The 56,255-nt window shown below is 74.1% G+C and carries 53 protein-coding genes and 1 pseudogene (1 of these 54 running past the window's edge); 28 read left to right on the top strand and 26 right to left on the bottom strand.

The genetic code is table 11. The features are described from left to right. Nucleotides 1-1,279, bottom strand: the 5' portion of a protein-coding gene (locus tag ACI8AF_RS11645; protein ID WP_456539866.1) for an ABC transporter substrate-binding protein. Its footprint begins 275 nt before the window's first position; 1,279 of the gene's 1,554 nt are visible here — the first part of the coding sequence; its start codon is at nt 1,277-1,279; the stop codon falls past the left edge of the window. A gap of 173 nt (nt 1,280-1,452) precedes the next feature. On the opposite strand from ACI8AF_RS11645, the gene ACI8AF_RS11640 reads away from it, so the two are divergent. Continuing rightward, on the top strand, nt 1,453-2,244 hold the full coding sequence (locus ACI8AF_RS11640; protein WP_456539865.1) for an SDR family NAD(P)-dependent oxidoreductase: 792 nt from the start codon (nt 1,453-1,455) through the stop codon (nt 2,242-2,244). Nucleotide 2,245: 1 nt separating this feature from the next. Here ACI8AF_RS11640 and ACI8AF_RS11635 read toward each other — a convergent pair whose 3' ends face one another. Next, on the bottom strand, nt 2,246-3,043 hold the full coding sequence (locus ACI8AF_RS11635) for an SGNH/GDSL hydrolase family protein (protein WP_456539864.1): 798 nt from the start codon (nt 3,041-3,043) through the stop codon (nt 2,246-2,248). 60 nt (nt 3,044-3,103) lie between these two features. Here ACI8AF_RS11635 and ACI8AF_RS11630 point away from each other — a divergent pair, with 60 nt between their 5' ends. From ACI8AF_RS11630 to ACI8AF_RS11600, 7 genes are all read left to right on the top strand, one after another. Then, complete coding sequence (locus tag ACI8AF_RS11630) at nt 3,104-3,823, top strand: transglutaminase-like domain-containing protein (protein ID WP_456539863.1); 720 nt, start codon at nt 3,104-3,106, stop codon at nt 3,821-3,823. 104 nt (nt 3,824-3,927) lie between these two features. Beyond that, the gene (locus ACI8AF_RS11625) at nt 3,928-5,373 is read left to right on the top strand and encodes a DUF222 domain-containing protein (protein WP_456539862.1); all 1,446 of its coding nucleotides are present in this window, start codon (nt 3,928-3,930) and stop codon (nt 5,371-5,373) included. 288 nt (nt 5,374-5,661) lie between these two features. Next, nucleotides 5,662-6,465: a DUF4839 domain-containing protein gene (locus ACI8AF_RS11620; RefSeq protein WP_456539861.1), complete on the top strand. Its 804-nt coding sequence runs from the start codon at nt 5,662-5,664 to the stop codon at nt 6,463-6,465. A gap of 309 nt (nt 6,466-6,774) precedes the next feature. Then, the gene (locus tag ACI8AF_RS11615) at nt 6,775-7,527 is read left to right on the top strand and encodes an endonuclease/exonuclease/phosphatase family protein (protein WP_456539860.1); all 753 of its coding nucleotides are present in this window, start codon (nt 6,775-6,777) and stop codon (nt 7,525-7,527) included. Between the two features lie 350 nt (nt 7,528-7,877). Further along, nucleotides 7,878-8,750, top strand: a complete 873-nt coding sequence (locus ACI8AF_RS11610; protein ID WP_456539859.1) for an alpha/beta fold hydrolase — start codon at nt 7,878-7,880, stop codon at nt 8,748-8,750. 87 nt (nt 8,751-8,837) lie between these two features. Then, nucleotides 8,838-9,242, top strand: coding sequence for a VOC family protein (locus ACI8AF_RS11605; RefSeq protein ID WP_456539858.1), 405 nt, complete (start codon nt 8,838-8,840; stop codon nt 9,240-9,242). Then, entirely contained in the window at nt 9,239-9,520 is a 282-nt protein-coding gene (locus ACI8AF_RS11600) for a winged helix-turn-helix transcriptional regulator (RefSeq protein WP_456539857.1), read from the top strand. Before ACI8AF_RS11605 ends, ACI8AF_RS11600 begins: the two co-directional genes overlap by 4 nt. Before the next feature lie 79 nt (nt 9,521-9,599). On the opposite strand, the pseudogene ACI8AF_RS11595 reads toward ACI8AF_RS11600, so the two are convergent. Continuing rightward, nucleotides 9,600-9,887: pseudogene (locus ACI8AF_RS11595) on the bottom strand (HNH endonuclease); the annotation flags it as partial. 1,254 nt (nt 9,888-11,141) lie between these two features. Here ACI8AF_RS11595 and ACI8AF_RS11590 point away from each other — a divergent pair. Next, nucleotides 11,142-11,807: an N-acyl homoserine lactonase family protein gene (locus ACI8AF_RS11590; RefSeq protein ID WP_456539856.1), complete on the top strand. Its 666-nt coding sequence runs from the start codon at nt 11,142-11,144 to the stop codon at nt 11,805-11,807. Between the two features lie 30 nt (nt 11,808-11,837). On the opposite strand, the gene ACI8AF_RS11585 is transcribed toward ACI8AF_RS11590, so the two are convergent. After that, the gene (locus tag ACI8AF_RS11585; protein WP_456539855.1) at nt 11,838-12,056 is read right to left on the bottom strand and encodes a hypothetical protein; all 219 of its coding nucleotides are present in this window, start codon (nt 12,054-12,056) and stop codon (nt 11,838-11,840) included. Nucleotides 12,057-12,228: 172 nt separating this feature from the next. On the opposite strand from ACI8AF_RS11585, the gene ACI8AF_RS11580 reads away from it, so the two are divergent. Further along, entirely contained in the window at nt 12,229-12,378 is a 150-nt protein-coding gene (locus tag ACI8AF_RS11580) for a hypothetical protein (RefSeq protein WP_456539854.1), read from the top strand. Between the two features lie 220 nt (nt 12,379-12,598). Here ACI8AF_RS11580 and ACI8AF_RS11575 read toward each other — a convergent pair whose 3' ends face one another. Both ACI8AF_RS11575 and ACI8AF_RS11570 read right to left on the bottom strand, forming a co-directional pair. Further along, nucleotides 12,599-13,486 carry an Ltp family lipoprotein gene (locus tag ACI8AF_RS11575; protein ID WP_456539853.1) on the bottom strand — a complete coding sequence of 296 codons (888 nt, stop codon included), beginning with the start codon at nt 13,484-13,486 and terminating at the stop codon, nt 12,599-12,601. A gap of 187 nt (nt 13,487-13,673) precedes the next feature. Next, nucleotides 13,674-14,573, bottom strand: coding sequence for a phosphotransferase family protein (locus tag ACI8AF_RS11570; RefSeq protein WP_456539852.1), 900 nt, complete (start codon nt 14,571-14,573; stop codon nt 13,674-13,676). A gap of 32 nt (nt 14,574-14,605) precedes the next feature. Here ACI8AF_RS11570 and ACI8AF_RS11565 point away from each other — a divergent pair, with 32 nt between their 5' ends. Then, on the top strand, nt 14,606-15,130 hold the full coding sequence (locus ACI8AF_RS11565) for an NUDIX domain-containing protein (protein ID WP_456539851.1): 525 nt from the start codon (nt 14,606-14,608) through the stop codon (nt 15,128-15,130). Here the strand turns inward: ACI8AF_RS11565 and ACI8AF_RS11560 are convergent. Both ACI8AF_RS11560 and ACI8AF_RS11555 read right to left on the bottom strand, forming a co-directional pair. Further along, a complete protein-coding gene (locus tag ACI8AF_RS11560) occupies nt 15,127-16,062 on the bottom strand; it encodes an NAD(+)/NADH kinase (protein ID WP_456539850.1) in 936 nt (311 codons plus the stop codon). The genes ACI8AF_RS11565 and ACI8AF_RS11560 overlap by 4 nt on opposite strands. Before the next feature lie 3 nt (nt 16,063-16,065). Next, nucleotides 16,066-17,499, bottom strand: coding sequence for a dihydrolipoyl dehydrogenase family protein (locus ACI8AF_RS11555; RefSeq protein ID WP_456539849.1), 1,434 nt, complete (start codon nt 17,497-17,499; stop codon nt 16,066-16,068). 26 nt (nt 17,500-17,525) lie between these two features. Here ACI8AF_RS11555 and ACI8AF_RS11550 point away from each other — a divergent pair, with 26 nt between their 5' ends. The 10 genes from ACI8AF_RS11550 (at nt 17,526) to ACI8AF_RS11505 (ending at nt 26,745) form a co-directional block, all read left to right on the top strand. Beyond that, entirely contained in the window at nt 17,526-18,050 is a 525-nt protein-coding gene (locus ACI8AF_RS11550) for a flavin reductase family protein (RefSeq protein WP_456539848.1), read from the top strand. A gap of 91 nt (nt 18,051-18,141) precedes the next feature. Next, nucleotides 18,142-18,654, top strand: a complete 513-nt coding sequence (locus ACI8AF_RS11545) for a sigma-70 family RNA polymerase sigma factor (protein WP_456539847.1) — start codon at nt 18,142-18,144, stop codon at nt 18,652-18,654. Next, complete coding sequence (locus tag ACI8AF_RS11540) at nt 18,638-19,726, top strand: hypothetical protein (RefSeq protein ID WP_456539846.1); 1,089 nt, start codon at nt 18,638-18,640, stop codon at nt 19,724-19,726. The genes ACI8AF_RS11545 and ACI8AF_RS11540 overlap by 17 nt, the downstream gene beginning before the upstream one ends. 2 nt (nt 19,727-19,728) lie before the next feature. Continuing rightward, a complete protein-coding gene (locus ACI8AF_RS11535) occupies nt 19,729-20,694 on the top strand; it encodes an ABC transporter ATP-binding protein (protein ID WP_456539845.1) in 966 nt (321 codons plus the stop codon). A gap of 76 nt (nt 20,695-20,770) precedes the next feature. Continuing rightward, on the top strand, nt 20,771-21,613 hold the full coding sequence (locus ACI8AF_RS11530; protein WP_456539844.1) for an ABC transporter permease subunit: 843 nt from the start codon (nt 20,771-20,773) through the stop codon (nt 21,611-21,613). Nucleotides 21,614-21,664: 51 nt separating this feature from the next. Continuing rightward, complete coding sequence (locus ACI8AF_RS11525) at nt 21,665-24,280, top strand: bifunctional FO biosynthesis protein CofGH (RefSeq protein WP_456539843.1); 2,616 nt, start codon at nt 21,665-21,667, stop codon at nt 24,278-24,280. 31 nt (nt 24,281-24,311) lie between these two features. Then, nucleotides 24,312-24,710, top strand: coding sequence for a nuclear transport factor 2 family protein (locus tag ACI8AF_RS11520; protein ID WP_456539842.1), 399 nt, complete (start codon nt 24,312-24,314; stop codon nt 24,708-24,710). Nucleotides 24,711-24,719: 9 nt separating this feature from the next. Further along, nucleotides 24,720-25,457, top strand: coding sequence for a metallophosphoesterase family protein (locus ACI8AF_RS11515; RefSeq protein ID WP_456539841.1), 738 nt, complete (start codon nt 24,720-24,722; stop codon nt 25,455-25,457). Nucleotides 25,458-25,510: 53 nt separating this feature from the next. Beyond that, a complete protein-coding gene (locus ACI8AF_RS11510) occupies nt 25,511-26,131 on the top strand; it encodes a hypothetical protein (protein ID WP_456539840.1) in 621 nt (206 codons plus the stop codon). Next, nucleotides 26,128-26,745, top strand: a complete 618-nt coding sequence (locus ACI8AF_RS11505; protein ID WP_456539839.1) for a hypothetical protein — start codon at nt 26,128-26,130, stop codon at nt 26,743-26,745. Before ACI8AF_RS11510 ends, ACI8AF_RS11505 begins: the two co-directional genes overlap by 4 nt. 4 nt (nt 26,746-26,749) lie before the next feature. Here ACI8AF_RS11505 and ACI8AF_RS11500 read toward each other — a convergent pair whose 3' ends face one another. Further along, complete coding sequence (locus ACI8AF_RS11500) at nt 26,750-27,598, bottom strand: formate/nitrite transporter family protein (protein WP_456539838.1); 849 nt, start codon at nt 27,596-27,598, stop codon at nt 26,750-26,752. 59 nt (nt 27,599-27,657) lie between these two features. Continuing rightward, a complete protein-coding gene (locus ACI8AF_RS11495; RefSeq protein ID WP_456539837.1) occupies nt 27,658-28,785 on the bottom strand; it encodes a serine hydrolase domain-containing protein in 1,128 nt (375 codons plus the stop codon). Nucleotides 28,786-29,055: 270 nt separating this feature from the next. On the opposite strand from ACI8AF_RS11495, the gene ACI8AF_RS11490 reads away from it, so the two are divergent. Beyond that, nucleotides 29,056-29,445 carry a SulP family inorganic anion transporter gene (locus tag ACI8AF_RS11490; protein ID WP_456539836.1) on the top strand — a complete coding sequence of 130 codons (390 nt, stop codon included), beginning with the start codon at nt 29,056-29,058 and terminating at the stop codon, nt 29,443-29,445. Between the two features lie 83 nt (nt 29,446-29,528). Here the strand turns inward: ACI8AF_RS11490 and ACI8AF_RS11485 are convergent, their stop codons facing one another. Genes ACI8AF_RS11485 through ACI8AF_RS11455 form a run of 7 tightly spaced genes read right to left on the bottom strand, consistent with a single transcriptional unit; the run spans nt 29,529 to nt 38,508 of the window. Beyond that, nucleotides 29,529-30,356 carry an HAD-IIA family hydrolase gene (locus tag ACI8AF_RS11485; protein ID WP_456539835.1) on the bottom strand — a complete coding sequence of 276 codons (828 nt, stop codon included), beginning with the start codon at nt 30,354-30,356 and terminating at the stop codon, nt 29,529-29,531. Continuing rightward, on the bottom strand, nt 30,349-31,809 hold the full coding sequence (locus tag ACI8AF_RS11480; protein WP_456539834.1) for a biotin carboxyl carrier protein: 1,461 nt from the start codon (nt 31,807-31,809) through the stop codon (nt 30,349-30,351). Before ACI8AF_RS11480 ends, ACI8AF_RS11485 begins: the two co-directional genes overlap by 8 nt. Further along, nucleotides 31,806-33,158, bottom strand: a complete 1,353-nt coding sequence (locus ACI8AF_RS11475) for an acetyl-CoA carboxylase biotin carboxylase subunit (protein WP_456539833.1) — start codon at nt 33,156-33,158, stop codon at nt 31,806-31,808. Before ACI8AF_RS11475 ends, ACI8AF_RS11480 begins: the two co-directional genes overlap by 4 nt. After that, nucleotides 33,155-33,622 carry an acetyl-CoA carboxylase biotin carboxyl carrier protein gene (locus tag ACI8AF_RS11470; protein WP_456539832.1) on the bottom strand — a complete coding sequence of 156 codons (468 nt, stop codon included), beginning with the start codon at nt 33,620-33,622 and terminating at the stop codon, nt 33,155-33,157. The genes ACI8AF_RS11475 and ACI8AF_RS11470 overlap by 4 nt, the downstream gene beginning before the upstream one ends. A 1-nt stretch (nt 33,623) precedes the next feature. Next, nucleotides 33,624-34,691, bottom strand: coding sequence for a PEP/pyruvate-binding domain-containing protein (locus ACI8AF_RS11465; RefSeq protein ID WP_456539831.1), 1,068 nt, complete (start codon nt 34,689-34,691; stop codon nt 33,624-33,626). Beyond that, nucleotides 34,688-36,496 (bottom strand): PEP-utilizing enzyme, encoded by a 1,809-nt coding sequence (locus tag ACI8AF_RS11460; RefSeq protein WP_456539830.1) that lies wholly within the window; start codon nt 36,494-36,496, stop codon nt 34,688-34,690. The genes ACI8AF_RS11465 and ACI8AF_RS11460 overlap by 4 nt, the downstream gene beginning before the upstream one ends. A gap of 11 nt (nt 36,497-36,507) precedes the next feature. Further along, nucleotides 36,508-38,508, bottom strand: a complete 2,001-nt coding sequence (locus tag ACI8AF_RS11455) for an acetoacetate--CoA ligase (RefSeq protein WP_456539829.1) — start codon at nt 38,506-38,508, stop codon at nt 36,508-36,510. A gap of 77 nt (nt 38,509-38,585) precedes the next feature. On the opposite strand from ACI8AF_RS11455, the gene ACI8AF_RS11450 reads away from it, so the two are divergent. Together ACI8AF_RS11450 and ACI8AF_RS11445 are read left to right on the top strand one after the other, a co-directional pair. Beyond that, nucleotides 38,586-39,413, top strand: a complete 828-nt coding sequence (locus tag ACI8AF_RS11450) for a helix-turn-helix domain-containing protein (RefSeq protein WP_456539828.1) — start codon at nt 38,586-38,588, stop codon at nt 39,411-39,413. A gap of 28 nt (nt 39,414-39,441) precedes the next feature. Further along, nucleotides 39,442-40,089: a haloacid dehalogenase-like hydrolase gene (locus ACI8AF_RS11445; RefSeq protein ID WP_456539827.1), complete on the top strand. Its 648-nt coding sequence runs from the start codon at nt 39,442-39,444 to the stop codon at nt 40,087-40,089. Here the strand turns inward: ACI8AF_RS11445 and ACI8AF_RS11440 are convergent. Then, a complete protein-coding gene (locus ACI8AF_RS11440) occupies nt 40,076-40,576 on the bottom strand; it encodes an SRPBCC family protein (RefSeq protein WP_456539826.1) in 501 nt (166 codons plus the stop codon). The genes ACI8AF_RS11445 and ACI8AF_RS11440 overlap by 14 nt on opposite strands. Further along, nucleotides 40,573-40,929, bottom strand: a complete 357-nt coding sequence (locus ACI8AF_RS11435; RefSeq protein ID WP_456539825.1) for an ArsR/SmtB family transcription factor — start codon at nt 40,927-40,929, stop codon at nt 40,573-40,575. The genes ACI8AF_RS11440 and ACI8AF_RS11435 overlap by 4 nt, the downstream gene beginning before the upstream one ends. 126 nt (nt 40,930-41,055) lie before the next feature. On the opposite strand from ACI8AF_RS11435, the gene ACI8AF_RS11430 reads away from it, so the two are divergent. Further along, entirely contained in the window at nt 41,056-42,753 is a 1,698-nt protein-coding gene (locus tag ACI8AF_RS11430; RefSeq protein WP_456539824.1) for a DUF885 domain-containing protein, read from the top strand. Nucleotides 42,754-42,789: 36 nt separating this feature from the next. Further along, the gene (locus ACI8AF_RS11425; RefSeq protein WP_456539823.1) at nt 42,790-43,803 is read left to right on the top strand and encodes an NADPH:quinone reductase; all 1,014 of its coding nucleotides are present in this window, start codon (nt 42,790-42,792) and stop codon (nt 43,801-43,803) included. Here ACI8AF_RS11425 and ACI8AF_RS11420 read toward each other — a convergent pair. Continuing rightward, nucleotides 43,793-44,689 (bottom strand): LysR family transcriptional regulator, encoded by an 897-nt coding sequence (locus tag ACI8AF_RS11420; protein WP_456539822.1) that lies wholly within the window; start codon nt 44,687-44,689, stop codon nt 43,793-43,795. The two genes, ACI8AF_RS11425 and ACI8AF_RS11420, sit on opposite strands and share 11 nt — an antisense overlap. A 73-nt stretch (nt 44,690-44,762) precedes the next feature. On the opposite strand from ACI8AF_RS11420, the gene ACI8AF_RS11415 reads away from it, so the two are divergent. Then, complete coding sequence (locus tag ACI8AF_RS11415) at nt 44,763-45,713, top strand: DMT family transporter (protein ID WP_456539821.1); 951 nt, start codon at nt 44,763-44,765, stop codon at nt 45,711-45,713. A 111-nt stretch (nt 45,714-45,824) separates the two neighbouring features. Here ACI8AF_RS11415 and ACI8AF_RS11410 read toward each other — a convergent pair whose 3' ends face one another. The 4 genes from ACI8AF_RS11410 to ACI8AF_RS11395 form a co-directional block, all read right to left on the bottom strand. Further along, nucleotides 45,825-47,312, bottom strand: a complete 1,488-nt coding sequence (locus tag ACI8AF_RS11410) for a hypothetical protein (protein WP_456539820.1) — start codon at nt 47,310-47,312, stop codon at nt 45,825-45,827. A 228-nt stretch (nt 47,313-47,540) separates the two neighbouring features. After that, the gene (locus ACI8AF_RS11405) at nt 47,541-48,695 is read right to left on the bottom strand and encodes an acyl-CoA dehydrogenase family protein (protein WP_456539819.1); all 1,155 of its coding nucleotides are present in this window, start codon (nt 48,693-48,695) and stop codon (nt 47,541-47,543) included. Nucleotides 48,696-48,699: 4 nt separating this feature from the next. Continuing rightward, nucleotides 48,700-50,709 carry an ATP-binding protein gene (locus ACI8AF_RS11400; RefSeq protein WP_456539818.1) on the bottom strand — a complete coding sequence of 670 codons (2,010 nt, stop codon included), beginning with the start codon at nt 50,707-50,709 and terminating at the stop codon, nt 48,700-48,702. Between the two features lie 5 nt (nt 50,710-50,714). Next, nucleotides 50,715-52,328: a carboxyl transferase domain-containing protein gene (locus ACI8AF_RS11395; RefSeq protein ID WP_456539817.1), complete on the bottom strand. Its 1,614-nt coding sequence runs from the start codon at nt 52,326-52,328 to the stop codon at nt 50,715-50,717. Between the two features lie 88 nt (nt 52,329-52,416). On the opposite strand from ACI8AF_RS11395, the gene ACI8AF_RS11390 reads away from it, so the two are divergent. Beyond that, complete coding sequence (locus tag ACI8AF_RS11390; protein WP_456539816.1) at nt 52,417-53,016, top strand: SACE_7040 family transcriptional regulator; 600 nt, start codon at nt 52,417-52,419, stop codon at nt 53,014-53,016. 3 nt (nt 53,017-53,019) lie between these two features. Here the strand turns inward: ACI8AF_RS11390 and ACI8AF_RS11385 are convergent, their stop codons facing one another. Both ACI8AF_RS11385 and ACI8AF_RS11380 read right to left on the bottom strand, forming a co-directional pair. After that, nucleotides 53,020-54,807: a hypothetical protein gene (locus ACI8AF_RS11385; protein ID WP_456539815.1), complete on the bottom strand. Its 1,788-nt coding sequence runs from the start codon at nt 54,805-54,807 to the stop codon at nt 53,020-53,022. A gap of 142 nt (nt 54,808-54,949) precedes the next feature. Continuing rightward, nucleotides 54,950-56,170, bottom strand: a complete 1,221-nt coding sequence (locus ACI8AF_RS11380; RefSeq protein WP_456539814.1) for a hypothetical protein — start codon at nt 56,168-56,170, stop codon at nt 54,950-54,952. Nucleotides 56,171-56,255 lie beyond the last annotated feature (85 nt).

The following is a 56,255-nucleotide window of genomic DNA, read 5'->3' as shown; positions in this document are numbered from 1 at the left end:
GCGACCAGGTGTCGGGGTGCGCGGCGTCGGGGTTGAAGACCGTCACGAACAGGTCCGGTCGCTGCGCCGGGTCGGCCGGCAGGTTGAACACCTGGGCGGACGGCATGTCCTGCACGGTTGCGTCGATGGCGGCCTGCTGGAGGGTGACCTGGAGGCGGTTGGCCAGGTCGCGCAGCGTGCTGTCGCCGCCCTGGAAGCCGATGACCACGGGGGCCGGGCCGCCGCCGAGCTCCTGCAGCGCGGCGGCGCCGTCGTCGTCCCGGACGTCGGGGACGGCGCCGTCCGGCAGCATGCCGACCGGGTAGAAGTCCGTCGACGGTGCGCCCTGCGCGCCGAAGACCTGCTCGGTCAGCTCGGCCGGGTCGAGGGCGTCGCGCAGGGCGGCGCGGGCCTCCACCGGCCCGAAGACCGCCGAGTCGGGGTTGACCCACACCTGGGCCTTGAGCAGCGCCTGCTCCTGGCGCACCTCGAGCCCGTCGGTCTCGGCCAGGGCCGCGTAGTCCTCGCGGGACAGGCCGTGCAGCACCATGTCGAGGTCGCCCTGCTCGAGCTGCAGCCGCTGGATGGTGAAGTCGCTGACGACCGGCATCACGATCTCCTCGACGGCCGGCGCCTCGCCCCAGTAGCCGGGGTTGACCTCCATCCGGTACTGCGTCGACGGCGTCACCTCGGTCAGCACGTACGGCCCGGTGCCCGCGGTGTGGTCGGCCAGCCAGCCGGCCGCGCGGTCGCCGTCCACCTCGTTCTCCTGCACCGCGGTCGGGCTGGTCATCAGCGGCCCGTACGGGGAGGCGAGGTAGTGCAGGAACGGGGCGACCGGCCGGGCCAGGGTGACGACGAAGGTGAGCGGGTCGGCCGCCTGCATGTCGACGACCTCGGCGAGCATGTACGAGGGCCCGCCCTGCATGTCGATGCGCCGCTGGAAGCTGGCCTTAGCCGCCTCGGCGTCGAACGGCGTCCCGTCGGAGAAGGTCACGCCGTCCCGCAGGGTGAAGGTGTACGTCAGCCCGTCGGGCGAGACCTCCCAGTCGGTGGCGAGCAGCCCCTCGAGCTCGGTGGAGCCGGATCCGTACCGCAGCAGACCCTCGTAGGTCGAGGTCATGATCAGCAGACCGTCGGGCTGGTAGTAGGTGTCCGGGTCGAGCGCGGGCGGGTCGGCGGCCAGGGGCGTGGTCAGCGTCGTGCCGGGCGCGGACCGGTCCTCGCCGGCTCCGCCGCAGGCCGTGAGCAGCAGGGCGGCGACCAGCCCCAGCGTTCCGACGGTGCCCCTGTGCCGCATGACGGCTCCTTGTCCGAGGGCGCTCCCGCCGAGCGCCGGCGGACCGAGGATCTGGGTGCGACGTTTCCCCGCCGTGACGTTCTCGTTGACTTCCTGTACGAGCGTCCAACTCTGGGACGATCGTCCTAATCTGCGTCTCGACCACCCCCTGTGACGCCCTCGAGGAGACGCCCGTGACCGTGCCCGCAGCCTTCGACCTGACCGGACAGGTGGCCCTCGTGACGGGCTCGGGGAGCGAGATCGGGATCGGCTTCGCGTCGGCCCGGCTGCTCGGCCGCCTGGGGGCGAGCGTCGTGGTGACCGGGACGACGGAGCGCGCGGAGAAGCGGGCCGCCGAGCTGCAGGAGGAGGGCGTGGCGGCCGAGTCCTTCGTCGCCGACCTCACCGACCGAGCCCAGGCGGAGGCGCTGGTCGCCCACACCGTCGACGCCTTCGGCCGGCTCGACGTGCTGGTGAACAACGCCGGGCTGGCCTCGGTGCACACCCCGGAGTCACCGGCGTCGCTGGCGGAGATCAGCGACGAGCAGTGGGACCTCGCCCTGGACCGGAACCTGCGCAGCACCATGTACGTGACCCGCGCCGCGCTGCCGGGGATGATCGAGCGCCGCTACGGGCGCGTGGTCAACGTCGCCTCCATGGCGGGGATCGCGGTCGCCTACGGCAACGACGTCGGCTACCACACGGCCAAGGCCGCGATGCTGGGCCTGACCCGGTCGCTGGCCTTCGACGGGGCGCCGCACGGCATCACCGCGAACGCGCTCTGCCCCGGGTGGATCGCCACCGCCGCGTCCTACCCGCAGGAGATCGCCGCGGGCCGGGCGACCCCGGTGGGCCGCCCGGGCACCGGCGACGAGGTGGCCGCGGCCGTGGCGTTCCTCGCCTCGCCGGGGGCCTCGTACACGACCGGCACGTCGCTCGTCGTGGACGGCGGCAACACCATCGTCTCCGCCAAGGACGCCGGCTGACCTACGGACGCGGCAGCACCAGCGGCACCGGGCGCTTCGCCGTCCGCCCGTCACCGGACGACGTCCCGCGCAGCCGCCGGCCGACCCACGGCGCGACGAAGCCGCGCACCCACGCCGCCTCCTCGCTCACGGCCGTGCGCAGCGGGCGGGGCGGCAGCGGCGGCAGCGGGGTGCGCCACCCGTCGTCCCCGGCGACCGGCACGCCCAGCGCCTCGGCCGCCGCGAGGGCGATCCGCCGGTGCCCCTCGGCGGTGAGGTGGATGCGGTCGGTGTCCCACATCCGGAAGTCCTGCAGCCAGGTCGCGCCCCACTGGTCGAGGACGGCGGCGCCGTGCCGGGCCGCCATCGACCAGAGGGAGGCGTTGAAGACGGCGACGCGGCCCCGGATCCGCCGGATGATCGGCGTCTGCCGCGGATCGACGCCGGTGGCGAGCAGCACGTCGGCGCCGGCGGCGCGCAGCCGGACGACCGCGTCCTCGATGCGGGCCGCGAGCGCGTCGGGGTCGCCGCCGGGCCGCAGCAGGTCGTTGCCGCCGGCGACGAGGCTGACCAGGTCCGGCTGCGCCGCCAGCGCGACGGGCAGCTGCTCGTCGAGCACCTGCCCCACCAGCCGGCCGCGGATGGCCAGGTTGGCGTACTCGACCTCGGTGTCGGCGGCCGCCGCCAGGTGCTCGGCCAGCCGGTCGGCCCACCCGCGGTACTCCCCGGGACGGGTGGGGTCGGGGTCGGAGAGCCCCTCGGTGAAGGAATCGCCCAGAGCGATGTAGCGCCGCCACGAACCGTTTCGCACGGCGACCATGGCACCACGGTGACCGAGCACACAGCGCGTCCGGTGCACCATGAGGGCAACGATGCGCGCATGCGCATCGACGTCGCCGCCTCGCTCACGATCGAGTCCCCCGCCCCGGCGACGGGACTGCTGCAGGTCGCCGTGGCGTCACCGGTCGAGGAGACGCTCACGGTCGTCTCCGGCGGGTCGCCGGTCGAGCCGGAGGAGTTCGAGGTGGACGGCGCACGCGTGCACCGCCTCGCCCTGGCCGAGGGGACGACGACGATCACGTACACCGCCGCGGCGTCGTCCGGTGGCCTGGGCCGCACGGTGACGCCCGCGGCGTGGGCCGAGGCGCTGCGGCCGAGCCGGTACTGCCCGTCGGACCAGCTCGAGGGCTTCGCGTCGGCGGAGTTCGACCGCGCGCTGCCGCGGGCCGAGCTGGTCCGGTCCGTCGCGGACTGGGTGCACGGCCGGCTGACCTACACCTCAGGCTCGTCGCGGCCGGTGGACACCGCCGTCGACACGCTGCTGACCGGGCAGGGCGTGTGCCGCGACTACGCGCACCTGACCGTCACGCTGCTGCGCGCGCTGGAGGGCCGGCCCGGCTGGTCGCCGTCTACGCGCCGGGGCTGGACCCGATGGACTTCCACGCCGTCGTCGAGGCCGACGTCGACGGCACCTGGTGCGTGGTCGACGCGACCCGGTTGGCTCCGACGTCGTCCCTGGTGCGGATCTGCTCCGGCCGCGACGCGGCCGACACGGCGTTCCTCACCCTGCTCGGCGGCGTCGCCACCTTCGGGGGGATGACCGTGACGGCGACGGCGGACGGCGACCTGCCCACGCCGGACGACTCCCCGTTCCCGCTGCCCTGAGCTGCGGAAACTGTCGTACCTGCTCCGTAGCTTTCGGCTGTGCCGCGGATCTCCGGTTCCTCGACGATCGAGGGTGTGCTGATCGACTGGTTGGTCGATCAGCCGGCCAGCCCCGCACGGGTACCGGTGGCATTGCTGTCGCGGGAGCAGGTCGCCGCCGCGTTGCAGCGGAGGGTGCGGCAGCAGGCCATGGACGCGGCCTACGACGCGGAGCTGATCCTCCGGCTGGCCGAGCTCACCCCGGACGCGGACGATCCGCCGGCCGGCAGCCCGGGGGCGCGCAGCACGGACTGGCGGCAGACCGACCCGGAGTTCCCCGGCGTCTCGGAGTCCTTCCCCGACGAGCTGGGCATGGTGCTCGGCGTCGGCCGCCTCACCGCCGCGCACCGGGCGCGGCGGGCGTGGACGTGGCGGCACGACCTGCCGCTGACCTGGGAGGCGCTGCGGGCCGGGGAGCTGGACGAGCGGCGCGGGCAGATCCTCGCCGACACCCTGGCGCACACCGATCCGGTGCTGGCCGGGCGGGTGGAGGCGATCGTGCTGCCGGAGGCGGCCGGGCTGGGGTTCGGGCCGCTGAAGAAGCGCCTCCTGGCGGTGCTGCTCGAGCTCGACCCCGGTTCCGCCGACGAGAACCGGCAGGCGGCGGAGAAGAACGCCGACGTGTTCGTCCAGCCCGACGGCGACGGCATGGCCACCCTCGGGGCGACGTTGCGCGCCGAGGAGGCCGCCGAGGCCCACGACTTCCTCGACACGCTCGCCCGGATGGCCAAGGCCGACGGCGACTCCCGGCCGATCGGGCGGATCCGGCACGAGATCTTCTCCCTTCTGGTGCGCGGTGCCGCGCTGCCCGGCGCCGGCGGGGTCCGTGCGCGGCTGACCATCACCGCGGCTCTTGCCGCGCTCGAAGGCACATCCACCGCGCCCGCTGAGGTGAACGGCTTCGCGATCACCCCGACGCAGTTGGCCGATCTGCTGCGCCGGGTCGGCGCGCTCGGGCTGGCCACCCCCGCAGGCGGCGAGCTGGAGTTCGCGCTCACCGACGCCCACGGCCGGCTGCTGGCCAGCCTGACCTACGACGAACTGGCCCGGCGGGTGCGGCGCGGCGAGGGGCTGGACCCGCCGGCGGGCGTCGACCGCCACGACCCCACACCCGCGCAGCGCCGCTTCGTCACCACCCGGGACCGGGGCTGCCGCTACCCCTTCTGCCCGGGCCGGGCCGGCTGGGCCGACCACGACCACGTCATCCCGCACGCCGACGGCGGGCCCACCGACTGCGCCAACCTGTGCTGCCTGTGCCGCACCCACCACCGGCTGAAGACCCACTTCAAGGGTTGGCGGTTCGTGATAACCCCTGACGGCACCTTTCACGTGACCACGCCGTCGGGTATCACCCGCACGACCTATCCGCCTGGCTTCCGACGACGACGGCCACCCGAACCCCAGCCACCGCCGGCCGAACCGGACGACGACCCACCACCCTTCTAGATCGACTCGATCCTCGATCTTCGATCTTCGACCTGAGGAACCGACCTGTCGGCTCGTCGTCATGCCGGACAGCCGACAAGTCGTCCCTCAATCACCCTCCGGGCGGTGTCCCTGAGGGCGGCTTCAGAAATACCGCGCAGAGGAAGAGTGGGGGCGCTCCTCTTCATCTGCGCGCCGGAAGGTGTGGCCCATGACTGCTCTGTCGCTTGGACCACTTTCGTCACGGGTTCAGAGCGCTCTCCGCGTGTTGGTGCGGCTGCTGAGGGCGCACGACGGACGCTGCTGGTCGTGCAAGAGGTCATGAAGAGGTCCGCCGACGCGGACGACGATGCGCAGTACGAGTTCAAGTCCGTGCGGGCCGTCCGAGGGACCGAAGCCAGGACGATCGCGAAGTGGCAGAAGGCTGGCTGGGAGATCGACACCCAGAGTCAGGGGTCGTTGTTGCGCACTGAGTTGACCTTCCGCCGCGTGAAGCCGAAGGCGCATTGGCGTCTCTTGGCACTGGCGGTTGGTGTGGTCCTGCTCGTTGTCATTATCGTCATCGGCGTCGTCACCGAGAATCAGAGCGAAGGCGGCACCTCAGAGCTGGCCGCATCACCGACTCAGGCCGAAGCCGCGCCGAGCGAGAGACTCTCTGCGGACTCCACTCAGGAACCGCAAGCGATCGAGTCCGAAGCTGCTCCTACGCAGTCCGCCACCGAGGAGATCCTGACTGCGGAAAACAATGAGGAACTTGCAGCACTCCTAGAGGTGTCGGATCCCGGCGGTGCTGCGGTAGCAGCGTTTGCGTCCAAGTATCAGGGCAGAACCATCGAGTTCGACGGAAACATCGCTTCTATGCTCAATCACGGCGAGTATGAGACGAGATACGACATTCTTGTCGGCGCCGGGGATTTTAGCGAAACAGCCATGACTGGCCCGTACTTCCAGTTTCGAGATGTCAACATCACTAATGATTTACACCTCACGGGCTCGAACATTCCGGACTTCATCGGCCGAGGGGACAATCTTCATATCATTGCTCGAGTTGTGGAATATGACAGCAACTCACAACTCTTCCTCCTCGAGCCAATCTCTACTGAAGTGAGATGATCGGCCCAACTGCGCTGGCCAGGGCCCTGACTCCGTTACTCATTTCACCAGAAGCTGGCAGTGTCGATTGGCGCGGCTAGACGTACCGTCGCGAATTCCGTTTACTAGCTGAGGAAGAGATCGACCGTCATCGTCCACCCGGTGTCCCTCAGTGGGCCGCTGTGGGATACCTCCTGGCTCGCCGCGCGGGCGGCCTCAGGGATACCCGTACTGCGACGTGGACGCGCCGGGCTACTAGCAGTGCCGGGCATCGATGCCAGGTTGGGCCACCATGCCGACTGGCATGGAACCGTCTGATGGGGAGCACGCATGAAAGTTCGGTCTGTCCGAATCGGGACATGGAACGTCGAGTACGCGGCCGGGTCGGAGAGGAATGCCGCGCGCCTCGAGCGATTGCTCGCCGCTGACTGCGACGTTCTAGTGCTGACCGAGACTCATGACGCACTCGCCCTACCGGCTCCATACGTTGCCGTGTCCAGCGATCAGCGGCCGACGGCCGCTCACGGAGGCCGTTGGGTCACTATCTGGAGTCGACTCCCAGTTCGTCAGTTGGTGACGAACGACCCGGTGCGCACGGCTGCGGCGGAGTTAGCTGGCGGAATCGTTGTTTACGGCACCGTGCTGCCGTGGCACACGGATCCGGGACCGGTGCCGGATCCGGCTGCTCCGGTGCCGAACTGGTCGGAGTTCATGCGAGTCACGCCCCAGCAGGGCGCTGAGTGGCGGGCGCTGCGCGATGAGAACTCCAAGGCCCTCTTCATCGTCGCCGGAGATTTCAATCAGTCACTCGGCGCCAAGCACTATTACGGGACGTCCGCAGGGCGGCAGCTCCTACGGGACTGCATGAAGCAGGCAGATCTGATTTGCTTCACGGACGGTGAGCACCTCCCGCAGGAGCTCCTGCAACACCCCCCGATCGACCACATCTGCGCCGCAGCCCCCGTCGGCTGCGTCATCGAGGGGGCGGATTGGGTCGGCTGGGAAGGCGCGTGGGAAGGGACGGGCAGGCTTTCCGACCACTCTGCGGTTGCGGTGACACTCCGCTATGTGCCTGGCGCTTAAGCCAGGCGCCTTGGAATGAACGGCCGACAACCCGACTGGAGCTTCGACGCCGCTGCGTCGGTCTCACGCCCCATGCCCCTGCCGAAGGCGGAGGGGAGTCTGGACTGCGGTTTCGATTCGAGTAGGCTTCTCGCCCTGAGTGGGCCGCTCAAGGACGCCCCGATTACTGCGGCAGGCGGAGGCCCCAGCCCTCCTCGTAGGCCGAGACGAGCCAGCCGTCGCGGTGGTCGACGTGTGGCTCATGAGACCGCCGACGAGGCGGGCGACGTCGTGCCCTCCGACGCTCTCGCGAGCGGAGGATCTGTGACACGACGGATGCGAGCAGCGCCCACCCCTCGGATGATGCCTGCATGCCGACCACCGCCAGCTTCCCGTCCCCGGCCGACCGGCTCGCGATCGCCACGTACGAATGGGACGACGTCACGGGCGGGCCCGTCGGGATCGTCCAGCTGGTGCACGGGTTGGCCGAGCACGGGCGCCGCTACGACCGGTTCGCCCGGGCCTTGAACGCGGCCGGCTTCGTGGTGTCGGCCGCCGACAATCGTGGCCATGGCGCGTCGGTGTCCGACGATGTCCCGCTGGGCAGCTTCGGCGCGGTCGGGGTCGAAGGCTTCGTGGCCGACATCGGCGCGCACGCGCGCCTGCTCACCTCGCAGCATCCGGACCTGCCGCTGTTCGCCTTCGCCCACTCGCTCGGCTCGATGGGCATGCAGATAGCGTTGCTGGCCGAGCCGGTCCGCTACGGCGGCGTGGTGCTCAGCGGCTCGACGACCCTCGACGGCCTCGGCGGCGTCCTTGCCGGCCTGCCCGCCGACCAGCCGGGACTGGCCGCGTTCAACGCCGGCTTCGAGCCGCGCACCGGCTTCGAATGGCTCAGCCGCGACCCCGCGGAGGTCGACGCGTACGTGGCCGACCCGCTGTGCGGGTTTCCCACCGAGGACGCGATCATCGGCGGCGTCCTGGGGCAGGCCCAGCGCACCGCCGAGCCGTCGCAGATCCGCCCGGACCTGCCGCTCTTGTTGATCTCTGGCGACCGGGACCCGGTCGGCGGCCCGGGCGGGAGCAATGTTCTGGCACTGGCCGACCGCTACCGCTCGGCCGGCCTTACCGACGTCACGGCCACTCTCTACCCCGACGCCCGGCACGAGCTGGTCAACGAGACCGTCCGCGACGAGGTCACCGCCGACGTCATCGGCTGGCTCCGGGCGCACCTGCCGGGCTGACGAGCCTGGTGGCTCCCTAGGAACACGACCCAACTCGAGCGCGCGGCCGGACGGAACGTCGCACTTGCATTTGCAAGTGCGGCCCGTATGAGCCTCTTCATCACCTGCCCGGTCGAGAACGTCGAGCGCGCCACCGCCTTCTCCACCGCCCTCGGCTGGACCGCCAACACCGAGATGTCCGATCACAACGTGTCGTGCTTCGCGATCGCGCCCGAGCAGTACGTCACGCTCGGCAGCCGCGAGATGTACGCGAGCGTCGGCGGCGTCGAGGAGCTGGTCGGCGGACCCCACACGCCCTCGAAGGTCACCGTCTCGTTCGACCTGGGCAGCCGCGAGGCGGTCGACGATCTCACCGAGCGCGCCGGCACCGCCGGCGGGCGGATCGGTGACACCGACGACTACCCCTTCATGTACCAGCGTCAGTTCGACGACCTCGACGGCTATCACTACGCGCCGTTCTGGATCAAGCCGGCCGCCGATCCGACCGCGTGAGCGACCTGGCCGCGGCCCTCGACATCGTCGGAGCCCGGTGGGCCCTACTGGTCGTGGAGCGAGTGCTTGACGGGCCGCAGCGCTACGGCGATCTGCAGCGCGACCTCGGAGTGCCGACGAACATGCTCGCGACCCGCCTGCGCGAGCTCGAAGCGGCCGGCGTACTGACCCGTCTGCCGCTCCGGCACAACACCCGGGCCTACGCGCTGACCGATCGCGGGCTTGCCTTGCGCGAGGCGATCGTCGCGCTCGCACGCTGGGGCGCCGAGCAGGCTTAGGTGTGGCGCGGAAATCGCGATGCGCTACAGGGGCTCAGCCGTGGCGGGGCCTGTCTCATGGTGGGCCGCTCAGGGACAGTCAGCGGCCGCGCCGCGAGCCCCGAACTGTCCCGTCAGCCTCACCCACGCTCGAGGTGGGCACCTCATACGGGGCGGTCCAGCGGGGACGGTGGCGCACTACCTCGGTGGGTGTCCCGGGAGGGAAGTAGGTCGCGCGGCGTTTGCTGAGCCGGTTGAGCTCCCAGCGCCAGGGCACGCGTGCGGCCTTGGCCTTGTTGTGGCGTCGGCACAACGCCTGACCGTTGGACAGGTCGGTCCAGCCGCCACGGCTGTGCGGATGGACGTGATCGGCCTCCAACGCGCCCGTCTGGTCACAGCGTCCGCCCGACCACCGGTGGTGCTCGCAGCGGCGCCGGCACGGGTCAGGATCTCGATCTTGTCTGCCCGCGTGAACGTGCGCACAGCGTCACGTGTGTGCCCGGAATGGATCACGTCGCGGACCATGCGGACTCGTGCAAGAACTGGTCACGGGAGGAGCCCCAGTCGTCCGACGCCTGCACCAGCACGGGAGTCGTCGGGCTCACTGGATCGGCCACCGGCGCATACGCCAGACGTTAGGAACTGCTCCGGATCTCCACAGTCCTCCTGCTGGGCGACAGCAGGGCGGGCCACCGTCACGTTCGGCAGCCAAGCCGCTTGGACGGCCGGCTCGAGACGGACTGGAGCACCCGATCGGGTCTCGCCCAGGGACGGCGGTAGCCGAGGAGGATCGAGGTGGCCGGGCCACCCGACACTTCACCGGGACCGTCGCCAAGCGACAAGCGCTCGACGAGAAGAAGGGCGCCGCTCCGCGGATGTCACGGTTTCCCTGGAGGGGATCACGCTCTTCTGCGGGGGTCGACATCCTGAGACCAGATCCGGTCGACGGCTGGAACGTGCGTTGTTGCCCCGAATCGCTCAGGGCGCCAGGGGTAGCGCCTCCTGCAATTCGGCCTCCAGGTAGTCCTCGTCCAGGTCGTCGACCTCTCGGAGCACGTACGCGTTCACGGTTTCCATCGTTGGCTCCTCCTGATGCCCGCACAGATTGCCCACCGGCGGGGCAGGCCAACGATGAAGGGGCAGTCGCAGGGCCTGGTCGACTCCACCGCAAGATCAGCACAAGGCCGTCAGCACCGATGACGCTCCGCCCGGTCGCCGCCGTGTCCCTAAGGGCCGCTTGGTGCGACGCGCTGGCGCGCTTCCCGGGCCGGCCGCAAGGACATGTGGCGGGCCGTCGCGGCTTTGATCGCGATGGAAATCCGCTCGACCGCGCTTCTCGCCCGCTGCTGAGCGGCTCTGACCGTCGCTGAGGTACCGCGGTCAGGGGCCGGAGCGGACGCCGAGCGCCGAAGCACGGTCCGCGAGAGTGCTCATCGGGTCGATGCAGTCAGCAGCTCCATCGGCGAACGAGTGGGGTCGTCGGCAGTGGTCGTGCCCCTTCGAGTGCCGATCACGCCGATGAGTTGTGCCAGCTCGCACCGTCTACGCATGAGCGTGACCGCACGCAGCAGGCCCCTGCTGGTCGACCGGCGACCTCTCGAGCAGGCCGCGTGCCAGCCAACGAACCGTGAAGGAGCTCGGCATGCCCCTCAACTCCAACCACTACCTCGGAGGTCGGGACACGGTGAACGCCCCCGCCGCCATCACCATCACGCCGGTCCGCGTGGCCGACCTGCTCGCCGAGGGCGAGCGGATGCCGGTCAACGTGCACGTCATCGACCACCCCGAGGCGCGGGTGCTGGTCGACACCGGCATGACGGAGTTGCACCCGCTGGGGGCCGACCTCGATCCGCGCCTCCGGCCCTTGAGCGAGCAGGACTTCGACCTCGACAGCATCGACATCGTCGTCAACACCCACCTGCACTTCGACCACTGCGGCGGCAACCACCTCTTCGCCGGCAAGCCGACCTACGTCCAGCGCCAGGAGCTCGAGGACGCCCGCAGCAAGGACGGCTACACCATCCGCGAGTGGGTCGACGCGCCCGGCGTGCAGTACGTGCCGGTCGACGGCGAGCTCGAGCTGCTCCCCGGGGTCCGACTCGTCCCGGCGCCGGGCCACACCCGGGGCACGCAGGTGGTCGTCGTCGAGAACGGCGGGCGCCCGGTCGTGATCGCCGGCGACGCGGCGGTGTGGTCCGGCCAGCTCGACGAGCCGAGCGATGAGGGCCAGCTGCTGATCCGCGCGCTCAACCCCCAGCGGGTGTGGCTCGCGCACGAGGACGAGCCATGGCGACCCCCCACCGCCTGAGGCATCACGCCCGTGTCCCTGAGCGGACGCTCATAGCGGATCCGTCCTGTGCAGCGCCCGCAGGAGCTCCAGCAGCCGGGCCTCCGCCTCGAGCGACAACGGCGGCATCCTGATCGGCTCCTCGGGGTGCCCAGCGCGCTCATGGAGCCACTCGCCGTAGACGGAGTACAGCTCGCCGCGCTCCAGGCACTCGCGCCGGATCCGCGCCAGCTCAGCTCGATCCGCATCGGTCAGCCACCGGATCGTCATCGGCCCTCCCAGTCCACAGCGTGCCCTCGGCCCTGTCCGATCACCAGGGCGAGCGTGGGGCGAGCGGCGGGATCTCGAGTGAGCTGCTGAGGAGCGTTTCTCACGGGGGCCGGGGTAGTGGGAGCGTCCCAGCCGGCCGTACTCGGACGGCGACCCCCGACTGGAGGGCGGCATGGCCGAGAAGAGCGGCAAGGGCAGCGCCACGGCGAAGAAGGCCAACGCCAAGGCGGAGAAGGAGGGCAAGAAGAACCCTCGCACGAGCTCGGCCGCTCAGAGCGAACTCGGCAAGAAGGGCGGGAAGAAGGGCGGCAAGAAATCCTGACCGACCGGTCGTCGCCCGTCAGCTGCCCCCGACCGAGCCGCTCTCGGCGACGTCCTGCAGCGTTCGCCCGCCGAGGCCCGCACAGCTGCACCGATCACGATCGTCCGGCTGTCCCCTGCCTCTACGGGGCAGACCTGACCGGCTGAACCACGCGACTTCCGGTCGGGTGCCGCAGCGCCCCTCTCGCTCGCGCCGTGTTGCGTCCCGCGGTCGTGCTCCGTCACAAGCCCGTCTGGCTCACCCCGAACTCGGCCTGCTCGCGCGTGTAGCCCTCGAACATCAACTGGTCGATGAGGCCGGACCGCGAGAAGGAGGTGAAGTCGAGATATTGCTGGGCGCTCTTCGCTGCCTGCGCGTTCCAGTTGACGTTCAGGCTGTCGACCGCCCAGGTGGCGTCACTGGTCGAGAAGCCTTCGAACTCCAGCTGACCGATGAGGCCGGACCGAGAGAAGGCGGTGAAGGCGAGGTAGTCACGCGCGGACTCGCGGGCGTTCTCCTGACTGACCGACACGGCGGGGGCCGGGGCCGGTGCAGGAGCCGGAGCGGGGGCCGGCGCCGGCGCGGGGGCCGGCGCGGGCGCGGGGGCCGGCGCGGGCGCGGGAGCCGGTGCAGGAGCCGGATCGACCTCCTCGACCGGCGCGGCCGGAGCAGGTGAGGACTCGGAGGTCGGCGCCGACGTGTCTGCCCCGGGCGCACTGGAGCTGGCAGCGGCGGGAGCGCTGTCGGCCTCCTTCGGCGCCACGACCGCACCCAGCAGCGCCAGCGCCAGCACCCCGGCCGGGATGGCGATCAGCTTCCGCTTGTACCAAGGGCGGCTCGGCGGCATCGGCGGCCCGGTGCTGGGCTGCGCAGGCGGCGGCCAGAACGCCTGCGGCGTCCCGTACGGCGGCTGCGGGGCGGCGAACTGCTGCGTCGGCTGCTCCCACGAGGCGTACGACGGCTGCGGAACGGCGAACTGCTGCGTGGGCTGCTCCCAGGAAGCCGGCGGCGCCCCGTACGGCGGCTGCGGGGCCGGCCACTGCTGCGCGTCCGGCTGGACGCCGGGAGGAGGGGGCGGGACGGGTGGCATCGGCTGCGGGCGGTCCTGGGCGCCGGTGGGATCGGTCATGTCGTTCTCCCCGTGAGATGTTCGCGCGTCGACCAGCCGGGCTAGCGGCCGTCTCGAGCCAGTCATCGGCAGCGCAGGGGGTCTGCGACACCCGAAGTCGCGTGCGCCCTCCGGGATGTGGCCGCATGGTGACGAAGCGAGCGAGCGCGCACACCGGACTGCGGGGGAAGGGGTCGGCTCCGGCTCGCTACCGGCCGCGGAAGCGGGACGGCGGAGCGACGCCGAGCGCGGCGCAGACGGCGGCGGTGTCCCGGTCGTGCCGGGCGGTGCGGACCGGGTACTCCAGGCACCACGCCAGCTGGTGCAGCAGCGCCCGGTGGGCGAAGCCGTCGTCCTCCGGCACGGCGGCCCGGTACACCTCCCAGAAGCCGGGTCCGGTCATGCCGTCCCAGAACGCCATCCGCGCGACGTCGGACTCCGCCGACCCGGCCCACCCCTTCTCCCAGTCGAGCACGCCGGTGATCCGCCACGACCCCCCGGACTCGGCGAGCACCACGTTCCCGTGGTGCAGGTCGTCGTGCACGAGCCCCGGCCGGACGCCGTCGAAGCACTCTGCGTCGCGGTCGAGGATCTCGTGCAGCAGCGCCCGCGACTCGTCGTCCGCCACCCGTTCCTCGGCCCGCCGGTGCAGCGCCTCGACCAGCGGCATGCCGACCGGCCGGCCCGCCGCGTCCAGCGTCCCGAACGAGTCCAGCGGCACGCCGCGCAGCGCCAGCAGAACCTCGGCCAGCTGCCGGTGCACCGCCCGCACCCGCTCGTCGTCCAGCCGTGGACGCACGTGCGACCACTCGGTACCGGGCACGTGCTCCCGCACCAGGTAGCCGAACTCGCCCGCGTTCCCGACCGCCAGCACCGCAGGCACCGGCACCCCCGCCGAAGCCGCCAGCGCCGTCGCCGCCGCCGTGCGCTCGTGATCGGCGTCCGGGCCGGTCAGCGTCAGCACCACCCCGGCGGGCCGACCGTGAACCTCCACCCGCAGGACCAGCCCGCGCTCCGATTCTTGCAGCGGCTCGATCCGCAGCACGCGGTGCCCGAGCTCGGCAGCCACGAGCGACTCGACGAGCTCCCGCACCCCGGCCGCCGGCACCCCGACAGTCTGCGCGTGGGAGGCTGCCCGCCGTGCGGACGACGAGCAGCCGGGAGGTCTACGCCAACCCGTGGTTCCGGGTGCGCGAGGACGCCGTCGAGTACCCGGACGGGTCGGCCGGCATCTACGGCGTCGTCGAGAAGCCGCACTTCACGCTCGTGCTGCCGTACGAGAACGGCGGGTTCTGGCTGGTCGAGGAGTTCCGCCACCCCGTGGGCCGGCGCGTGCCGGGGTTCCCGCAGGGCACCTGGCCGGCCGGGACGACCGGCAGTGCCGAGGACCTGGCCCGCGCCGAGCTCGCCGAGGAGACCGGCTTGCGCGCCGGCAGCCTGCGCCACCTCGGGCACCTCGACCTCGCGCCCGGCCTCTCCACCCAGGAGTTCGACGTCTGGCTCGCCACCGACCTCACCCCCGGCCCCACTGCCCGCGAGGCCACCGAGGCCGACATGACCTGCTCGTTCGTGCCCGAGGACGAGCTGCGCGCCCGCATCCGCGACGGCCGCTTCAGCGACGCCCCCTCGGTCGCCGCCTTCGCCCTCCACCTGCTGGGCGGCTAGGTCCCCGCGGAGGCCGTGTCGTCGGCATCGGTCAGCCGGTCGCGCAGCTCCGGCGGCAGCAGCGCCGCCATCTCCTGCGGCAGCAGCGGCAGGTCCAGCAGCGACAGCTTCACCCGGCTGCGCGCCGCCGCCCGCGAGCCCTGGATGCGCACCAGCTGCCCGGCGTCCGGGCGCAGCGACACGTCCACCACCGCCCCGGGCTCCAGCCGCTCCATGAGCACCCCGTCCAGCTCCACCGCCGGCGACCCGTCGGTCAGCTCCAGCACGAGGTCGTCCGACGGCCCGAGCAGCAGGCTCCGCGAGATCCCGTTGAGCGGCGCCGACGGCGTCACCAGCACCCCGGCCGCGCCCGGGCTGACCACCGGCCCACCGGCGGCGTAGTTGTACGCGGTCGACCCCATCGGCGTCGCCAGGATCAGCGCGTCGCAGCGGTACTGCCCATACGGCTGCCCGCCCACCGACAGCGTCGCCTGCACCAGCCCCGCCCCCGGCACCCGCGCCAGGACGGCGTCGTTGAACGCCAGGTGCTCCCGCCCGCCGCTGCGCACCACCAGGCAGGCGCGGCTCTCGGTGGTCGCCCGTCCCTCGGTCAGCGCCTCCAGCGCCGCGGCGAGCTCGGTCCCCTCCACCTCCGCGAGGAAGCCCAGCCGCCCGAAGTTGACCCCGAGAACCGGCACCGGCCGCTCGGCCACCAGCCGCATCGCCCCGAGCAGCGTGCCGTCGCCGCCCAGCGCGATGAGGCCGTCGGTCGTCGTCGCCAGCTCCTCCGGCGACACCGGCGTGACCCCGGCCAGCCCCAGCCGTGCGACGTCATCGATCGAGGCGAGCAGCTCCACGCCGTGCGTCGAGGTCCACGCGGCCACCTGGCCGATCGCGGCCGCGCAGTCGCGCCGCGGGTGGAGCACCACCCCGATGCGGCCCCCGAACCCCACGGATCAGCCGCGGTAGGTCTCGAGCAGCCGCAGCCAGATCTCGCTCATGGTCGGGAACGACGGCACGGCGTGCCACAGCCGCGACAGCGGCACCTCCCCGACGACGGCGACCGTGCCGGCGTGGATCATCTCGCCCACCGCCGGGCCGATCAGCGTCACGCCGAGCAGCACCTCGCGCTCGGTGTCGACGACGGCAATGGCCTTGCCCTGGTAGCCGTCGGCGAACAGCGACGCCCCCGCCGTCCACCCGATCTCGTACTCCACCCGGCGGAACGGCAGGCCGGCCTCCTCCGCCTCCGCGACCGTCCGGCCGACGCTGGCCACCTGCGGGTCGGTGAACACCACCGACGGCGTCGCGACCTCGTCGGCCGTCGCCACGAACGGCGAGAAGCGCTCGAGCGACACCACCTCGCCGCGGGCCCGCGCGACGATCGCCCGGCCGGCCTGGCGCGCCTGGTACTTGCCCATGTGCGTCAGCAGCCGCCGGCCGTTGACGTCGCCGACGGCGTACAGCCATGGCACCCCCAGCACCTGCAGCGACTCGTCGACGTCCACGTACCTGCCGGCCTCGAGCCCGACGGTCTCCACGCCGATGCCGACCGTCTTCGGCCGGCGGCCCACCGCCACCAGCACCTCGTCGCCGCGGACCTCCTCGTCGCCGACGGTGAGCACCACCTCGCCGCCCTCCCGGCGGGCCCGGCTCACCCCGACGCCCAGCCGCACCTCGACGCCCTTGTCCCGCAGCGACGCGGCCACCGCCTCGCCGGCCTCCGGCTCCAGCGCCGGCATCAGCCGCTCCCCCAGCTCGACGACGGTCACCTCCGCGCCGAGCGCCCGGTAGGCGGTGGCCATCTCGCAGCCGACCACGCCGCCGCCGACGACGAGCAGCCGCCCGGGCACCTCCTTGGCGCTGGTCGCCTCCCGCGGCGTCCACGGCTCGATCTCCCGCAGCCCGTCGATCGGCGGGACGGCGGCGTCCGAGCCGGTGCACAGCGCCACCGCGTGCCGGGCGGTCAGCCGCGTCTCGGTCCCGTCCGCGCCGGTCACGACGACGGTCTTCTCGCCGTCCAGCCGCCCCGTGCCGCGCACCAGCCCGATCCCGGCGCCCTCCACCCACTTGACCTGGCCGGAGTCGTCGCCGTCCCCGGTGAACCAGCTGCGGCGGGCGAGGGTCTCCTCGACGTCCAGCTCGCCGGTGACCGCCTCCTTGGCGCCGCGGACGGCGCGCGCCTCGCCCAGCACCTCCGGCCCGCGCAGCAGCGCCTTGCTCGGGATGCAGGCCCAGTAGGAGCAGTCGCCCCCGACCAGCTCCGCCTCGACGATCACGGCGGACAACCCGCCCTTGACGGCCATGTCCGCGACGTTCTCCCCGGTCGACCCGCCGCCGAGGACGATGACGTCATAGGTGTTCTGCTCTGCGCTGCTCACCCGGCCCATCCTGGCCGTGTGGTCGACTGACCGCCATGACTTCCAGTGCGGGGCCGGTCGACGCCGAGGAGTTCGCCGCCGCCCTGCGCCACCACGCCACCGGCGTGTGCCTGCTGACCGTCCAGGACGACATGGACGACGTCGGGACGACGGTCAGCGCGGTGATGAGCGCGTCCGCCGCGCCCCCGCTGGTCGCGGTGGGCCTGGCCGCCGACGGCTACCCCGCCGAGGTGCTCGCCGACGTCGGCCGCTGCGCCCTCACCGTGCTGGCCGCCGAGCACGCGATCGTGGCCAGCCGCTTCTCCTCCGCCGGCCGTCCGAGCGCCCGCCACCTGCTGGAGACGGTCCCGTGGACCCGCGCCGGGGCGAGCGGCGCCATCGTGCTGCGGGACGGCCTGGCCGCCCTCGACTGCCGCCTCGACCGCGTCGTCGAGGCCGGCGACCACGTGCTCGCGCTGCTGGAGGTCGTGGGGGTGCCGGTGCTCAACCCCGCCGGCCGCCCGCTGCTGCGGCTGCGCGGCCGCTACGTGGACGACCGCGGGAATCTCGCGGGCCGCTGAAGGATGGGTGTCACATTCCGGGCCGCGGCGGTGCTGTAGGGGTGTGGACGTCGTCGCCGGGGTGCGCACCCCAGCCATCAGGAGCAGGCCCGTGACGGCTGCGCGCGGGACCGTGCGGGCCGATCTCGAGCAGGTCTTCCGCACCGACTACCCGCGGGTGGTCGCCGTGGCCGCCCGCGTCCTCGGCGACCGGCACGCGGCCGAGGACGTCGCCCAGGAGGTGTTCCTCTCCTTCGGCCGCACCTCCGTGCCCGCGGCCGAGGCCTCCGGCTGGCTCTCCGTGGCCGCGGCGCACACCGCGCTCAACCACCTCCGCTCGGGCCGCCGCCGCGCGGCCCGCGAGGAGGCCGCCGCACCCCGCGACACCCCGGCACCGGACGTCGCCGACACCGTCGTCGCCCGCGACGAGCACGGCCGCGTCCGCGCCGCGCTGGCCCGCCTGCCCCGCACGCAGGCCGTCGCCCTCGTCCTGCGCCACAGCGGCCTGAGCTACGCCGACGTGGCGGCCGCCCTCGACCTCTCCCCCGGCAGCGTCGGCACCACCGTCCGCCGCGCCGAGTCCGCCCTGCGCGAGGAGCTGAACAGCCATGCGTCTCAGAACTGACCGCCACCCCTCCGACGGCACCCTGCGCCGGCTCGTCGACGAGCCGGCCGGCGTCGCCGACGCCGACCGCGCGCACGTCGCCGGCTGCCCCGAGTGCCTGCGCGGCCTCGCCGCCGCCCGCGAGGACGCCGAGATCGCGGCCGGCGCGCTCACGGCCTCGACGTCCGTCGACGTCGACGCCGCCTGGCGGCGGTTCACCGCCACCGCCGCCGCCCCGGCGACCCGGACGGCGCCGGCGCCCGAGCGGCGCCGCCGGTCGCTGCTGCGCAGCCCGGTCGTGGCCGCCTTCGGCGCCGCCGTGATCCTCGGCGGCGCCGGTGCCGCGGCCGCCGCCGACTGGCTGCAGATCTTCCGCACCGAGGAGGTGGCGCCGGTCGAGTTCAGCGCCGGTGACCTGGTCGGGCTGCCCGACCTGTCCGCGTACGGCGACCTCCGGCTGGTGTCCGAGCCCGACGTGCAGACCGTCGCCGACGCCGCGGCCGCCGAGGAGGCGACCGGGCTCGAGGTGCCCGAGGTCGCCGACCTGCCCGACGGGGTCACCGGCGAGCCGGAGTACGCCGCCGGCGGCCAGGCCGTCGCGGAGTTCACCTTCTCCGCCGACCGCGCCGCGCAGGCCGCCGCCGCGGCCGGCGAGACGCTGCCGCCCCCGCCGGCGGGCCTCGACGGCAGCACGTTCCGCATGGTCGCCGGCCCCGGCGTGGCCGCGGTCTGGAACAGCGGCTCCGGCGCCCCTGGGCTGGTCGTCGCCCGGGTGACCGCGCCGACCGCCTTCTCCTCCGGCGTCCCGTTCGAGACCGCGCGCGACTACCTGCTCTCGCTGCCCGGCCTGCCCGAGGACATCGCCGCGCAGCTGCGCTCGTTCACCGGCGACGGCACGACGCTGCCGCTGCCGGTGCCGGCCGAGTTCGCGACGGCGAGCGCCGCCGAGGTCGACGGGCAGCCCGCCACGGTCCTGGCCACGCGGGACGGCACCCTCACCGCCGTGGTGTGGGTCGAGGACGGCGTCGTCACCGCCGTAGGCGGCTCGCTGGACCGCGACGAGGTCCTCGGGGTCGCCGAGGGCCTGCGCTGACCGTGGACACCACCGCCGTCCGTTCCGCCGAGCAGCTGCTGGCCGAGCTGCCGCCGTCCCCGGCGGTCTGGTGCTCGGGGCTGCGCAAGCGGTACGGACGGCGGACCGCGGTCGACGGCGTCTCCTTCGCCGTCGGCCGCGGCGAGGTCGTCGGCCTGCTCGGGCCCAACGGCGCCGGCAAGACCAGCGTCATCAAGATGCTGCTCGGGCTGGTGCGCCCCGACGACGGCGAGGTGCTGCTCCTCGGCCGGCCCGGGCGCGACCCGAGGGCCCGGGAGAAGGTGGGCTACCTGCCCGAGCTCTTCCGGTACCAGCCGTGGCTGAGCCCGACCGAGGTGCTGGAGCTGCACGTCCGCCTCGCCGGTGCGCGCATCCCCCGGGAGGAGCAGCGGGCTGCCCTGGACCTGGTGGGGCTGGCCGCCCGGGCCGGCGACCGCGTCGGCGGGTTCTCCAAGGGCATGCAGCAGCGGCTCGGCCTGGCCGTGGCGCTGGTCGCCCGCCCGGAGCTCGTCGTCCTCGACGAGCCGACCAGCGCGCTCGACCCGCTCGGGCGGGCCGACGTCCGCGACATCGTGCTCTCGCTCGAGGAGCGCGGGGTGGCGGTGCTGCTCAACTCGCACCTGATCGGCGAGGTGGAGCGGGTCTGCGACCGCGTCGTCATCCTCGACGGCGGCCGCGTCGCCGCCTCGGGCACGCTGGCCGAGCTGCTCGGCCAGCGCGAGCTGCGGCTGCGCCTGACCGGCGTGAGCGCGGCCGCGCAGGAGCGGCTGGCCGCGACCGGGGCGGTCACCCGCAGCGGCGACGAGTTCACCGTGGCCCTGTCCGGCGAGGACGACGGGTCGACCGTGCCCGAGCTCATCGCCGACCTGGTCGGCCTCGGCGCGCGGGTGCACGCCGTCGAGCCGGGGCGGATCAGCCTGGAGGAACGGCTGCTGGGGATCCTGCGGCACGAGGAGGAGGACCGGTGAGCCCCGCGAGGACGACGGGCGAGCGAGCATCGCAGCGAGGAACGAGCGAGGAGCGGAACGAGCCCGGAGCCGAGCAGTGAGCGTCGTCCTCACCGTCGCCGGGCTGACGCTGCGCGAGGCGTCGCGCCGCAAGGTGCTGCGCGCCCTCGCGGTGCTCACCGCCGCCCTGCTGGGCCTGTCCGCGTGGGGCTTCTCCCGGCTCGCCGACGAGCTCGGCATGCTGACCAGCGGCGAGTCGGGGCTGATCGCGGCCCAGGTGCTCAACCTCGTCATGTTCGGGCTCAGCCTCATCGGCGCGCTGGGCACCGCCTTCCTGGCCGGGCCGAGCCTGTCCGGCGAGGTGGAGTCGGGCATGGCGCTGGCGATCCTCGCGCGGCCGGTGCGGCGCTCCGCCGTCCTGGCCGGCAAGTGGCTGGGGCTGGTGGCGTTCGGCAGCGCGTTCGTCGCCGTCGCCGGTGTGGCCGAGTTCCTCGTCGTCCGGGCGACGATCGGCTACTGGCCGCCGAACCCGGTCGTCGGGCTGCTGTTCCTGGCGGCGCAGACGGCGGTGCTGCTCACCCTCACCCTGCTGCTGGCCACCCTCATCTCCCCGATGGCGTCGGGCATCGTCGCCGTCGGGCTGTTCGGCGCGACGTGGATCGCCGGCGTCGTCGGCAGCGTCGGCGACGTGATCGGCAACGAGGGCGTCGCCCGGGTCGGGACCGTCTCGCGGGTGCTGCTGCCCACCGACGGGCTCTGGCAGGGCGCGATGTACTCCTTCCAGGACTCCTCGCTGCTGGCCGCGGTCGGGCCCGCCGGGGGGACGTCGCCGTTCTTCGGCACCGCGCCGCTGAGCGGTGCCTACCTGGCCTGGGTGCTGGTGTGGGTGCTGCTCATCGGCGGCCTGGCGGCGCTGTCGTACACCCGCCGGGACGTCTGAGACGGGCCGGACCGTAGGTCCCGTTGGCATGTGCGGCTAGCGTCAGGCCCGATGGACGCGCCGCTGACCCCGACGGATTCCGCCCTGCGCCGTGCGCTGACCCGCGCCGAGCGCGGCGTCGCGCTCGACGCCACCGAGGCGGAGACCCTGCTGCACGCCCGCGGGCTGGGCGAGGGCGAGCCGCTGGACCGATTGCTCACCGCTGCGTCGCGGGTGCGCGACGCCGGCCTGGCCTCGGCCGGGCGGTCCGGGATCGTCACCTACAGCAAGAAGGTGTTCATCCCGCTCACCCACCTGTGCCGCGACCGCTGCCACTACTGCACGTTCGTCACCACGCCCGGGCAGCTGCGCACGGCCGGCAAGGCGCCCTACCTTTCCCCCGACGAGGTGCTCGACATCGCCCGCGCGGGCGCGGCGCTGGGGTGCAAGGAGGCGCTGTTCACCCTCGGCGACCGCCCGGAGGACCGCTGGCCGGTGGCGCGCGAGTGGCTGGAGGCGCACGGCTTCGACTCCACGCTGGGCTACCTGCGGGCGATGGCGATCCGGGTGCTGGAGGAGACCGGGCTGCTGCCGCACCTCAACCCCGGCGTGCTGTCGTGGGAGGAGATCCAGCGGCTCAAGCCGGTGGCGGCGTCGATGGGCATGATGCTCGAGACGACGGCGACCCGGCTGTGGGCCGAGCCCGGCGGCCCGCACTTCGGCTCGCCGGACAAGGAGCCCGCGGTGCGGCTGCGGGTGCTGGAGGACGCCGGGCGCTCCGCCGTTCCGTTCACCACCGGCGTGCTGCTGGGCATCGGCGAGAACTACGCCGAGCGGGTCGACGCGCTGCGGCGGATCCGGGCCGCGCACTCCCGGCACGGGCACGTGCAGGAGGTCATCGTCCAGAACTTCCGTGCCAAGCCGCGCACCGCGATGGCCGGCTCGGGTGACCTGGAGCTGCAGGAGTACGTCGCCTCGGTCGCCGTCGCGCGGCTGGTGCTCGGCCCCAGGGCGCGGGTGCAGGCGCCGCCGAACCTGAGCGATTCCACCGAGCTCGGGCTGCTGGTCCGTGCCGGCGTCGACGACTGGGGCGGCGTCTCGCCGCTGACCCCGGACCACGTCAACCCCGAGCGGCCGTGGCCGAACATCGACAAGCTGGCCGCGCTCACCGCCGAGGCGGGCTACGCGCTGCGCGAGCGGCTGGCCGCCCAGCCGCCGTACGTGCTGGCCCCCGAGCCGTGGCTGGACCCGCGGGTGCGCCCGCACGTGTCCGCGCTGGCCGGCCCCGACGGGCTCGCCGTCGAGGAGCGGATCCCGGCCGGGCTGCCGTGGCAGGAGCCGGACGAGGCGTGGACCGTGCTGGGAACGGGGTCGGGCCGCACCGACCTGCACGTGGAGATCGACACCGTCGGGCGCACCGGCGACCGGCGCAGCGACTTCGACGCCGTCTACGGCGACTGGGCCGACCTGCGCTCGCGCACCGAGAGCGCCCGTGACGGGCACTCGACCGCGCTGGCCGTGGGCGACCCCGAGGTGCGGGCGGCGCTGCGGCGCGCCGAGCGCGACCCGGCCGGGCTGTCCGACGCCGAGTACCTGGCGCTGCTGGGCGCCGACGGCGACGATCTGGCCGCGCTGGCCGCGCTCGCCGACGGGCTGCGGGCCGAGGTCAACGGCGACGACGTCACCTACGTGGTCAACCGGAACATCAACTTCACCAACGTCTGCTACACCGGCTGCCGGTTCTGCGCGTTCGCCCAGCGGCGCACCGACGCCGACGCCTACACCCTGTCCATGCAGCAGGTCGGCGACCGGGTCGACCAGGCGTGGGCGGCCGGCGCCACCGAGATCTGCATGCAGGGCGGCATCCACCCCGACCTGCCCGGCACCGCCTACTTCGACCTCGCCCGCGAGGTGAAGGCCCGGCAGCCCGACATCCACCTGCACGCGTTCTCCCCCATGGAGATCGTCAACGGCGCCGCCCGCACCGGGCTGTCGTTCGCCGACTTCCTCACCGGGCTCAAGGAGGCCGGGCTCGGGTCGGTCCCGGGGACGGCGGCGGAGATCCTCGACGACGACGTCCGCTGGGTGCTGACCAAGGGCAAGCTGCCCACGGCGACCTGGCTGGAGATCATCGGCACCGCGCACCGGGTGGGCATCCCGACGACGTCGACGATGATGTACGGCCACGTCGACACCCCGGCGCACTGGGTCGGGCACCTGCGCACGCTGGCCCGCCAGCAGGACGCCACCGGCGGCTTCACCGAGTTCGTGCTGCTGCCGTTCGTGCACCACAACGCGCCCATCTACCTGGCCGGCGTGGCCCGCCCGGGGCCGACGGTGCGGGAGAACCGGGCGGTGCACGCCGTGGCCCGGCTGCTGCTGCACGGGCGGATCGGCAACATCCAGACCTCCTGGGTCAAGCTCGGCGAGGCCGGCACCCGCGCGGTGCTGACCGGCGGCGCCAACGACCTCGGCGGCACGCTCATGGAGGAGACGATCAGCCGGATGGCCGGCAGCGAGAACGGCTCGCTGAAGACCATCGCCGAACTCGAGGCGATCGCCGCCGCCATCGGCCGCCCCGCCCGCCAGCGCACCACCGAGTACGGCACCCCGACCGAGGAGCGGCTGCGCACCGCCCGCACCGACGAGGGCCGCCGGGCCTTGACGCTGTCCATCAGACCGGTCTGAGCTGTCCCCGGGGCTCACCCGGGAGGCGGTCATGACCGATCTGCGCACGCGGACCACCCGCGAGGTGCTCGACGACCACCTGCGGCTCGCCGCCGAGGGCGCGCTGGAGGAGGACCTCGCCCGCAACGTGGCCGAGGACGTGGTCGTCCTGATCGCGCGCGGCGTCTTCTCCGGCCACGACGGCGTCCGCGAGCTGGCCCGGCAGCTGTACGAGGAGATCCCGAGCGGCCGGTGGACCTACGGGTCGACGCAGGTGGCCGGCCGGATGGCGCTGCTGGAGTGGACCGTCGACGCCGGGCCGTACCGCGTCTGCGACGGCGCCGACTCCTACCTCGTGGAGGACGGCCGGATCCGCGCGCAGACGATCCACTACACCGTCCACGCCCCGGACGGGCGGCTGCTGATCCAGGCCGACGGCACCCGCCCGTAGCCTCGCGCGGTGCGCATCGCGGCGATCTCCGACGTCCACGGCAACCTCGGCGCGCTCGACGCCGTCCTGGCCGACGTGGCGACCCGGGACGTCGACGTCGTCGTGAACCTGGGCGACGTGCTCTCCGGCGCGGTGCGGCCCGGTGCCACCGCCGACCGGCTGCTGGAGCTCGACCTGCCCACCGTCCGCGGCGCCCACGAGCGGCAGCTGCTGACGTTCCCGCGGGAACGCATGGGCGCCTCCAACCGGCTGGCCCACGACGAGCTCACCGACCGCCACCGCGCGTGGCTGGCCGGGCTGCCGCTCACCCTCGCGCCGGCGCCCGGCGTGCTCGCCTTCCACGGCTCCCCCACCGACGACCTGACCTACCTGCTCGAGACCGTCGACCCCGGCGGCGCCCGCCCGGCGATCCCCGAGGAGGTGGCCGACCGGCTCGGCCCGCACGCCGGCACGCCGCTGCTGCTCTGCGGGCACACCCACCTGCAGCGGCAGCTGCGGCTGCCGGCCGGCGCGCTCGTCGCCAACCCGGGCAGCGTCGGCTGGCCGGCCTACGCCGACGACCACCCGCACCCGCACGTCATGGAGGCCGGGTCGCCGCACGCCCGGTACGCGGTCGTGGACGACGCCGGCGGCACCTGGACGGCGGACTTCCGCGCCGTCGCCTACGACTGGGACGCCGCCGCCGCGGTCGCCGAGGGCAACGGCCGCCCCGACGTCGCGCGGGCCCTGCGCACCGGCCGCGCCTGACCGCGCGGCGGAGTGCTGCGCGGGCCGTCGTCCGCCCGTACCCTCCCGGCCTCGTGCCCCTTCGTCGGATCTCCGCCCTCCTGCTCGCCACCACCGCGCTGACCGGCTGCACCTCGTTCGTGACGGGGATGGGCTCGCCGGCCGAGGCGGGCCTGGAGGGCGCGCTAACCGCCCCGGTGGAGGGCTTCGAGCCGGCCGAGCCGGGCTTCCCGCCGGCCGAGGTCTGCCGCGACAGCGGCGGCACCGACGACGTGCCCGAGGTCGACCCCGCCCTCGGCGACCCGATCGCCAGCGCGCGGCACCAGGACGGCGAGGCCGGGCTCGGCGCCTGGGCCTGGCGGGTCAGCTCGCCCGAGCGGGCCCGGGACTTCGTCGACGACGCCGTCGGGCAGGCGGACGACTGCGAGTACGACTACTTCGCCGACTACGACGAGGACGGCGACGGGGACATCGACCACGGCGCCTCCGTCGTCGCCTCCGCCTCCTCCTACGAGGGGTTCGGCTGGAGCGGCCTGGAGGTCGGCACGGAGCAGAACGGCACCGCCGTCGAGGAGGTCCGCTACGTGGCCATGGACGACGTCGTCCTGCTCGTCCAGGTCTCGGACTACGACCGCGGCCGCGACGTCACCGCCGTCGCCGAGGCCTTCCTCGAGACCGCGGCCGGGGCGCTGTGACCGCCGTCCGGCGGGCCGCCGCCCTCCTGGTCGCCGCCGCCTCGCTGGCCGGCTGCACGTCGTTCGTGACCGGCACGGGCACGCCGGCCGGCGTCGCGCTGGAGGCGGCGCTGCGCACCGGCGTGGACGGGTTCGAGAGGGCGTCGGGCGGCGCTCCGCCGGAGGAGATCTGCCGGACCGACGGCGGCTCCGACGGCCCCGCCGTCGACCCGGACCTCGGTGAGCCCACCGCCACCGCCGGCCACCGCGGCGACGGCTCCACCATCCGCGTGTGGGCCTGGCAGGTCGCCCCGGCCGTGGCCACCCGGACGATCGACGACGCGGCCGCCGCCGCGGACGGCTGCGAGTTCTCCCTGCTCGCCGACCACGACACCGACGGGGACGGCGACATCGACGCCGGCGCCGAGTTCACCGGCACGGCCGCCGACCTCGAGCACGCCGGCTGGACGGGCGTCGCGATCGGCCTGGAGCGCGACGGCACCCCGGTGACCGCGACCCGCTACGTGCACCGGGACGGCCTGGTGCTGCTCGTCGTCCTCGAGTCCGACGACGGCGACCCCGACGCCCCGGCGGTCGTCGACGGCTACCTCGAGGACGTCGCCGCGGCCTTGTGAGCCGTCACCCGCGCTCGGCGGGCTCGGCATCGGCGGGCGCCTTCTCGGGCCGGTCGCGCAGGAACAGATACCAGTACGACGTCGCCACGAAGACGACCGCGCCGACCAGGTTGCCGACGGCGGCGAGCAGCCAGTTGACCGCCACGTCGCCCCAGCCGAGCTCCGGGACGCCGGCGAACATCGCCGCGGGAAGGAAGAACATGTTGGCCACGACGTGGTCGAAGCCCATCGCGACGAACGCCGTGATCGGGAAGAAGATCGCCAGGATCTTGCCCGAGACGGTCGTCGCCGCCAGCGACATCCAGACCGCGAGGCAGACCAGCCAGTTGCAGCCCACTGCCCGCAGGAAGGTCTCCCACGCGGTGTGCTCGGTCGTCTTGCCGAGCGCGATCCCCTCCAGCCGCTCGTAGGTGAGCAGCGCGTTGCCCGAGCTGCCGGCCGACCCGATCACCTCGGACTGGACGGCGAGGAAGTAGGCGACGAACAGCGCGCCGATCAGGTTGCCCAGCAGCACCAGGGTGAGGTTGCGGGCGACGTCGGAGCCGGAGATCTTCCCGCGCATCGCGCTGAGCGGGACCAGCATCATGTTGCCGGTCGCGAGGTCGGAGCCGGCGATGAGCACCAGCACCAGCCCGAGGGTGAACGCGGCGCCGGTGAACAGCGTCGGCAGGGTGCCCCACTGGTCGGCGTCCAAGCCCGAGGAGACGGCGATCGCGACCAGCCCGCCGAAGGCGATGTACGCCCCGGCCAGGAAGGCGCTGACCAGCACCCGGTCCCACGAGCGGTGGGTCTTCTTCGCTCCTAGCTCGGTGGCGACCTGCGCCATCTCCTGCGGTTCACGCGCGGCGGTCATGAGCACCTCCCGGAGGCGGATCGGAACCGATCCGTACCCGCGGGAGGACGAGGGATTCCTCAGTCCCGGCCGAGGGCCGCGCAGGTGGCGAGCTCGAAGACCGCCCGCAGCTCCGCGAACCGCTCGGGCGCCGTCGACGGGGTGATCTGCGCGGTGACCGAGACCGTCACCGTCCGCCGTCCGTCCTCCGTCGCGGCCGCGAACTGGGTGTAGCCCAGGGTGTTGCCCGTGTGCCCGAAGACCGTGCCGCAGCGCGTCTCGTACCGGAACAGCGCCAGGCCGGCGGAGTTCTCACCCGGCCCCGGCGGCTCCGACGACCCGGGCCGGAACGCGAACTGCTCCGCGCGGGCGGCCTCGTCGGTCAACCGCCCCCGGACGTCGGCGCCGATGAAGCGCGCCAGGTCGGCCGGCGTGGACACCACACCGCCCGACGCCCAGCTCCAGCCGGCCGCCACGAGCGTGCTGACGTCCTCGGGCGGGGAGGCGGAGACGTCGTACCCGTGCAGGTACGGCTCCGGCAGCTCGACGCCGACGGGCAGCGAGGTGTCGTCCAGCCCGGCCCGGTCCAGCACCCGCCGCTGGAGCACGTCGGCGTAGTCGTCGCGGGTGACCGCCTCGATCATCAGCGCGGCCAGGATGTTGTCGCTGTTCGAGTACCGGTACTCGGTGCCCGGCTCGAACTCGAGGTCGGGGTCGTCGAGGTAGGTCAGCAGCCTGCGGGGCTGCGGCGGGTCGTCGAGCGAGGCCAGCAGCGCCTCGACGAAGCGCTCGCTTCCGCTGAAGTCGGGGATGCCGCTGGTGTGCCCGAGCAGCTGCCGCAGGGTGACGTCCTGCCACTCGGCCGGCTGGCGGCGCAGCAGGTCCCCCACCGTGTCGTCGAGGGACAGGACCCCCCTCGCCACCAGGCTCAGCGCGGTCGCGCCGTTGAACGCCTTGGCCACGCTGGCCACCCGCATGGCGTCGTCGACCCGCGGCGGCTCGCCGGTCTCCAGGTCGGCCACCCCGGCCGTGACCACCGCGAGGTCCCCGTCGGAGCCGAGCGTCACCACCGCGCCCGGCGGCCCGCCCGGCGCGGCGACGAGTGCCTCGAGGGCGGTCTGCAGCTGCTCCGTCGTCTCATCGTCCGCGCCGTGGGCGACCGCCGGCGCCGTCCCGAGCAGGGTGAGCGTGGCGGTCGCGGCCGCCACGAGGAGTCCTCGCGCACGCAGCATCGCGGGAGACTACTGCCGCCCGGGGCGTGCGGGACATCCCACGACCCTTCCTCACGTGAGGGTCGGGTCCGAGATGCTGGAGGGGACCCGGGAACCCCAACGCCACCGTTCCGCACCCTGCTGCCCCGAGCCCCGAGCCCCGAGCCCCGAGAACGGTGGCATGCCCTCGCCCTGATCCCCGAAGCGGTCGGCTTCTCGATCCTGGCCGGCGTCGACCCGCGGGTCGGGCTGTTCGCCTCGTTCACGATGGCCGTGGTCATCGCGTTCACCGGCGGCCGCCCGGCGATGATCAGCGCCGCTTCCTGGGCCGTCGCGCTCGTCGTGGCGCCCTCGGCCCGCGACCACGAGCTGCAGTGCCTCTTGGCCGCGGTCGTGCTCGGCGACGTGTTCCAGGAGTCGCTGATGACCGCCCAGCTGGTCGACGACCTCACGGACACCCACTCGGACAAGACGCGCGAGTCGTTGGGGCAGGGCATCGCCAACATGGTCACCGGGTTCTTCGGCGCCATGAGCGGGTGCGCCATGATCGGTCAGACCATGATCAACGTGAGGTCGAGGGCCCGCACCCGGCTGTCGACGTTCCTGGCCGGCGCTCTGCTGCTCGTCCGTTCCACGAGGCGGCGGCCGTCCGGGTAGGAGCGCTGCGCGAGCAGCTGGCGGTGGCCGAGGGGTTCGCCGCGACGACCGCCGGCCACCTGCGCGCCAACGGCGGCCCGAGATCACGCCCGCAGCAGCTCCGCGAGGGCGCCGACGTCGGGCAGGTCGAGGTGCGGACGCAGCTCCCTTGGCAGGTCCGCGAACGACCCCGCGTGCCCGATGCCGGTGTGGACGGCGACGGCGAAGGCCCCTCCCGCGTGCGCCATGGGCACCTCGAGCTCCGGGTCGTCGCCGACGACGGCGAGGTCGCCGACCGGCAGGCCCAGGTGCCGTCCCGCCGTCCGCAGCGCCTGCAGCGACGGCTTGCCGACGACGGTCACCGGCGCCCCGGTCAGGTCGTGGACCACCGCGCTGATCGCCCGCGACGACCCCAGCGTGCGCCCCTCCGCCGTCGCGAAGTACGGCGACTGCGAGGCGCTGTAGTACGGCGCTCCGCCGTCCACCGCCTCGACCGCCGCCTCCAGCGCCTCGAGCGTGAGCTCCTTGCGGTACCAGCCGGCGAAGACGGCGTCGCACACCGTGCCGCGCAGCGGCGGCAGCGTCTCGATCCCGGCCGCCTCGAGGACCTCGGTGATCCCCTTGACGCCGAGCACCATCACCCGGCGGTGCCCCCGCCGCCGGAACTCGTCGACCGCGGACGAGGCCGGGGTCAGGACGCCGGCGGTCGGCACCGGCAGTCCGGTCGCCTGCAGCGCGTCAGCGCACTGCGCCGGGGTCTTGACCGTACCGTTGGTGAACACGCAGAACGGCAGGCCGCGCTCCTGCAGCGCCGCGAGGAGCTCCCGCGCACCGGGCAGCGGGGCCAGCCCTCGGTTGTCCCGGTCGCCGAGCACCAGCGTGCCGTCCATGTCCAGGACGAACCCGCGCACCTGCGCCAGCGACTCAGCCACGGCGCACCGCCAGCGAGAAGCCCGGCTTGGACACCGCCAGGTCGTGCACCGAGGTCCGCGAGCCCAGCTCCGACAGCAGCACGAGCACCGGCGCCAGCGACGGGTTGGCGTGCTTCGGCGCCGGACCGGCGGCGATCATCGCGTCGACCTGGTCGCCCGGCATGTGCGCCCGCAGGAGCAGCTCCTCGTCCGGGACACCGGGGAAGCGCCGGCGCAGCTCGGCCGGGTCGGGCGGCGGCGGCTCGGCGGCCAGCTCGCGCGCCCGCGGCCGGTCGAGGATCCGGTCCAGCACGTCCGGTGCGATCGGCGCCGTGGGCCGGCCGAACGTGCCCTGCGCGTAGCGGATCACCTGGTCGGGCACGGTCGCGTACCGCTCCTCGCCGATCGTGTTGAACAGCGCCTGGGAGACCACCATCTGCGGGAACGGCGTCACCATGATCGGGTGACCGAGCTCGGCGCGGACCCGGCCGACCTCCTCGACCAGGCCGTCGAACCGGTCCTCCATGCCGATCTCCCGCAGCTGCCGCCGCGTCGTCGTCAGCACCCCGCCGGCGATCTGGTGGTGCAGGAACGCCGCGTCGAAGTCCTGCGGCGTGCCCACCGGCAGCTCCTCGGCCGCCGCGTGCCGGTCGAAGAACCGGCAGGCGAGCTCGAGCGCGCGGTCGTCGACGTCGACCGTGTGCCCCATCTCGCGCAGGTTGGCGACCGTCCGCCGCGCCTCCGGCAACGACGAGCCGTTGCCCAGCGCCCCGCAGCCGACCTGCACCACCTCGACCCCGAGGTCCGGGGCGATCGAGTAGGTCAACGGGGAGAGCCCGATCGTGGCGTGCGAGTGCAGCTCCAGCGGGGTGCCGGCCAGCTGCCCGGCGATCGCCGGCAGCAGGGTGCGCGCCCGGTCGGCGGAGAGGATGCCGGCCGGGTCCTTGACGTAGACCCGGTCGATGTCGGGGCACTCGCGCATCTGCCGGGCCAGGTCTGCGTAGAAGGCGTCGTCGTGGACCTCGCTGATCGTGAACGTCAGCGCGCCGACCACCTCGTCGATGCCGGCCTTCTTCAGCCGCCGGGCGGTCTCGCGGGCGGCGTCCATGTCGTGCATCGGGTCGAGCACCACGACCCGGTCGATGCCGTTGGCGGCCAGCCGGTCGTAGACCAGCTGCATCGTCTCCGGGTGCGAGTTCTCCCAGGAGATGAACCGGAAGCCGGTGCCGATCAGCTGCAGCCTCGTCGTCGGCATCAGCGCGCGGGTCAGCCGGATCCGCTCCCACGGGTCCTGGCGGTGGTTGCGCACCGAGACGCCCATGGCGGTGCTGGAGGTGAAGTCCAGCGCCCGGAAGCCGACCCGCTCGAGCAGCGGCGCGACCTGCAGGACGTGCTCGGTCCGGAGGCCGGTGGCGCCCCACAGGCTCTGGTTGCCGTCGCGGATCGAGACGTCGACGAGCCCGACGGCCGTCATCGGCCCACCCCCTGGAGGAACCGCTCGAAGAATCCGGTGTCGACGCCGCCGGCCCGGAACTCGTCGTCGTCCAGCAGGGCGCGGTGCACCGGCACCGTCGTGGTCACGCCCTCGATGCGGAGCAGCTCCAGCGCGGCCCGGGTACGGGCGAGCGCGTCGGCGCGGTCGGTTCCGTGCACGACCAGCTTGGCCAGCAGCGAGTCGTAGAACGGCGGGACGACGGAGCCGCCCTGCACGTGGGTGTCGACCCGGATGCCGTCGCCGGCCGGCAGCACCACCCGCTCGACCCGCCCCGGCGACGGCCGGAAGCCGGCTGCTGGGTCCTCTGCGTTGATGCGGCACTCGACGGCGTGCCCGGTGAGGACGACGTCCTCCTGGCGCAGCCGCAGGGGCAGCCCCTCGGCGACGGCCAGCTGCTCGGCCACCAGGTCCAGGCCGGTCACCAACTCGGTGACCGGGTGCTCGACCTGGATGCGGGCGTTCATCTCCAGGAAGTAGAAGGTCTGCCGCTCCCGGTCGTAGAGCAGCTCGACGGTGCCGAGGCCGCGGTACCCGAGGTGCGCGGCCAGGGCGAGCGCGGCCTCCCGCATCCCGGCGCGCACCGGCTCGGGGATCAGCGGCGCCGGGGCCTCCTCGAACAACTTCTGGTAGCGCCGTTGCACGGAGCAGTCCCGGTCACCGAGCGCCACGGCGCGGGTGCCGTCGCCGAGCACCTGGACCTCGACGTGCCGGCCGGACTCCACGAAGCGCTCCAGGTAGACGCGCGGGTCGCCGAACGCCGCGGCCGCCTCGCTCACCGCCAGGTCCAGAGTGCGCGGCAGCTCCGCGGCCGAGCGCACCAGCTTCATGCCCCGCCCGCCGCCCCCGCCGACCGCCTTGACCAGCAGCGGGTAGCCGACCTCGGCCGCGACGGCCTGCGCCGCGGCCGGATCGGCGGCCTCCCCGCCCGGCACGACGGGCAGCCCGGCGGCCAGCGCGTGCTCGCGCGCCGTCAGCTTGTCGCCGACCGCGTGCAGCGACGCGACCGTCGGCCCGACGAAGAGCAGGCCCGCCTCCTCGCAGGCCAGCGCCAGCGCCGGGTTCTCCGAGAGGAAGCCGTAGCCGGGGTGCACGGCGTCCGCGCCGACCGCCACCGCCGCGCGCACCACCGCTGCCGGGTCGAGGTAGGACTGCGCGGCCGGCGCCGGTCCCAGCCGGACGACCCGGTCCGCGAGCCGGGCCGGCAGGGCGTCGAGGTCGGCGTCGGAGGCGGCCAGCACCGACTCGATGCCCAGCCGGGTGCAGGTGCGGACGATCCGCGCGGCGATCTCGCCGCGGTTCGCGATCAGCAGCCGGTGGATCCGCCTCATGCCGGGTCCACCACCAGCAGCACGGCGTCCTTCTCCGCGAACTCGCCGTCGCCGGTGCGGAACTCCACGACCGTCCCGCGGACGCCGGCGTGCACCGGAGTCATCATCTTCATGGTCTCGACGATCCCGACGACGGTGTCCTCCTCGACGGGGTCGCCGGCGTCGACGAACGGCGGCGACCCCGGCTGCGGCGCCCGGTAGAAGGTGCCCAGGAGCGGCGGGTGGACGGCCACGAGCCCCTCCTCCAGCTCGGCAGGGGCCGCACCGGCGGCGGCGACCGGCGCGGGGTCGGCGGCCCGGTCCAGCACCGGGGCGCGCCGCACCTGCTGCTCCGCCGTCCAGCCGGAGGCGCCCTCGCGGCGCAGGGTGAGGGCGAGGTCCGCCGTCTCCAGGTGCAGTTCGGCCAGTCCGCTGGAGTCCAGGACGCGGAGGACGTCGCGGACGTCGTCGGGCGTCAGGTGCACGTCACGCCCCCGGCTTCCTGCGGCCGAGCAGGTTGAACACGTGGTCGAACGGGCGGGCGGTGGGCGCGGCCACCTTCGGAGCCGCGGCGTCCTTCTCCGCCCACACCGTCTCCGGCCGGCTCTGGAGCAGGTGGACCGATCCGTCGGACTCCGCGACCGCCCACTCGATGTCCTGGGGGCAGCCGTAGTGCGCTTCGACCCGCCGGGCGGTCGCCGCGAGCTCGGCGATCTCGGCGTCGGAGACCGATGGGCGGTCCCGCAGCTCGGCCGGGACGTCGAGCTCGACGACGCCGTACCCGGAGGGGTCGGGGCGGTGCCAGCGGGTCTTGGTGGCCACGTTCCGCCGGGTGATCTCGCCGGTCACCTTGCTGACGACGAAGGAGTCGGGGGTGACGTCACCGCTGACCACGGCCGAGCCCAGCCCCCAGCTGGCGTCGATCGCGACGACCGAGCGGTCACCGGTGAGCGGGCTCCGGGTGAACATCACCCCGGAACTGCGGGCGCCGACCATCCGCTGGACGACGACGGCCATGCCCAGGTCGGCCTCCGGGATGCCGCGCCGGCGCCGGTAGGTCACCGACTCGACGCTGTAGAGGCTGGCCCAGCAGCGCCGGACGTGCTCGACCACGGCGTCGCCGCCGCGCACCCACAGGTAGGTGTCCTGCAGGCCGGCGAAGCTGTCCTCCGCGCTGTCCTCGCTGGTGGCGCTCGACCGGACGGCGACGGGCAGGTCGGGGTCGCCGCACTCGGTGCACAGGTCCGCGTAGGCGCCGCGGACCGCCTCGGCGACCTCGGCCGGCAGTGGTGCCGACTCGACCACGCCGCGCAGCTGGGCGCACCGAGCGGTCAGGTCGTCCCCGGGGTCCAGGACGGCGACCCTGCTGCCCAGGTCCAGGTGCTCGACCGAGGCACGGAACGCCGTCGTCGTCACGGCGAACCCGGTCGGCACCCGGATCCCGGCGCGGGTCAGCTCGCCGAGGCTGGCCCCCTTGCCGCCGACGAGCGGGACGTCGTCCCTGCCGACCTGCGAGAAGTGCAGGACCGCCTGCGTCTGCGTCACCACGGTCACCGGAGCACCGTCACGAGCCCGCGATCGCCGTCGACGCGGACGCGGTCACCGGTGCGGATCTTGGCCGTGGCGGTGCCGGTGCCGACGACGGCCGGCATGCCGTACTCGCGGGCCACGATCGCGGCGTGCGACATCGTGCCGCCGATGTCGGAGACCGCCGCGGCGATCTTGCCGAAGACCGGGCCCCAGCTGGGCGCGGTCACCGGGCAGACGAGGATCTCGCCCTCGCGGATGGAACCGATGTCGGTGACGTTCATCAGCACCCGGGCCACGCCCTCGACCACGCCGGGCGAGGCGGCGTACCCGCGGACGGTGTCCTCGTCGTCGTCCTCGCCGCCGAGCCAGGCCTGGATGGTCTCGTCGGTGACGCCCCAGAGCATCTTCACGGCGGGGTCGTTGAGCGCCTCGGGGACCGGCCCCAGGGCCGGCGGCGGCGACCACCCGGAGAGCGCCTCGACGATCTCCTTGCGGCGGGCGACGAGCGGCTGCCAGTACCGCGCGCCCAGCTCCGTGCCGCCCGACGCCCACGCCAGCTGCACGTCGGCGAGCGCGTCCTCGACCTCGACGTGCCGCAGGTGGAACACGTCGTCGGCCGCGCGCAGCACCCCCCGGTCGGCCAGCAGCTGACCGAAGGCCCGGATCTTCTGGAAGAACCGGGTGGTGAACCAGTGCTCGCAGTAGAACTTGTGCGACTCGATGTAGGGGAACACCAGCCGGCACAGGCCGAGCATCTGGTCGAAGGCGGCCCTCTCGTCTTCGCTGCCGAGCAGCGCCCGGTGCTCGTCGGCGATCCGCTCGCGCTCCTCGGCCAGCCGGTCGGTGGGCCGGGTGAGGTCCTCCCCGGCCGCGATCTGCTCCACGTAGCGCGGCAGCGCGGCGAACGGCACGGTCAGGTCGTCGCCCCAGGAGAGGTGGTGGTGGTAGAAGCCGTCACCGACCGAGACGTGGAACCACGGGTCCTTGGCCTCCTCGAGCGCCGTTCGCCACCGGGCACCGGCGTTGCCGCGCTCCTCCAGGGCGGCGAGCACCTTGTGCGGCTCCGCGCCCTCGACGAACAGGTCGGCGAGATCGAGCTCGACCGCCAGCGCGGCGAGCTTCTTCAGCTCGTCGTCCGGCCGGTACATGGTGACGTCCATGCCGGCGACCATGCGGGCCACCATCTGGTCGCCCATCTCCGGGAAGGCCCGCTTGCAGAACTCGAAGAAGACGACGTAGGCGCCGTAGCCGAGCATCAGGAACTCGGTGTGGTGGTGCCACATCTTCGAGTACAGGTCGATGCAGCGGTGGAAGTTCTCCCGCAGCAGGTGGTTGCTCGCGAACCCGCGCGACTCCCTCACCACCGACACGTCGTCCAGGTCACCGAGCCGCGGCACCTCGACCGCCTCGATGTCGGCGATCAGCGCCTCGATGCGCTGCTGCCAGCCGTCGTAGAGGCGCTGCCAGTTCTCGTAGTAGAAGCCGGCCCGCTCCTGGAAGTGGGGTAGCCGCGCCTCGACCTGCGCCGGGTCGGTCACCGGGTTGGCGGTGATGTACACCCGCCCGTTGACGATCCGGTACTCGATCCCCATCGACGTGGGCAGGGGGAACAGCCGGCTCGTGTTGGCCCCGATCGCGGTGTACGGGATCTCCGAGGTGATGCCGTCGAACGCCGGCACGACCTCCGGGAAGTGCATCGAGTTGTAGAACCAGAACCGCTGGTCGTCCTCCGGCTGGAAGCGCGAGAAGTACGGGTACATCTGCTCCCACCCCTCGGCGCCCGGGACGTCGGGCACCTGGGACGGCAGCGGGAACGAGCGCTCGGCCATGGCTCTCTCCTCTAGAGGGTGTGGTCGCGATGGGTGCGGGCGTAGGCGACGAACTCGGCCAGGGCGTCGGGGTCGGCCATGGCGTGGGGGTCGGCGACCGACGCGGGGTCGGCGCCGAGGAGGAGCCGGCGGACCGGGACCTCCATCTTCTTGCCGCTGCGGGTCACGGGGACGGCGCGGACAGCGACGATCCGGTCCGGCACGTGCCGGGGGCTGTACTCCTCGCGCAGGCTGCGCCGCAGCCGCTCCTCCAGCTCGGCGGTCAGTTCGTGCCCCGGCGCGAGCACCACGAACAGCGGCATGCAGAAACCGCCGTCGGGGAGGTCGAGGTTCACGACCAGCGAGGTGACGACGGCGGGGTCGTCCTCGACCACGCGGTAGATCTCCGCGGTGCCGATCCGCACCCCGTGCCGGTTGAGGACGGCGTCTGAGCGGCCGCGGACGTAGCAGCCGCCGCGCTCGTCCACCTCGAAGAAGTCGCCGTGCCGCCACACACCCGGGAAGGTCTCGAAGTAGCTGGCCCGGTAGCGGGCGCCGTCGTCGTCGCCCCAGAGGAACAGCGGCATCGACGGCATCGGCCGGGTGACGACCAGCTCCCCCACCCGGCCCACGACCGGCTGCCCGTCGTCGTCCCAGGCCTCGGCCGCCACACCAAGCGAGGGGCCCTGGATCACGCCGGCCCGCACCGGGAGCGTCGGGACGCCGCCGACCAGGCCGGTGCAGATGTCGGTGCCGCCGCTGCCGGTGGCGACCCAGAGGTCGTCCCCGACGTTCTCGTAGAACCAGGCGGTGATCGCCGGGGAGACCGGGGAACCGGCCGGCATCACGACCTCCAGCGCCGAGAGGTCGAAGCGCTCCCTCGGGACGACGCCCGCCTTCTGCATGAGCTCGACGTAGCTCGGGCTGGCGCCGAAGAGGCGGGCGCGGCTGTCCTGCGCGGCCCGCCAGAGTGCGTCGGCGTCCGGGTGCGCGGGGTTGCCGTCGTAGAGGACCGGCGCCACCCCGGACAGCAGCAGGCTGACGCAGAAGTTCCACATCATCCAGCCGGTGGTCGTGTAGAAGAACGCGCGGTCGCCGCGGCGCAGGTCCATGTGGAAGGCCTGCGCCTTGAGCTGCTCCAGCAGGATCCCGCCGTGCCCGTGCACGATCGCCTTGGGCGGCCCGGTGGTCCCGGAGGAGAACAGCACCCACAGCGGGTGGTCGAAGGGGACCTGCTCGCAGGCGAAGTCGGAGTCGTCGGGGCCGGCGAGAACCTCCGTCCACGGGGTGCCGGGCGCCTCGAGGCCGAGCACGGGGAGGCGGACGACCTCGCGCAGGGTGGGCAGCCCGGCGACGATCTCGGCCACCTCCGCGCGCCGGTCGAAGTCGCGGCCCCCGTAGCGGTAGCCGTCGGCGGCGAACAGGACGGTGGGCGCCAGCTGGCCCAGCCGGTCGAGCGTCCCGCGGGCGCCGAAATCGGGTGAGCAGGCGGCCCAGACCGCGCCGATGCTCGCACTGGCCACCATCGCCACGACCGCCTCGGGGACGTTCGGCAGGTAGGCGACGACCCGGTCCCCCGGCCGGACCCCGCGCTCGCGCAGGTGGGTGGCGACCCGCCGCACCTGCCGGGTGAACTCCTCCCACGGCAGCTCCCGCACCGGCGCGGTCTCGCTGACCGCCAGCAGCGCCGGCTCGCCCGGCCGCTCCTGGCGCAGCAGGTGCTCGGCAAAGTTCAGCCGCGCCCCGGGGAACCACCGGGCGCCCGGCATCGTCCGCTCGGCGAGGACGGCGGTCGGCGGCTGCGACGCCTGCACGCCGAAGAAGTCCCAGACCGCCGACCAGAACTCCTCCAGCTCCGTGGTCGACCAGCGCCACAGGGCGGCGTAGTCGGGAAAGTCCCGCCCGGTGCGCTCGGCGGCGAAGCGGGTGAACGCGGTGAGCCGCGTGCTCTCGACCCGCTCGGGCGAGGGCGTCCAGAGCAGGTCGCCCTCGCGGACCACCGAACCCGGGCGGTGGAACCCCGTCGTCCCCATGGCGGGACACCCTGGCGCGCCCGGGATGTGATCGGCAACACTCTTGTGGGGACTTTTCGCGCTGCGAAAACGGGGAGGTGGGCGGCACGCGAGACTACCGGGTCAGGTCGATCGACTCCCTGTCGCGCGGCCTCCATGTGCTGCAGGTCCTGCAGGAGGTGCGGGCCGCGAGCCTCCACGACCTGCACGTGACGACCGGCATCTCCAAGCCCACGCTGATCCGGATCCTCAAGACCGCCCACAACCACGGGCTGGTCTGGCAGCGGATGGTCGACGGCGCCTTCCTGCCCAGCCACACGCTGCAGCGGCGGGCGGAGACCGACGACGAGGCCTGGCTGGTCGAGATCGGCTCGCCGGTGCTGGAGGAGCTGTCCTCGCGGGTGCGCTGGCCGTCGGTGCTGTCGGTGCCGCGGCTGGACCACATGGAGACCTTGGAGACCAACAGCTCCCGCACCTACTTCGACGCGCTGCCGCCGCGGCCCCACGGCTACCGGGTGAACATGCTCGGTTCGGCGTCCGGCCGCGCCTACCTGTCGTTCTGCCCCGACCCGGAGTTCGAGGCGGTGCTGGCGCGGCTGCGGCACCGCGAGGGCCGCGCGTACCGCCTGGCCCACGACGACGCCGCCGTGCGCCGGCTCGTCGCCACCACCCGCCGGCGCGGGTACGCCGTCCGGGCCCCCGACTTCGGCGGCGACCACGACCGCCCGCGCTCGGAGGTCGACGACGGGCGGGAGTCGATCGCGATGCCGATCCGGCTGGGCGGCCGGGTGGTCGGCTGCATCAACCTGACCTGGCGGCGCCGGATCGTGTCCCTCACCGGCATGGTGCAGCTGCACCTCGAGGACCTGCGCGCCGCCGTCCGGGCCGTCGAGGAACGCGCCCGCGCTGCCGGCCTCGGTGGTTGAGCCGCGCCGGCGCGGTAACCACTGAGCTGTGACATCGACCGTCGTCTTCGACCTCGACAAGGTGCTGCTCGGCGGCGACGCGTCCACGCTGTTCCTGCATGGCCGCCTGCGCCGGCGGCCGGCCCGCGCGCTGCCGCTCCTGCTGGCGTCCCCGGCGCTCCTGCCGGGTGCGGCGGTGCCGCAGCTGCGGCCCCTCGCCGCGCGGCTGATGACCCGGATCGCGGTCGGCGGGGCCGACGGCGACGACGTCGCGGTGGTCGCCGACGCCTACGCGGAGGCGCTGACCCGCAAACCCGAGGCGGCGGTGGCCGACGCCATCGCCTGCGTGCGGGCCCACCGGGCCGCGGGCGACGACGTGGTGGTGGCGACCGGCTGCGAGGAGGTGCTGGCGCGCGGCTTCCTGCGGGCGATCGGCCTGGGCGACCTCGACGTCGTCGGGTCGACCGGCTCGTTCCGGCCTCCGCGGGTGCGCCGCGCGATGGGCGGGTCGAAGGTGGGGATGCTCGCCGAGCGGGGCCACCCGCCGCCGTGGCGCGCGGTCTACAGCGACAGCACGTCGGACCTGCCGCTGTTCGCCGGCACGTCCCGGCCGGTGCTGGTGAACGCCGGCGAGGACGCCGCCCGGGAGGTCGGGCGGGTCCTCGGCCGGCGCCCCGAGACGGTCACCTGGCGCTGATCCAGGAGCCGGCCAGCACCTCGTCGAGCTTCTCGTAGCCCTCGACGATGCCGGTCTCCATGCCGCTGGCGACCATGGCGTCGCGGTCCTCGAACGAGTCGACCAGCGAGGTGGCCACCAGGCGGGTGCGGCCACCGGGCAGGGCCTCGAGCCGCAGCTTCTCCAGCGCCACCCCGTCGGGCATGCCCTCGAAGGTGAACGTCTGCACGATCAGCTCGTCGGGCCGCAGCTCGTGGAAGGTGCCGCGGAAGCGGTACTCCTCGTCGCCCCGCCGGTGCACGTAGCGGTACTCGCCGCCGGTGCGGGCGTCGAAGGTCTCGACCCTCATCTCCAGGTCGCGCGGGCCCAGCCAGCGGGCCAGCAGTTCCGGGTCGGTGTGCGCCCGGTAGACCTTCTCCGGCGGGGCGTCGAACTCGCGGGTGATGCGGACCAGCGGGACCTTCTGGTCGACCTCGATCCGGGTCTCGCGGGTGGGGGCGGTGGTCATGACCGTTCTCCTGTTCCGTGGGTGGGTGGCTGGTCCTCCATGGACCGGAGGACGTCGTCGAGGCGGCGGTAGCGCTGCTCGGCCTCCCGCCGGTAGCGCTCGATCCACTTGGTCATCAGGTCGAACACCTCCGCCTCGAGGTGGACCGGTCGGCGCTGCGCCTCCCGGCTGCGGGTGACCAGGCCGGCCTCCTCCAGCACCTTGAGGTGCTTGGAGACCGCCTGGAGGGTGACGTCGTACGGGGCGGCGAGCTCGTTGACGGTCGCGTCCCCCGTGGCCAGCCGGGCGACCATGTCGCGCCGGAGCGGATCGGCCAGGGCCGAGAAGACCCGGGACAAGGCATCGGCCGCCACGACCGCCTCCTTGGTTCTCAACCATTTGGTTGAGCAAGACGGTAGACCCGTTCGCGCCCGTGGTCAACCGTCCGGTTGAGAAAAACTCCGGAGACTCCGGGACGGCGAGGCGTTAGCGTGCGCCGGGTGAGCGATGCCACCGCCGGGGACGCCACCTCCCGCCCGCCGTCCCCCCTCGACCGCCTGGCCGACCGCTTCGTCGAGGAGTACGCGGCGGCCTCGCCGGTGATCGCCACCTACATCGGGGTCCCGGGGCACGACGACCGCTGGCCCGACCTCACCACCGACGGCCACGAGGAGCTGGCCGACCTCCTGCGCCGCACCCGCGCGGAGGCCGCGGCCACCGAGCCCGTGGACCGCCGGGAGGAGATCGCCCGCGCGGCGATGCTCGAGCGCGTCGGCGCCGAGCTCGAGCGGTACGAGGCCGGCCTGGCGCAGTCGGACCTCAACAGCTCGGCCAGCCCGCTGCAGTACGTGCGGATGGTCTTCGACCTGATGCCCACCGACACCCCCGAGCAGTGGGCCACCATCGGCCGGCGGCTCGCCGCCGTGCCGGCCGCGCTCGACGGCTACGCCGACGGGCTCCTCGCGGCCGCCACCGGCGGCCACGTCTCCGCGGCGCGGCAGGTGCGCCTGGCCGCCGGGCACGCCCGGTCGTGGGCCGGGACGGCCGCGGAGCCCGGCTTCTTCGCCGAACTGGTCGGCGACGCCCCCGACGACGGCGCGCTGCGCGGCGACCTCGAGCGGTCGGCGACCGCCGCCGCGGAGGGGCTGCACGCCTTCGCCGACCGGATCGAGCGCGAGCTGCTCCCCCACGCCCCCGAGCGGGACGCCGCCGGCCGCGACCGCTACGCCGTCGAGAGCCGCTTCCACACCGGCGTCGACCTCGACCTGGACGAGACCTACGCCTGGGGCTGGGAGGAGCTGGCCCGCGTCGTCGCCGAGAAGGAGGCGGTGGCCGAGCGGATCGCCCCTGGCGAGGGGATCGCCGGCGCGATGGCCGCGCTCGACGCCGACCCGGCCCGCCTGGTCCGCGGCCGCGACGCGCTCCAGGCGTGGCTGCAGGAGTCCGCCGACCGCGCCATCGCCGCGCTCGACGGCGTCCACTTCGACATCCCAGAACCGGTCCGCCGGCTCGAGGGCCGGGTGATCGGCGCGACCGGCCTCGGCGTGTACTACAGCGGCCCGACCGAGGACTTCAGCCGCCCGGGCCGCATGTGGTGGTCGCTGCCCGAGGGCGTCGAGGAGATGACGACGTGGCGGGAGACGACGACGGTCCACCACGAGGGCGTCCCCGGCCACCACCTGCAGATCGGGCAGACCGTCTACAACGCCGCGCTGCTCAACCGCTGGCAGCGGCTGCTCTGCGACTGCTCCGCGCACGCCGAGGGCTGGGCGCTCTACGCCGAGCGGCTGATGGACGAGCTCGGCTTCCTCGAGGACCCCGGCGACCGCCTCGGCATGCTCGACGCCCAGGAGCTGCGCGCCGCCCGCGTCGTCCTCGACATCGGCGTGCACCTGGACCTGCCGCTCCCACCCGCCGCCGGCCTCGGCCCGCGCTGGACCTACGAGGTGGCGGCGGCGTTCCTGCGCCGGCACGTCGCCATGGAGGACCGGATGCGCACCGACGAGCTGCACCGCTACCTCGGCTGGCCGGGGCAGGCGCCGGTCTACAAGGTCGGCGAGCGGGTCTTCCTCACCGGCCGCGACGAGGCGAAGGCGCGGCACGGCGACGCGTTCGACCTCAAGGCGTGGCACCGCGCCGTCCTCGACCTCGGCCCGCTCGGCCTCGGCCCGCTGACCGACCAGCTCGCCCGCCTGTAGGGGAATCGGACGCCGTCCGGCCGGGTTCGGCGCAGCATGCGCGCGATCTCCTACAGCCGGTCCGGCGGTCCCGACGTCCTCGAGCTGGTCGAGCGGCCGCTCCCCGAGCCCGGCCCGGGGGAGGTGCGCGTCCGCGTCGCCTTCTCCGGCGTCAACCCGACCGACTGGAAGTCGCGGGCCGGCACGCAACCCGGTCCGGACGGCCAGGTCCCGAACCAGGACGGCTCCGGCACCGTCGAGGCGGTCGGTGAGGGCGTCGACCCCGTGCTGGTCGGCGAGCGGGTGTGGATCTGGGAGGCCGCCTGGCAGCGGCCGTGGGGCACCGCCGCCGAGCACACCGTCGTCCCGGCCCGGCAGGTCGTGCTGCTCGGCCCCGACCCGTCGTTCGAGCTGGGCGCCGCCCTCGGCATCCCCTTCCTCACCGCGCACCGCGCGCTGACCGTCGCCGAGCTGCTGCCCGACCGGCTCGGCCCCGGCTCGCTGACCGGGCACACCGTGCTGGTGCAGGGCGGCGCCGGCGCGGTCGGCAACGCCGCCGTCCAGCTCGCCCGCTGGGCCGACGCCACCGTCATCGCCACGGTCAGCAGCCCGCGCAAGGCGCAGCTGGCCGCCGCTGCCGGGGCCGACCACGTCGTCGACTACCGCCGGCAGGACGTCGTCGCCGAGGTCCGCAAGATCGCGCCCCGCGGCGTCGACGTGGTCGTCGAGGTCAACGCCGCGCAGAACGCCGCCACCGACGCCCAGCTGGTCGCCCCGCACGGCGCCGTCGCCATCTACGCCGCCACCGGCGACGAGTCGCTGACCCTGCCGATCCGCTCGCAGATGACCCCGAACGCCCGCTGGCAGTTCGTACTCGTCTACACCGAGCCCGAGCGGGCCAAGGCGATCGGCGTCGAGGACGTCAACGCCGCGGTGCTCGACGGCGCAGTCCGCGTGGGCGAGGAGGCCGGGCTGCCGCTGCACGTCTTCCCCCTGGAGAGGACCGGCGAGGCCCACAAGGCGGTCGAGGACGGCGCGGTCGGCAAGGTGCTGGTCGACGTCACCGCCTGATGCGCTCCGCGACGACCTCGCGGAGGGCGTCCAGCACGGTGCGGACCGACGCCCGCGCCAGGTTCTCGGGGCGGGCCAGGACGTCGACGTACCGGGCCGGGGCCACATCGGCCAGCGGGCGCAGCACGACGGCCGGGTCCGGGCGGGTCGTGTAGGCGGGCAGCAGCGCGACCGCGGCACCGGCGGCCACCACCGAGGCCGCGACACCGAACTCGTTGATCCGGTGCCGCACGTCCAGCGGGCGGTGCGCGGCGGCCGCGACGGCCTGCAGCGGCGCCTCCAGCGGGAAGCCCTCGTGCACCGACACCCACGGCTCACCGGCGACGTCGGCGGCGGTCAGCGACTCCCGCGCCGCCAGCGGCGAGCCGGCGGGCAGGGCGACGTGCAGCGGCTCGCGCACCAGCGGGACGACGGCGAGGCGCCCGGCGGGCCACGGCGGGCTGGCGTCGTGCCGGTGGGCCAGCACGAGGTCGTGGTCGGCCACCAGCGCGGGGAACGCCGACTGCGCGACGTCCTGGTCGGTGCAGGAGACCACCGGTCCGCCGGCGACGCGCTCGAGCAGCGGCGCGAACCAGGCCAGCGCGGCGCTGTGGAACGCGGCCACGCTCACCGCCGCGGACGGCTCGTCGAGGTACGCGTCGACCGCCCGCCGGGCACGGTCGAGCGCCGCCGACACCTCGACCGCCGCGGCGGCCAGCGCCTCGCCCGCCGGCGTGAGCACCAGCCGCCGCCCGCGCTTCTCGGTCAGCGGCGCCCGCACGCTGCGCTGCAGCGCGGTCAGCTGCTGCGACACCGCCGACGGCGTGACGAACAGCGCCCGCGCCACGGCCGCGACGCTGCCCCGCTCCCCCAGCTCTCGCAAGAGCGCCAGCTGCCGGACATCCATGAAGCGGACGCTAAACCATCGCTTCAGCAGTTGGTGCGTTGTCTAACGCTTCTGCGCTCCGCAGGATCGCCGCGTGCGCTCCTCCCGCGGCTCCGCCGACCTGGTCCTCCTCGCCGTCGCGGGCGTCTGGGGCAGCAGCTATCTCGCGGCGAAGGTCCTCGTCGAGCCGGCCGGGGTGGCGCCGGTGCTCGCCCTGCGCTTCCTCGTGGCCGTCGCCGTCCTGGCCGCGGTGGTCGCCGTCCGCCGGCGGCGGCCCACCCGCGCCGACCTGGTGCTCGGGCTGCTCCTGGGCACGACGCAGGCCGCCGTCCTGGCGCTCGAGACCGCCGGGGTGGCCCGCACCAGCGCGACCAACGCCGGCCTGCTCATCGGGTTGACCGTGCTGGTCACGCCGGTGTTCGAGGGGCTGGTCACGGGCCGGCGGCTGCCCGCGGCCTTCTTCGGCGCCGGCCTGCTCGCCGTCGCCGGGGTGGCGCTGCTCGGCGACGGGTTCCGTGCGCCGTCGGCCGGGGACGCCCTGGTGCTCGCCGCCGCGGTCGTCCGCGCGGCGCACGTGACCGCGCTGGGCCGGCTCACCGCCGGGCGCGACGTCGACACCTGGACCCTGACGCTGGTGCAGAGCGCGGTGTGCGCCGCCGGGTTCGCCGTCGCCGACCCGTCCGGGCTGGCCGCGGCGGCCGCCGGCTTCGGCACTGCGGAGTGGCTGGGCGTCGCCTGGCTGGCGCTCGCCTGCACCGTCTTCGCCTTCGGCGCGCAGCTGTGGGCGGTGCGCCGCACGTCGGCGTCCCGGGCCGGGCTGCTGCTGGGCACGGAGCCCGTGTGGGCGGTGGCCGTCGGGCTCGGGCTCGGCGGCGAGTCGCTCGGCGTCCTCGGCGGTGCGGGCGCCGTCCTGGTCGTCGCCGCGACGGGCTGGGGACGGCGGGTGGAGGCCCGGCACCGGACCGGTCAGCCGGCGGCAGGGGCCTCCGCCGGGTCCATGGACGGCAGGCGGTGGGCGAGCGGTGCCAGCCGCCAGGCCGCGTAGGCCGGCAGCCCCTCGGCGAACGGAACCGGATAGGATCAACGGTCCCACCAGCGGGAACGCCGACGGGCCCGGCTCCTCCGAGGAGGAACCGGGCCCGAAGGGCGGTGCAGGTCAGGCGCGGTTGCGCGCCGCCCGCCGCACCAGGGCGATGGCCACGACCACAGCCGCGACCAGGAGCACGCCGAACCCGATCAGCCCGTACAGCGGCACGTCGTCGGCCACGGTCTCGAGCAGCGCCCCGTCGGCGATCTGCTCCTCGTCCGCGGAGGATGTCAGGGGGCCGGCCGAGGAGGCCGCGGCACCGGAGTTCGCCGGGGCGGAGGCGGGTGCCGGCGGGACCGGCGGGACCTCCTCGCCGTCCGCCGTGGCCGCGGCCTGCGGTGCCGCGGCCGCCGGCGCACCCCCGCCGGTGGTCCCGGACGTCCCGGCCGTGCCGGTGGTCCCGGTGCCGCCGGTCCCGATGACCGGGTTCTGCGGATCGGGGTTCTGCGGGCCCGGGTTCTGCGGATCGGGGTTCTGCGGGCCCGGGTTCTGCGGACCCGGGTTCTGCGGGCCCGGGTTCTGCGAACCCGGGTCCTCGGTGACCGGGGGCTCCTCACCCGGCGGCGGCTGCTCCTCACCCGGCGGCTGCTCGCCCGAGGGCTCCTCGGCCGGCGGCTGCTCCTCCTCGACGGGAGGCTCCTCCTCCGCGGGCGGCTCCTCCTCGGCCGGGGGCTCCTCCACCGGCGGCTCCCCCACCGGCGGCTCTTCCGCGGGGATCGGCGTGCCGACCGTGAGCGGCGCCGCCACCACCCAGGGTTTCGCCGCCTCGGCCGCGTTCGGCGTCTCCACCGTGAACGAGGTCGAGGTCGCCGTGCCGCGGTAGACGTCCGGCACCCACACCGGGGTCAGCCGCCACGAGGAGCCCGGGGCGAACCAGCCGACGGTCCAGCGCAGCACGCCGTCGCCGTCGGCCGTGTCGAAGCGGACGTCCCAGGGGTGGTCCTCCGAGGTGAGGCGGTACGTCGCGTACGGGATGCCGACGCCGGTGTTGACGTCGACGACCGAGGCGCGGATCTCGGGGCGGTACAGGCTCGCGTTCTGCACCGCGACGTCCTTCTGCACGTCCCGCTCGAAGATGAAGAGCCACTTCTCGGTGCAGTTGCAGACGGTGATCCGGCCGACCGGCCCCTGCGCCGGCTGGAGGCCGTCCGGCGCCGCGACCTGGGTGATCACGTAGTCCCGGGAGGCGTTCTTCCCGCTCCCGCCGGGGCTCAGGTACACGGTGTTCCCCTGGGTGGCAGATCCGTGGGCCGTGCGCTTCACCGTGCAGTCGCCGAAGGCGTCGGTGGTGCAGGTGGCCGCGACCGAGCCGGGCGACGAGACCGGCGCGAAGGCGAACCGGGCGCCGGCCACCGACTGCAGCAGCGGGCCGCCGACCGCCTCCAGCGAGAGGTCGAACTGCGCCGCCTTGCCCAGGAAGGGACCGTTGGTCGGCACCCCGTTGTTCTCCGCCAGGGCGGCGGGCGCGAACCCGGCCATGACGAGCAGCAGGCCGAGGGCGAGCGCGGCGACGCGGCCGGCGGCTCTCCGGACCGGTCGCGGACGGGGGACGGGCATCGGGCACTCCAGGCGGTCTCGCGACGACCGTCGTCACGAGCCGGTCGGCAGCCTGTCGCCCCGCGCCCCGCCCGGACCCCGACACGCCCTGCTGACCAGCGGGTTCACCGCGGCCGGTCCCGCCGTCCCCAGTCGTCACACGGGCACCGCAGGGCGTGGTGGACAGTTGCCGAGCGCCGTGTCGACTCGATGGCGACCGCGCGGACCCCGCCGTCCCGCAACCGCAGGTCAGCCGACCCCGAGCGAGCGCGCGATGAGCATCCGCTGCACCTCGCTGGTGCCCTCCCCGATCTCCAGGATCTTGGCGTCGCGGTAGAAGCGGCCGACCGGGAACTCGTTCATGAACCCGTAGCCGCCGTGCACCTGCGTGGCCCAGCGCGCGTTCTCCATCGCCGCCTCGCTGCTGTGCAGCTTGGCGACGGCGGCCTCCCGCTTGAAGGGCTCGCCGCGCAGCATCTTCTCCGCGGCCCGGTAGTAGGCCAGCCGCGAGGTCTCGGTGCGGACCTCCATGTCGGCGATCATGAACTGGATGGCCTGGTTGCGGCCGATGGGCTGCCCGAACGCCTCGCGCTGCCCGGCGTACTTCACCGACTCGTCGACGCAGCCCTGCGCCAGCCCGGTGGCCAGGGCGGCGATGGCGATCCGGCCCTCGTCGAGGATCGAGAGGAACTGCGCGTAGCCGCGGCCGCGCTCGCCGACGAGGTTCTCCTCCGGCACGCGGCAGTCGCTGAACGACAGCTCGCGGGTGTCGGAGGCGTTCCACCCGACCTTCGAGTAGCGCTGGCCGACGGTGAACCCGGGGGTCCCCGAGGGGATGGCGATCGCCGAGATCTCCTTGCCGCCGTCGGGGCGGGCGCCGGTGACGGCGGTGACGGTGACCAGCTCGGTCAGCTCGGTGCCGGAGTTGGTGATGAACGCCTTGGAGCCGTTGACCACCCACTGCCCGTCCTCGAGCCGGGCCGTCGTCCGCGTCGCCCCCGCGTCGGAGCCGCCGCCCGGCTCGGTGAGCCCGAACGCGCCCAGCGCCTCCCCGGCGCACAGCCGCGGCAGCCACCGCTGCTTCTGCTCCTCGGTGGCGAACCGGTAGATCGGCATCGCGCCGAGCGAGACGCCGGCCTCCAGGGTGATCGCGATCGACGAGTCCACCCGCGCCAGCTCCTCGAGCGCCACGCAGAGGGTGAAGTAGTCGCCGCCCGAGCCGCCGTACTCCTCGGGGAAGGGCAGGCCGAACAGGCCCAGCTCCCCCATCTGCCGCACGATCGCGGTCGGGAACTCGTCGCGTTCGTAGAACTCGCCGATCTGCGGGGCGACGACCTCCAGCGCGAACTCGCGCACGGTCTTCCGCAGGGCCTCGGTCTCCTGGTCGAGCCGGTAGTCCAGCACGGTGTCAGTCCTCTCCCCCGGGGGCCCGCGGGGTCACCACGGCCACCTGCTCGTCCAGCCGGACCGGTGCGCCGGCCGTCACGGGGAGCGCGGTGACCGTCCCGTCGACCGGGGCGGTCAGCACGTGCTCCATCTTCATCGCCTCGACGACGAGCAGCGGGGTCCCCGCGGTCACCTCGTCGCCGACGGACACCTGCACCACGGTCACCGTGCCGGGCATGGGCGCGGTCACCACGCCGCCCCCGGCGGCGCCCTCGGCCGCCGAGCGCAGCCGCTCGTGCTCGCGCAGCGCCGTCACCCGCCCGTCGGCGGCCAGCCAGAGGGTGCCGCCGGCGTGCACGACGGCGAACCGGTGCGCCACGCCGTCGAGGATCACGGTCATCCGGTCGCCGTCCCGGGACGCCGACGCGGCCAGCGGCACGCCGTCGCCCACCCGGACCTGCGCGTCGGCCGCACGGCCGCGCACCCGCACCGTCACCGGCTCCCCGCCGGCGGCCTGCAGCCGCCGGACGGTCCAGGCCGGCTCGCCCAGCCGCCAGCCGTCGGGCACGTCCCAGGGGTCGACGACCGCGCCTACCGGCTCGGCCTCGAGCAGCTCGAACAGCGCCGCGGCCGCGAACACCGCCGCCGACGGCGGCGGGCTCACCGCGAGGGCCTCGCCGCGCCGGTCGATCAGCCCGGTGTCGAGCCGCCCGGCGACGACGTCGGGATCGGTGAGCAGCGCCCGCAGGAACGGGGTGTTGGTCGTGACGCCGAGGACGGCGGTGTGCCCGAGCGCGCCGACCAGCCGCGCGCGGGCGGTGTCGCGGTCGCGGCCCCACGCGATCACCTTGGCCAGCATCGGGTCGTAGTCGGTGCCGACGACGCTGCCGACGGCGAGCGAGCTGTCCACGCGGACGCCCGGCCCCTCGGGCTCGGCCAGCCCGAGCACGGTGCCGGCCTGCGGCAGGAACCCGCGCGCCGGGTCCTCGGCGTAGATCCGCGCCTCGATGGCGTGCCCGTCGAGGACGACGTCGCCCTGGGCGATCGGCAGGCGCTCGCCGGCCGCGACGCGCAGCTGCAGCTCGACCAGGTCGACGCCGGTGACCAGCTCGGTGACCGGGTGCTCGACCTGCAGCCGGGTGTTCATCTCGAGGAAGAAGAAGTCCATGCCCTCTTCCCGCCCAGCCCGGTCGGCGTCGACGATGAACTCGACCGTGCCCGCGCCCGTGTACCCCACCGCCCGGGCCGCCTCGACCGCGGCGGTGCCCATGCGGGCGCGCATGGTCGGGTCGAGCAGCGGCGACGGCGCCTCCTCGATCACCTTCTGGTGCCGCCGCTGCAGGCTGCACTCGCGCTCGCCGAGGTGGACCACCGTGCCGTGGGTGTCGCCGAGGACCTGCACCTCGATGTGCCGGGAGTTGCCGACGTAGCGCTCCACGAGCAGCGTGTCGTCGCCGAAGGAGCTGCGCGCCTCGCGGCGGGCGGCCGCGATGGCGTCGGGCAGCTCGGCCGCGGACCGCACGACCCGCATGCCCTTGCCGCCACCCCCCGCCGACGGCTTGAGCAGCACGGGGAACCCGGCCTCGACCGCGGCGGCGGCCACCTCGTCGTCGTCCATGCCGGGCTCGGTGCGGCCGGGGACGACCGGGACGCCGGCGGCGCTCACGGTCTGCTTGGCGCGGATCTTGTCGCCCATCGCCTCGATCGCGGCGACCGGCGGGCCGATGAAGACCACGCCCGCCTTCTCGCAGGCGCGGGCGAACTCGACGTTCTCCGACAGGAAGCCGTAGCCGGGGTGGACCGCCTGGGCGCCGCTGCGGGCCACGGCGTCGAGGACCCGGTCGATCGACAGGTAGCTCTGCGCGGCCGGCGCCGGCCCGATCGGGACGGCGACGTCGGCCAGGCGGGTGTGCAGCGCGCCGGCGTCGGCCTCGCTGTACACGGCGACCGAGCGGATGCCCATGGTGCGCAGGGTGCGGATCACGCGGACGGCGATCTCGCCCCGGTTGGCGACGAGGACGGTGTCGAACATCGGGCTCACATCCGGAAGACGCCGTAGCCGAGCTCGCCCAGCGGCGCGTTGGCGCACGCCGACAGGGCGAGACCGAGCACGGTGCGGGTCTGCGCGGGGTCGATGACGCCGTCGTCCCACAGGCGGGCGGTGGCGTAGTAGGGGTGGCCCTGGTGCTCGTACTGCTCGCGGATGGGCGCCTTGAACGCCTCCTCGTCCTCGGCCGGCCACTCCTCGCCGCGGGCCTCGAGCCCGTCGCGGCGCACGGTCGCCAGCACCGACGCCGCCTGCTCGCCGCCCATCACCGAGATGCGGGCGTTGGGCCAGGTGAAGAGGAACCGGGGCGAGTACGCCCGGCCGCACATCGAGTAGTTGCCGGCGCCGAACGAGCCGCCGATGACGACGGTCAGCTTGGGTACCCGGGCGCAGGCGACGGCGGTGACCATCTTGGCGCCGTGCTTGGCGATGCCGCCGGCCTCGTAGTCGCGGCCGACCATGAAGCCGGAGATGTTCTGCAGGAACAGCAGCGGGATGCTGCGCCGGTCGCACAGCTCGATGAAGTGCGCGCCCTTGAGCGCCGACTCGCCGAACAGCACGCCGTTGTTGGCGACGATCCCGACCGGGTGGCCGTGCAGCCGCGCGAACCCGGTGACCAGGGTGGCCCCGTACAGCGGCTTGAACTCGGCGAACCGGCTGCCGTCGACCAGCCGGGCGATCACCTCGCGGACGTCGTAGGGCGTGCGCGGGTCGGGCGGGACGACGTCGTAGACCGACTCGGGGTCGAAGAGGGGTTCCTCGACCGGCTCGACGTCCCACGGACGCGGCCGGCGCGGGCCGAGCGTGCCGACGATCTGCCGGACCAGCTGCAGCGCGTGCGCGTCGTCCTCGGCCAGGTGGTCGGTCACCCCGCTGACCCGGCTGTGCAGGTCGCCGCCGCCGAGCTCCTCGGCGGTGACCACCTCGCCGGTCGCCGCCTTCACCAGCGGCGGCCCGCCGAGGAAGATCGTGCCCTGCTCGCGGACGATGACCGCCTCGTCGCTCATCGCCGGCACGTAGGCCCCGCCGGCGGTGCAGGACCCCAGGACGGCGGCGATCTGCGGGATGCCGGCCTCGGACATCGTGGCCTGGTTGTAGAAGATCCGGCCGAAGTGCTCGCGGTCGGGGAAGACCTCGTCCTGCATCGGCAGGAACGCCCCGCCGGAGTCGACGAGGTAGACGCAGGGCAGCCGGTTGTGCAGCGCCACCTCCTGCGCCCGCAGGTGCTTCTTCACCGTCATCGGGTAGTAGGTGCCGCCCTTGACCGTCGCGTCGTTGGCGACGACGACGCACTCGCGCCCGGAGACCCGGCCGATGCCGGTGATGATCCCGGCCGCGGGCGCCTCGCCGCCGTAGAGCCCGTGCGCGGCCAGCGGGGAGAGCTCGAGGAAGCGGCTGCCGGGGTCGAGCAGCGCGTCGACCCGCTCGCGGGGCAGCAGCTTGCCGCGCTCGACGTGCCGCTGCCGCGCCCGCTCGCCGCCGCCCTGGGCGACGACCTGCAGCTGGCCGGCGAGGTCGGCGACCAGCGCGCGGTGGGCCGCGGCGTTGCGCGCGGCCGCCTCGGCGTCGGCGGGGACCGCTCGGGGAAGCACCGGTGCATCCACGCCGCAGAGGTTAACCGTCGTTCACACCGGGGTCCAGTGCAGCGGCGCCGCGTGTTAACGGCGGTTCACGGTGGGCTAGCATGCCGCCATGGCCGAGAGGGTCGTGGACGCCGCCCTGCACGCGGACGCGGACAACCCGTCCCGCCGCGAGCAGATCCTGCGCGCGGCGGCGCGGCTCTTCGCCGAGCGCGGCTCGCGCTCGGTCGGCGTGGACGACATCGGGGCCGCCGTCGGGGTCACCGGACCGGCGATCTACCGGCACTTCGCCGGAAAGGACGCGATGCTCGCCGAGATGCTGCTGCGCATCAGCGAGCGGCTGCTGGCCGGCGGCACCGAGGTGGTGGCCGCCGCGGGCGGCGACCCGGCGGAGCAGCTGCGGGCGCTCATCGACTTCCAGGTCGACTTCGCGCTGGACAACCCCGCGCTCATCACCGTGCAGGACCGCGACCTCGGCTCGCTGCCGGCCGCCGACGCCGCCGCGGTGCGCCGGCTGCAGCGCCGCTACGTCGAGGTGTGGGTGACCGTGCTGGCCCGGCTGCACCCGGCCGCCGACGCCGCGACCTGCCGGGCGCGGGCGCACGCGGTGTTCGGCCTGATCAACTCGACGCCGCACAGCGCCGGCCGGCTGGACCGCCCGGCGATGGCCGCGCTGCTGGCCGGCATGGCCCGGGCGGCCGCGACGTCCTAGGGCTCAGGCGGTCGGCGGGTCGGGCAGCTCGAGGACCAGGCCGCTGCTGGCCGCCGCGTCGAGGCCACCGGCGTCGACGGCGGCCTCGGGGACCGCCCACGCCGTCTCGACGATGGTGACCACCGCGCCGCTCACCGCGCTGGCGTACTCGGCGTCGGCGAGCTCGGCCGGGGCGCCGTCGTAGGTGACCCCGTCGCGCAGCAGGTCGCTGACGTTGCCGGTGCCGGTGGTGTCGGCGAGCGCGCGCAGCTCGCGGGCCGCCGCGCTGTCGGGCATCCGCACGTGCGACACGGCGACGACGATCGGCCGTCCCTCGAGCGAGGCCGAGTAGAGCCCGCGGGACAGGCCCACGCAGTCGGTGGTGGCGAACGAGTCGCCGACGTCGCCGTAGCCGTGCCCGAGGCAGGTGTCGGTCACCTGGACGGCCTCGAGCGTGAACGTCACGCCGCCGACCTGCTGCGTGGCGCCCGGCTCCGGGCCGGCCGGGGAGGTCTGGGCCGCGGGGGTGGAGGAGCCGGCGGCGGTCGGGCCGCCGCCGGGGTCGTCGTCCCCGCCGCCGAGCAGCAGCACCCCGCCGAGGACCAGCAGCGCGACCACGAGGACGGCGGCGCCGATCAGCAGCGCGGTGCGCCGGGAGCGGGCGGCCGCGGCGGAGGACGGCGGCACCGGGGGCGGCGGGGCCTGGACCGGAGCGGTGTGGACGGCGGTCCGCGGCGGCACGGCCGCGGGCGCCTGCGGCCGAGCCGGCACCTGCTGCACCGCGGTCGGCGGCGGGACGGGCGGCAGGGCGGGGGCCGGCGGCGGGGGCTCGTCCGGCTCGGCGCCGGCGAACAGGCCGCCGATGCCGCCGGTCTCGTCGACCGGGGGCTCCGGCCGGGCGCCGACGGCGATGGTGTCGCGGGCGGGCACGCCGGCGAAGGGGTCGGCGGCCGGCGCCGGCCGCGGCACGACGGGCGGCGGGGCCGGCTGGACCGGCGGGGCTGCCACCGGCGCCGCGGCGGCGCGGGCGGCGGCCTGCGCGGCGACCGCGGCGGCCACCGGGGACGGCGGCGCCTCGGCGATCTCGGCCGGGTGCACCGGCGGCGGCGCGGTCGACCCCGCGGTCATGGCGGCCGGGGCGAGCAGCTCCGGCCGGCGCAGCACGTAGGGCGAGTACGGGAAACCCTCGCCGTTGAGCTCCTCGACCGTGGGCCCGCGGCCCTCGAGGCCGAGCGCCTCCAGGGCGGCGCGGACGTCGGCGGTGGTCCACAGCCGCGGGTTGTCGACGCCGGAGTACCGGCTGGCCCGGGCGATGCCGAGCAGCAGCGAGCGCGGCTCCAGCAGCGCGACCTGGTCACCCTCCCCCAGGTCGCCGTCCTCGGGCACGAGGCCGCCGAGCTCGCCGACCAGCACGGTGAACCGGGCGATCCGCCCGGGCTCCAGGCCGGCCCGGCGCAGCCGCATGGCCGCCTCCATGCCGGCCCGCATGAGGCCGTCGAGCGGCGTCGAGCCGCCGCCGCCGAGGTGCAGGACGTCGCCGGGGCCGGCGCCCGGGCCGATCGTCCAGGCGCCGTCGGGGCGGGCGGTCACCACGCCGCTCTGCTTGGGCACCTCGGCGATCCGCACGACGGCCAGGCCCTCGGGCACCAGCAGGACGGCGTCGGAGAGCCGGCGGCCGAGCGCGCCGTCGCTGAACGGCAGGGACGCCACGACCGCGGCCCGCACCGCGCCGCCGGTGTCCCAGCGGGCCAGTTCGGCGAAGAGCGCACGCTCCCCCGCCGTCTGCAACGGCGTCGGGGTGAGGGGCAGCACGTCGTCCTCCGGCGGGTCGGTTCGGGGGTCGGGCGGGCGCGCGCCGGCGCCGGTCCGCTGCGCCCGGGTCGTCGGGGTGCACCCCTCGCCGGGCGAGCTGTGGCCCCTCGACGTTACGTCATGTGACGGGGCGGTCCCTCTGCTACACGCCGGTCGCGCCGCCGGTACCGACGGCGACCGGGGTGTCCTGCGCCTCGCGGTACGGCTCCACGGTCTGCTTCCACCGGGCGTACCAGGCGCTGCGGGCGATCAGGTCCACGGCGGTCCACAGCACGCCGAAGCCGACCGCGACCCAGGTCAGCGACCACCAGTTCCACGGCGGCAGGAGGTCCAGCGCCGACTGGCCGGCGCCCGCCCCGTAGACCGCCGCGGTGACCAGCGGCCCGGCCACCCAGCCCGGCAGGCGGTAGGTGACGGCGAGGTCGATCGCGACCGCGCCGACGAGCAGCACGAAGGGGACGACCGACGGCGGGAAGTCGCCGCCGACGAGGGCCAGCCAGGCGATGCACCGGTAGGCCAGGTAGCCGCCGGCGACGATCGTCGCCGTCCACCGGAGGCCGACCACCTTGCGGGCGATCAGCAGGGACAGCAGCCCGGCCAGGACCAGCCAGGTGGGGTGCACCCAGGCGGGCACCGGCAGCATGAACTCGGCGGGGCTGTCGCCCTGCGAGGCGGCGAAGTCCAGCAGCTGCGGCTCGGCGGTGGTCCGGCCCGCGGCGTAGTCGCGCAGCGAGAGGACGCCGTACTCCTGGTGCTGGTTGGGGAACAGCACGTTCTCCACGAAGAACAGCCAGAGCCCCAGCGAGATCAGGTCCTTGGTGCGCCCCGGCTCGGCGTAGAGCCACCAGCCGCGGATCGCGCCGGCCAGCATCACGGCGGTGCCGAGGTAGAGGACGGCGTGCGTGGGGCTCCAGCTGGTGATGTCCAGGCCGTAGAGCCGGTGGTTGACGATGTCGAGCGGGATCGCGAAGAGGAACAGCGCGATGCCCCACTGCATGAGCCGCAGCGCCCGCCGGTCGACGGCGTAGCCGCTGTAGCTGTGGGCGACGACGAGCCCGATGACGACCGCGGTGCCCACCGAGTTGAGGAGGTGCGGCGGGGCGAGGTCGTCGCGCAGCCACTTGAAGTGCCAGGAGACGTCCCACGACGAGCCGAGCATCTTGAGCAGGAAGGCGAACAGCCACCCGGTGTACATCCACCGCAGCTCGGTCTGGCTCACCGGCCGGCCGGGGCGCCCGGGGGTCATGTAGGCCAGCCACAGCCACTTGAACGACGCGAACGGGTGGGCCAGTGCCCTGCCCAGGGACCCCGGGGCCGGCGGCACCGCACGCGCGGTCGCGGCAGGGGTGGATGGTGCGGACACGCAGAACTCCCCGTGAGCTCGTGGACTCGGTGGACCGACCCTAGCGTCGCGGCGCCCGGATTCCGACACTCTCGAGTGGCGCAGT

Source organism: Blastococcus sp. SYSU D00669 (genome assembly GCF_054050715.1).
Note: the sequence above shows the minus strand (reverse complement) of the source record. Positions and strands in the feature narration are given on the sequence as shown.

What these genes read in the sequence shown, in the direction of transcription:
- ACI8AF_RS11590 (WP_456539856.1), top strand. Translation starts at nt 11,142, where the DNA reads ATGCCCCTCAACTCCAACCACTACCTCGGAGGTCGGGACACGGTGAAC.
- ACI8AF_RS11390 (WP_456539816.1), top strand. Translation starts at nt 52,417, where the DNA reads ATGGCCGAGAGGGTCGTGGACGCCGCCCTGCACGCGGACGCGGACAAC.
- ACI8AF_RS11605 (WP_456539858.1), top strand. Translation starts at nt 8,838, where the DNA reads ATGAGCCTCTTCATCACCTGCCCGGTCGAGAACGTCGAGCGCGCCACC.
- ACI8AF_RS11455 (WP_456539829.1), bottom strand. Translation starts at nt 38,508, where the DNA reads ATGGGGACGACGGGGTTCCACCGCCCGGGTTCGGTGGTCCGCGAGGGC.
- ACI8AF_RS11610 (WP_456539859.1), top strand. Translation starts at nt 7,878, where the DNA reads ATGCCGACCACCGCCAGCTTCCCGTCCCCGGCCGACCGGCTCGCGATC.
- ACI8AF_RS11520 (WP_456539842.1), top strand. Translation starts at nt 24,312, where the DNA reads ATGACCGATCTGCGCACGCGGACCACCCGCGAGGTGCTCGACGACCAC.
- ACI8AF_RS11525 (WP_456539843.1), top strand. Translation starts at nt 21,665, where the DNA reads ATGGACGCGCCGCTGACCCCGACGGATTCCGCCCTGCGCCGTGCGCTG.
- ACI8AF_RS11635 (WP_456539864.1), bottom strand. Translation starts at nt 3,043, where the DNA reads ATGGTCGCCGTGCGAAACGGTTCGTGGCGGCGCTACATCGCTCTGGGC.
- ACI8AF_RS11425 (WP_456539823.1), top strand. Translation starts at nt 42,790, where the DNA reads ATGCGCGCGATCTCCTACAGCCGGTCCGGCGGTCCCGACGTCCTCGAG.
- ACI8AF_RS11440 (WP_456539826.1), bottom strand. Translation starts at nt 40,576, where the DNA reads ATGACCACCGCCCCCACCCGCGAGACCCGGATCGAGGTCGACCAGAAG.
- ACI8AF_RS11550 (WP_456539848.1), top strand. Translation starts at nt 17,526, where the DNA reads ATGACTTCCAGTGCGGGGCCGGTCGACGCCGAGGAGTTCGCCGCCGCC.
- ACI8AF_RS11575 (WP_456539853.1), bottom strand. Translation starts at nt 13,486, where the DNA reads ATGACCGATCCCACCGGCGCCCAGGACCGCCCGCAGCCGATGCCACCC.
- ACI8AF_RS11410 (WP_456539820.1), bottom strand. Translation starts at nt 47,312, where the DNA reads ATGCCCGTCCCCCGTCCGCGACCGGTCCGGAGAGCCGCCGGCCGCGTC.
- ACI8AF_RS11630 (WP_456539863.1), top strand. Translation starts at nt 3,104, where the DNA reads ATGCGCATCGACGTCGCCGCCTCGCTCACGATCGAGTCCCCCGCCCCG.
- ACI8AF_RS11585 (WP_456539855.1), bottom strand. Translation starts at nt 12,056, where the DNA reads ATGACGATCCGGTGGCTGACCGATGCGGATCGAGCTGAGCTGGCGCGG.
- ACI8AF_RS11475 (WP_456539833.1), bottom strand. Translation starts at nt 33,158, where the DNA reads ATGAGGCGGATCCACCGGCTGCTGATCGCGAACCGCGGCGAGATCGCC.
- ACI8AF_RS11580 (WP_456539854.1), top strand. Translation starts at nt 12,229, where the DNA reads ATGGCCGAGAAGAGCGGCAAGGGCAGCGCCACGGCGAAGAAGGCCAAC.
- ACI8AF_RS11480 (WP_456539834.1), bottom strand. Translation starts at nt 31,809, where the DNA reads ATGACGGCCGTCGGGCTCGTCGACGTCTCGATCCGCGACGGCAACCAG.
- ACI8AF_RS11615 (WP_456539860.1), top strand. Translation starts at nt 6,775, where the DNA reads ATGAAAGTTCGGTCTGTCCGAATCGGGACATGGAACGTCGAGTACGCG.
- ACI8AF_RS11420 (WP_456539822.1), bottom strand. Translation starts at nt 44,689, where the DNA reads ATGGATGTCCGGCAGCTGGCGCTCTTGCGAGAGCTGGGGGAGCGGGGC.
- ACI8AF_RS11500 (WP_456539838.1), bottom strand. Translation starts at nt 27,598, where the DNA reads ATGACCGCCGCGCGTGAACCGCAGGAGATGGCGCAGGTCGCCACCGAG.
- ACI8AF_RS11400 (WP_456539818.1), bottom strand. Translation starts at nt 50,709, where the DNA reads ATGTTCGACACCGTCCTCGTCGCCAACCGGGGCGAGATCGCCGTCCGC.
- ACI8AF_RS11540 (WP_456539846.1), top strand. Translation starts at nt 18,638, where the DNA reads ATGCGTCTCAGAACTGACCGCCACCCCTCCGACGGCACCCTGCGCCGG.
- ACI8AF_RS11460 (WP_456539830.1), bottom strand. Translation starts at nt 36,496, where the DNA reads ATGGCCGAGCGCTCGTTCCCGCTGCCGTCCCAGGTGCCCGACGTCCCG.
- ACI8AF_RS11555 (WP_456539849.1), bottom strand. Translation starts at nt 17,499, where the DNA reads ATGGGCCGGGTGAGCAGCGCAGAGCAGAACACCTATGACGTCATCGTC.
- ACI8AF_RS11490 (WP_456539836.1), top strand. Translation starts at nt 29,056, where the DNA reads ATGGCCGTGGTCATCGCGTTCACCGGCGGCCGCCCGGCGATGATCAGC.